Consider the following 54,154-nt stretch of genomic DNA (forward strand, 5'->3'; position numbering starts at 1 on the left):
ATGATCGGCCCCCGCACATCGCTCATGGCCAGATCCTGTCACATAGTGGCCAAACGGCCAACACCATGGCGAGCCGGGGTGCCGGATCGTGGACTGCGTCGCGCCGGGGACGTCCCGGCGACGAGCCGATCGAGACGAAAGAGCGAGGCGGACAGCATGCGTGCGGTGGTCGTGGAGCAGTGGGGCGGACCCGAAAACCTGGTCGAGCGCGAGGTCGAGCGCCCCGCGCCGGGACTGGGTGAGGTCCTGGTGCGGGTGCACGCGGCCGGGGTGAACCCGGTGGACTGGAAGACCCGTGCCAGCGGTGCCCTGATCGAGTGGGGCGCCGCGCCGGTGGTGGGCTGGGACGTGTCCGGCACGGTCGAGGCCGTCGGGCCCGGCGTGGGGGTGTTCCAGGTCGGTGACGAGGTCTTCGGGATGCCACTGTTCCCGCGCCAGGCAGGCGGCTACGCCGAGTACGTGGTGGCACCGGCCCGGCATCTCGCCCCGAAGCCGGCGGGCCTGTCCCACGTGGAGGCGGCGGCGCTGCCGCTCGCCGCGCTGACCGCCTGGCAGGCCCTGGTGGACGCGGCCCACGTGCGTCCCGGCGAGCGGGTGCTCGTGCACGCCGCGGCCGGCGGGGTGGGCCACCTCGCGGTGCAGATCGCCAAGGCCCGCGGTGCCTACGTGATCGGCACGGCCAGCGCCGGCAAGCACGACCTGGTGCGACAGCTGGGCGCGGATGAGGTGGTCGACTACCGGTCGGTCCGGTTCGAGGACGTCGTGGGCGACATCGACGTGGTGCTGGACGGGCTCGGCGGCGAGACGGCCGAGCGCTCCCTGAAGGTGCTCAGGGCCGGCGGCCGGCTGATCACCCTGCCCGGCCCGGACGACGTACCCGCCGCCCAGGCCGGGGTACGGGCGGCGTGGGTCCTGGTCGAGCCGGACCACCTGGGCCTGCGCGAGATCGCTGCTCTGGTGGAGCAGGGTGCGCTGCGGCCGGTGGTCGAGACGGTCCTGCCACTGGAGGAGGCCGCGAAGGCGCACGAGATCGGCGAGCAGGGCCGCACTACCGGCAAGATCGTCCTTACGGTCGCCTGATCGGATCAGATCTGATCCGATGCCCTCCACGCCGCCTCTCGCGGTCATTTGTGACAACCGCTGACTGGGCATCGCATCGGCCGCCCTCTACCCTCTGTGCCCGACCTCGGCCTCTTCCCCCAAGGAGGGCGTACGAAGATGAGACGTGGAACGGACGGCACTGGCTTACGGCGTTCGGCGGCCGGTCTGGTTGCCCTGATCCTTGCTGTCGCGGCCATGGTGACCGGCAGCGGCCCCGCACAGGCGGCCCCGGCCGGTCGGGCCCCGGCCGCGACGGTGGACCTGTCGCGATGGATGGGCGACATGCACGGTTACCTCGACAACCAGCCGCTCAACCGGATCGCGATGCCCGGCAGCCACGACTCCGGCAGCTGGAGCATCCCGGCCGACCCCGCCCTGTGCACCAGCGGCTGGTCCTACAACGTCGCCAAGCTCGACTCGCGGCTGGCCGCCAGCATCTCGCGAGCCCAGAGCGACAGCCTCACCGACCAGCTCAACGAGGGCGCCCGCTACCTCGATCTGCGGCTGTGCTTCGAGGGCGGGCAGTGGAGGACCTTCCACGGTGCCCCGATGGGAGGACTCTTCTTCGACGATGCCTCGGGTGAGGCGGCCTCCCTCAAGCGCTGGATCGACGAGCACCCTTCGGAAGTCGTCATCATCAGCGTGTCGGCGGCCGTTCCGGCGGGCACCGACGCCGCGGAGCCGGTGACCAGGTTGCGGGACCTGTTCGGCTCCCGTGTCGCCCTGCGGACCGAGCTGTCCCCGGCCTCCACCTACGGTGATTTCGTGAAGGCCGGGAAGAACGTCGTGCTCGTCGACTCCTCGGCGGTGGTCGACCAGCCCTGGGCCTGGCACGCGGACAGCGTCTCCGACCGCGGCAGCTACCCGGCAGGAGACCCGTCCTGGTGGGAGATCCTCAAGGCCTTCTTCAACGGCAGCCCGCCCCAGCAGATCTACGACCAGACGCTGTCGCTCAACCAGGCGGCCCTCGCCCGCGACCCCGGGACGGACGCCGGCCGGTTCTTCGTGCTGTCGAGCATCGTCCAGCCGGACCTGCAGATACCCCAGCTCTTCCTGATCAGGTTGCTCTCGCCGTTCTTCCCGGCGTCGGTCCGTGACAACTACCTCATGTACCTCGCCAATGGTCTGAACCCCCAGCTGGTCACCAAGCTGAGGACGGACTGGCGGGCGCCTGAACTGGCTCGCAACATGAACATCGTGTCGATCGACGACCTGGGCCACCGGCCGCAGGGCGACCTCCAACGCGCCGTCATCGACATCAACACGCTTCCTGGCCGGTAACCGGCTCGGGGGTCGTTTTGCCGGCATCACCCGGAAGGCCGAAGGACGGAGCCCGAGTGGCGGTACTGCGGCCGCTTTCGGACAGTAGGAACCATGAACCGTCATCGACGCCGGCGCCGTCGGGCCCCGTGGATCGTGGGCGGTGCCGCCGTACTCATCCTCGGCGGCATCGGCGTCTGGGCGTTGGTGACGCCGGACCACGGCACGCCCCGCCCGCCGCCGTCGGGCATGACACAGCCCACGCCGACACGTACGCCGACGCCGACGCCGACACCCACGCCGACGCCCACGGCGACGGCGAGCCCCCGGCCCCGGGAGTCGACGCCGTCACCCAGCCGGCCCCAGCCGACGCCGGGCACGACGACAGCTGCCCCGTCGCCCCCACCCGAGCCGGAGGCGACACGGAGGCAGCCCTCGGCCCCCAGGCCGTCGGCGACGACAGCACCGAAGACCACACCCGCGTCACCACCGTCATCGCCGCTGTCCCCGTCACCACCGTCCTCACCTCCGGAACGGCCGACACCCTCGTCACCGCCGTCCCCCTCAGCGTCCTCATCGCCTCCGGCACGGCTGACAGCGCCGTCGACACGGTGGTACACGAGTCCGGTCGCAGCGGCCGCTGCTCAGCGCATGGCTGCCGCCAAAGTGGTCGGCGACCCTGCCTGCTCGCTGTCGGCCGTCGGCCAGCCGGATCCGGCATTGCTACCAGGAGGCCTCGCAGCGGTGGGCACCGGGCAGGCCGGCCCTTACTGGTGCCTGATCTGGTAGCGCCTTGCGGCACTGGCGCGGTTGTGAAGCGTCTGGTCGCCGCTGATCGGGGCATGACCGTGTCCGCGAGGCGTCTCGTTCTCTGACAGCCGCTCAGCTCCTTGCGCAGCCGTCCGCTGCCGAATGGGTGACGATAAATCAGATAATCATGATCCGGATTCGTTTCGGCCTAACTCCCCTTCCTTTCATGGAATTTGATGTGCGTTCAACGGGGCGGGTGGGTGCGCCCCGATCCCTCGTTCGGCCCCCTGGGGGCATTTTTCCGGTATGTGCGATAGGGCGGCCATGGAGATAGTGAGTGCGTTGAGTCCCGTGCCGACTGCCCCGGCCGACCCTTCTCAGACGGGAGAAGTTGCATGCGCAAGACCCGGTCCACCGCTGTCACCGCGGCCGCCGTGGCCCTGGCCGCGGGCGGCATCACCTATGCCTCGGCCTACTCCGGGCCGACCACCCATGCACCGGCAGCCCACGCGCCGGCCGCCCACCCTCCGATCGCCCATGCGCCGGCGGCCCAGCAACCGGATACCCCCACCGAGTCTTTCCTCGGCACGGGCACGGGCACGGGCACCGACACTGACGCTGGTGCCAGCGGCGCTCCTGGCGCAGACGCCGGCACCGGCGGCGTTCCCGGACCCGACACCGGCACTGGCGGTGCTCCCGGCGCCATCGCGGGCGGTGGCACCGGCACTGGCAACGTCGGCGGCACCGGCAACGTTGGCGGCACCGGCGTCATTGGCGGCACCGGCGTCATCGGTGGCACCGGCGTCATCGGTGGCACCGGTGTCGTTGGCGGCACCAGTGCCGGAAAGGGCAATGAGGGCGTCGTCGGCGTCGCGGGGATTGCCGGCAATGTGGGTAACGCCGGCCGTAACAACGAGCGCAACAGGGGCCACGAGGAGGAGGAAGGCCGGATCCAGATCAACGAGCGGACGTACAGCAGCCACCCGGGTGACTGCATCACCGTGGTCCTCCTGAACAACGCCAATTCCTTGAACATCCGCAACGACAGCCGTCGTGCCGTCGACGTGTTCGACGGGCCCGTCTGCGACAACGGTGCTCCGCTCGCCACGGTAGGGCCCCATGACGACGCATTCGGTGTGACACCCACCGGCAACTTGGCGAGCTTCTGGGTGATCGACGAGCGTCGTCATGGCCGGGACGACTGGTGAGCGGGACTGCATTGCCTTCACGTCGCTGCTGAGGACTCCGAGCCGTAGAACAGCCGGAGGAACTCCTCCATCGCCGCGTCGACGCCGGCGCGGTCACCGGTGGCGAGCAGGTCGAGCAACAGGCCGCGGACGGTGGCGAGCCCCAGCCTGGCGCGATTGCGGGCTGTGGCAGGATCCGCCCCCGCGGCCATCTCGGCGGCCGCGAGCGGCTCCAGCCAGTCCGTCACGAGCCCTTCGAGGACCGGGACGGCCTCGGGGCGGCCCCGCAGCGCGTGGCCGCAGATCTCGAAGAACAGCCGCTCCTGACCGGCCAGCCCGGGGTCTGTGAGCTGCTGCCACAGTCGCCGCGCGGCATCGGCGGGTGAGAGACCGGGTTCCAGTCGAAGCTGGGACAGCAGGTCGCGCTGGCGCCGCTCCGACGTCCTGACGATCTCCACGAGCAGTTGTTCCTTGGAGCCGAAGTAGTGGATCAGCATGCGGTGACTGACGCCGATCGCGGCGCCCAGGCGGCGCAGGCTCAGGTCCGCGATGCCGTGTGCTGCGACATGGTCGACGGCCGCGTCCACCAGCCGTGCGCGCCGGTCCCCGCCCGTGCCGTGCGCGGCCTGGTCCGCAGGGCGCGAGTCATCCGCATTCACCACGTCATCCACCGCGTCATTCACCACGTCGCGAGTGTACCGATCGGTACATGAGGCATGTACCGTGCGGTACATGCAGTCTGTCACCGTGTCCATCGACGTACCGCAGACGCCCGAGCAGGTCTACGACTTCCTCGATGTCATGGCTCACCACGAGCGATTCACCAGCCACTACCTGACCCACTGGCGCTACAGCGGCCCCAGCCGCGGCGTCGGATCGGGTGCCACGGTCACCGCCGCGCTGGCCGGCGCGAAGACCGAGGTCATCATCGAGGTCGTCGAAGCCGAACCACCGCTGCGGTGCAGCCCGGCATTTCCACCCGACGCGCCGGTGTCGGGCGGGATCGCAGGTGGCTGTCAGTCAGGACTCAGGCGTTGTTGACCAGCATGTGGTGGACCACTTGAGATGCACGGCGGTCTCGTGGAACGTCGTCGGAAACCGCCCGGTCGGGCGCGTAGCTCGTCACGACGCCGCTGAGCAGACGGTAGATGTCGTCGGAGTCCGAGCGCGTGGCGTCGCGGATGGTCATGTCATGCCGGTTCGTTCGTCGGGAGGTCGGCGATCGGTGCCGTCCTGGCTGCCGGAACGGCGGCCAGGAGCTCCGCCGCTTCGATCTCGATACTGCTGTCGGGCCGGCCGCTGCCGCAGTGCACACGCCCCAGGCTGCTGACGGACTCGTCGAACACCACCACCGCAGCCCGGTCCGCGGACACCGGGCACACCCCGCCCGGCTGCATCCCTGCCCGCGCAAGCCGCCAGGCGTCGGCGGGGGACAGGTCGCCCATGCAAGCCGCGGATCCAACGAGCATCTTCGAACTTCCCTGGGAGGAAGGCGACTTCACGCGCAGACGGACAGGCGTGGAACCGTGCCTGTTTCGCATACTGATCGGCATGGCCACCTATGACTCGATCGGCGCAACGTACGCCCGGACACGCCAGCCTGATCCGCGGGTCGCCGCGCAGGTTCACGCCGCACTCGGGAACGTGACCGACGTGATCAACGTCGGTGCGGGTACGGGCTCTTACGAACCGCGGCAGACGGCCCTCGCGGTCGAACCCAGCCAGGTCATGATCGCCCAGCGCCCGTCAGGATCCGCGCCTGCCGTGCAGGCGGTCGCAGAACACCTCCCGCTGCGCGACAATGCCGCCGACGCCGTGATGGCCCTGCTGACCGTCCACCACTGGTCCGACCTCGCAGCCGGAATCGGCGAGCTGCGCAGGGTCGCCCGCCGCCGCATCGTCATCCTGACGTGGGACCAGCACATCTACCGTGAACGGTTCTGGCTCGTGCGGGACTACCTCCCGGAGGCAGCCGCGTTCGACGACACCCGCGCCACCCCGACCGACCAGCTGGTCGACCTGCTCGGCGGGGCGCGCCAAGAGCCGGTCCGGATCCCCCATGACTGCACGGACGGATTCGGCGCCGCCTATTGGCGCCGCCCCAGCGCCTACCTCGACCCGCGGGTGCGCGCGGGAATCTCCATGCTCGCCCAGACCGGCGAAGACACCCTCGCGCCCGGCCTGACCCGCCTCGCGGAGGACCTGGCGACCGGCCGCTGGTACACACAGCACGCCGAGCTGCTCGCGCTCGACACCATCGACGTCGGGTACCGGCTGCTCGTGGCCGACCACTGACTCGGTCGTGTTCCTAACCGGCTTCCGGTGCGTTGTCGGAAAGGTTGTACCCGGTGAAGTAGGTGACCGGGACGTATCCGATGCGCTGGTAGAGGGCGTTGCTGGTGGCGTTGGCCGGGTTCGTGAACAGGACGACGTCCGTCGCGCCTGCGGCCAGCGCGGCCCGGGTCACCTCGACCGTCACGGCGCCCGCGTAGCCGCGACCCCGGAGGTGGGCCGGGGTGTAGACGGGGTCGATCCGGATCATGCCGCCGACCAGCGAAGTCGAGCCTGCCATGGCGACGGGAGTGCCGTCCGGGGTCTGCCAGAACGTGAAGTGCTTGTCGGCGAAGCGTGAATTGGCCCAGGTGTCGGTGTCCAGGGTGGGGGCTTCTCCGACGTCGGCGGCGAACTCGTTGCACCAGTCGATGAGTTGCCCATGGTCCTGCGTGCCCAGGACGCGACCCCGGCCGTCCGGGCGCGGCTCCGGCGGGGTGAGCGTGCCGAGTCGGTAGAGACGTCCCCGCCAGTCACGTACCGGCGTTGTGCCCGTGTGCCGCTGCCATGCCTCGGCGAAGGCGGTGGCGGTGTCGTGGTCCGCGGTGACGCCGGAGAAGGAGTGGCCGAGGTCGGCCAGGTGGGCGGCGAGGGCGTCGGCCTGCTCGGGGGAGAGGGGGGTGAGGGTCAGGCGGCGGGTCGCAAGGCGGTAGAAGATTGCGCGAACCTCGCCCGAGTGCTCAAGGTGGCCGAAGACTGTGGCATCGGCGCCGTATGCGTCCGCCCCACGCGTTCGCAGTCTCTCGATCACCGTCAGGGGCGTGTTGTGGAGGGCGGGTCGCGAACGCAGGAAGTCTCCGGCTCGGGCGAGGAAGTCATCGAGGTCTTCGGTGAGGTGCCAGTCATCCGGGCGCATGCTTCATGATCCCTGATGCACTCGACTCGGGGGAGCGCTTTCCCGTAGGTGAGCCATCGCCCAGGTTCCGTACGGTGGTGCCAGTCAACCGGGAATAATCGGTTGCCTGTCGGCGATGGTGGCGGATGCAATGTCCGGCATGATCACCCAGGTGCGCCTGCCACGGCGAGATGCGACGGACGCGTACCAGCGGGCCTTGCCGCTCTGCGATCCGGGCAAGCTGCAACCGGGTCGTCACGCGGGAGACGCCCACGCATGATTACGCCACAGTCGCCACGTGGGTCGGAACGGCCGGACGGATCATCCGTCCAGATCGGCGCTCTCGTTCCGCTGACTCGGCCTGGCTGGGTCGAGGCGGGTCGACACTTGCTCGCTGGACTCGAGTTGGCCGTACACGAAGTCAATGACGCCGGCGGGATCGTCGGAAGACCACTCGAACTGGTGGTCCGAGACACCGCGGCTGATCCTCAGCGGGCCGCGGCGGCCGTAGACGAATTGGCTCGCCTGGGCGTGGCTGCCTTGGCGGGGGAGTATCACAGCGTCGTCGCTCGCGCCGCTGCCTCCAGGGCCGACGCCCTCGGTCTGCCGTTCCTCTGCTCGTCAGCAGTCCTCGACGCGCTCACCGAACAGCCGACGGAATGGGTCGCGCGCCTCGCCCCGGCGCAATCCCACGGCTGGCAGATCTACGCGGACTTCCTCCTCAGTGCGGGCCACAGCCGAATCGCCGTAGCAGCCGAGCCGAGTGTCTACTGGGCATCTGGGACCCGCATTCTGCGGGACTACCTCGCTCCACGCGGCGGCACCGTCATCGAACTCGACATGCGCGCGCTCGCCCCCGCGGCCGTGTGCGACGAACTCGTCGACCATCGCGCGACAGCCCTGCTTCTTCTGGTCGGCCACCCGGAGCCGGCCGTGCCGATCGTCAAATCCGTCCGTCGCGACCAGCGCCTCGCCGGCACCATGATCGGCGCTCCGGCCGGGCAACCGGAGTTCGCCGAATGGGCGACGTTGCTGGGCGACGACGGCACCGCGATCCCGTTCTTGCGCTACCTGCCCGAGCGCCTCAGCCCACTCGGCGCACGAGTCGAGACGGCCCTTTGCGAGCGGCTGGCCGAAGCGCCCTCCTTCGTCGCCTTCGAGGGGTACGACACGGTCGCCGTCCTCGCCGATGTCCTGCGTTCTCACGGCCCGGACCGGGCGCGCACTGCCGAGGCCTGGCCGCGCGTTGCAGCCGAGGGCACCCGCGGGCAGATCCGGTTCTCCCGCACGCCAGGCATCAGCGTTTGGCAATGGGCTTGGACGCCGGTCCAAGTCGTCGACCGAGATCCGGCGGAACCCGATCGCTTTCGGATCCTCCACGCAGGCTGAGAGAGCACGTAAGACGGGCTCTCAGCTTCGCGGCGGGGACCCCGACCGCATGGTCAGAGCGCGTCCGTGAAGTCGTCAGCCCGGCGTGATCCGTACAGGCTCGGCCGAGGACGCCCCCTGCCGCGATGAGTTCCGGCCGGGTCGCAAGTCTCTTCTGGTGACCGTCGTAGGACGGCGTACGACGCTGCCCGGCACGAGACACCACGGAGGACACCATGACGACCACGCCCAGTGACCCGACCACCGCGCTGCCCGGCCGCCCGCCCGTCGTCGACCTGGCCACCTGGCAGGCCGCCCGTGACGAGCTCCTGGTCCGCGAGAAGGCTTACACCCACGCGGGCGACGCCCTGGCCGCGGCCCGCCGCCGACTGCCGATGGTGGAGTTCGACGGAACGGTCGAGGTCGTCGGACCCGACGGCCCGGTCCCGTTCCTGGACCTGTTCCAGGGCCGCGACGAGCTCGTGGTCTACAAACACATGTGGTACGACGGCGCGCCGCACCAGGGGCAGTGCGAGGGCTGCACCACCACGGCCTGGCACCTGAAGGACGCCGTCTACCTCAACGCCCGCGGCGTCTCGTTCGCCATCCTGACCACAGGCCGGTGGGACGAGGTGGCCTCCTACGTTGAGTTCATGGGCTACACCCAGCCCTGGTACTCGGTGCGCGACGTGGAGGCGCCGGTCGGCGGCGACATGGGTTACATCACCTGCTTCCTGCGCGCGGGCGACCGCGCGTTCCTCACCTACTCCACGACGGGCCGCGGCAACGAGCGGGTCAACGGGTCCCTCGGCCTGCTCGACATGACGCCCTACGGCCGCGGCGAGGCGTGGGAGGACAACCCCGAGGGCTGGCCCGAAGGCGGCAACGCGTGCTGGACCTGGCGCTCGGACGCTGACGGTAACGCCACATGGGGTCCGACCAGCCGACCCGTACCGCAGTGGACCCGCCCCGGCGCGACCCCTGTGCAGACCCTCGGCCGACACGGCCACCACCACTGACGCGCCTGCGTCGGCGGCCTCGGCACGGGCGTGATGGACCTGACACTCTGTCGGGTCGGCAGAACCTCCGGTCGGGCCGCCTACGGCGCGGCGGGCCGCACCTGCTCGGCGGTCTCCTGCGCGTCCACCACGCGCATGACCTCGCCGGGCTCGTGCGAAGTGTGTGCTTCGACAGTGTAGAAACGCACCTCGTGACCCTGCTCTGAGTTGCTCGAAGCGCTGTCCGACAGCGAATACGCGACACCTGAACCTCTGAACTCACCGGTTCCGACGCCGATCACCGTCACCTAGGGGTGTTCGCAGAGTTGGAGGAGGCCGCCGAGTGAGAAGCACAGGGCGCCGATGAGGGTGCCCCAGTTGGCGATGCCGGCGTTGACCAGGCTTCCGGTGGCGGGGCGGGTGAAGGCGGCGATCGCTGAGACCATGAACAGGACGGACCCGAACTGGTTCACGGCGACGATCCACCAGCCGAGGCTGTGCGGGCGGGCACAGAGCCGGCCGTGGCAGATCTCGACGAAGCCCAGGTGCCCGGAGACCAGGAACAGCACACAGCCGACCAGGTCGGGCGCCCAGATCAGCCGGTTGACCTGCTGGACGCTCAGACCCCGCAGGAAGGAGTCCAGCAGCGAGACGCCGAAGACGAGCGTGCCCGCGAAGAGGACGAACGCGCTCAGCCAGTCCACCCGCATCGGCTCGTAGCTCCACCACCGCCAGCGGCGGGTGACCAGCCGGCCTTCGCCGCCGGCGACGTGGCGGGGTGAGTTGATCACCTGGAGCAGCGAGACGTAGCCGCCGGTGTTGAAGAACAAGCCGCCAGCGAAGTAGATGGAGGAGCACTCGGTGGCGTCGCCTGAGCCGAACTGGGCTACGGCCGCGCCGGCGGCGAAGAGGGCCCCGCCGATGACGAAGGCTGTCGCCGCGATGACATTGAGTCTGCGCAGCCGGCCGATGGCAACGGCATCCGCACGGGTGGGCCGACTCTCCGCCGCACCGGGCTGACGGACGGCGAGCATTCCGCGCCGGCGCGCGATCCGTGATTCCCACACCGCGGTGCCGCCACCGGGAGGGTGCCAAGTAAGCCTGGTAGTGAACGGTCCCGCGCCCTCGGCGCGCTGCTCCGGCTGCCCCACGGGCCGAGCCTAGACCTCGGACGGGACCGGACGGCGCGGGAAACGCCGTCCCGCCGAGCCGTCGGAAAGCCTGCGACCACGCGGTCGCCGACGCCGGCGCCCCCGCGACCGTGCGCAAGCTACTGCGCCCCGGCGACGTCCTCGTCACTACGGTCGGCGCCTTCGAACGCTACGGCCATCCCGTGCGTGGGCGGCCGTCGACGCCGGCGCGCACTACATCGACTCCACCGGCGAAGTTGGCTTCGTCCGCGCACTGCGCAACCGCTGCCACGACCGTGCCCGCGAGACGGGGTCGGTGCTGCTGCCGGCCTTCGGCTACGACTACGTCCCCGGCGTCCTCGCCGGAACCTTGGCAGCCAGGCAGGGCGGGGACGCCGTGCGCGCGATCGACATCGGCTGCTTCGCCACCGGACCGCTCCTGCACGGAGTGAGCCAGGGCACGCGCACCACCATGCGCGACGGCCTGACCGTGCTGTCCGCCCGGTGGAACCAGCGTCGGCTGGTCGAAGAACGCACCGCGGCCCATGTCCACCCCTTCACCGTCCGCGGCCGCCGGAAGAACGCCTTCCTGGTCTCCGGCACCGAGGTCCTCTTCCTTCCTGAGTCGTTCCCTCTGCTCGACGCCGTCACCGTCTACAACGGCTGGTTCCCCGGCGCTCAGCCGCCCCACCACCGTCCTGTCCGCCATGGCCGACACGGTGACCCGGCATCCCACCGGCCGCCGGATGATTGACACCTTGACCCGCCCCCTGATCGGGCCGCCCGGCGGCCCGGACGCCACAGAACGCGCGAAGACCCGCACCCACGTAGTCGCCACGGCCTCGGGCCCCGCGGGCGGCACACCGCTCACCGAAGTCCACCTCGAAGGACCCAGCATCTACACCCTCATCGGCGAACTCATGGCTTGGGCCGCCCACCGACTCGCCATCCACGGCGGCCTCACCCCTGGCGTCGTCTCGCCCATCGACGCCTTCGGCCTCGACACCCTGCGCCAATGCTGCGCCGAAATCGGACTCACCACGGTCTGACCCGTCATCCATGCTGGAAAGACGTATGCCGGAAAACGTGTGTGCGAACGAGATCTCGGCCGTGCCAGGATGGCGACGTGAAGCGAGGTCTCGTGGACGAGTTGAGGCGATTCCGCCTGGCGCTGACCGCGTGGGCGGCCGGCGGAGCGGAGGCGGATGCGGCCGCCGAGGTGGCACGGGAACTGGCCGGTGGCGGTGTGCGGACGATCGTACTCGTCGAGGGGACCAGTGATCAGGTCGCGCTCGAAGCACTGGCCACGCGCTACGGCCGCGACCTCGATGCAGAGGGCGTCGTGGTGGTTTCGCTCGGCGGCGCGACGAACATCGGGCGATTCCTGGACGTGTGCGGCCCTCCTGGGCTCGACCTTCCACTGGCCGGTCTTTACGACATCGGCGAGGAGCGGCATTTCCGGCGTCATCTCGAGCGGGTCGGGCTCGGGTCCGATCTGCCGCACGGCGAACTGGAGACACTCGGGTTCCATGTGTGCGTCGCCGACCTGGAGGACGAGCTGATCCGCGCTGTCGGGGCCGACGGCGTGCAGCAGGTGATCGAGGCCCAGGGCGAGATGCGCCCCTTCCGCACTTTCCAAGGCCAGCCGGCACAGCGGGAACGGCCCGTGGAACACCAGCTGCGCCGCTTCATGGGTACGCACAGCGGCCGCAAGGCGCTCTACGCGCAGGCGCTGGTCACGCACCTACACCTTGACAGCGTTCCCCGGCCGCTGGAACGCCTCCTCACACACGTCTGAAAGCCGAAGTGCAGCTGTAGGCTCCTGACGCGTGACCCGTGCTCCTCACCGCATACCTGCGCCGCTCTGCCAAGAGCCCGACCCTGAGCCGAGGGAAGAAGAGGACGACGACTCGTTGATCAAAGCGCTGCAGGCTCGCGCATGGGATCCGGGCCTGCGATTCGACCACGCGGACGTCCCCGTCGCGTGGATCGTCGAGCGTTATGGCAAGCTCCGGTTGGCGCGGGATCGAGACGACATAGTGTCGTACGGCAGTGACGGGACGGTCCAGCTCAAGGCCGGGACCGAGGAAGTGACCGACTACTACGCCGACGCTCCTCGCGGGCCGCTGTTCCCGCCGATCTCCCTGTCAGAGGTCGAGAAGGCAGAGCGCAGAATCGGACGCCGCCTTCCCGAACTGCTTCGGCGTGTCTACACCGAGGTCGGCAACGGAGGATTCGGACCCGATAGCGGCCTTGCCTCCCTGACCGACGGCAACCGGGCTCCAGGGCACGTCCGCGACTGGCCGTGCGCGGCCGGCGTCCACGAGCGCAGCCTGTCAGAAGGCATGCCGCCGTCATGGCTTTTCCTGACCTACGGAGGCTGCACGATGGAGTGGCACGTCTCATTGACCGCGGTCGACAACCCGGTGCTTCTCTACGACACCGACGGCTACGCCTTTGGTGAAAACCCTCACGACGGCCTGCGTCATGCGACCGCCTCACTACGAAAATGGCTGCGGACGTGGGCCGACGGCGGCGACGTATGGGACGAAGTCCTATGAGTGCGTGTTCTTGAGACCTGGCACGACCAGTTGTCGGTGTGACTCAGCGCTTGGGTTGGCGAGTTGAGTGTTGTGGTCGGCGAGCGAGCTGATCTCGCCCCCGACACCATGACCCCGGGTGGGTTGGGCTGCGGCGGCTCACGGGTCGGGGTGCCGGCCAAAGCTCCGCGTCAGGACGGGGCGAGGACACAGAACTCGTGGCCCTCCGGGTCGGCCAGACACGTCCACGGGACATCGCCCTGACCGAGGTCGAGGTCGGTGGCACCGAGGGCCCGCAGCCGGGCCACTTCCGCTGCTTTGTCGTCACCGGGGTACGGCAGCAGGTCAAGATGGACGCGGTCCGGCACGGTCTTCACGTCGGGCGTGCGGAGGAACTCGAGGTACGGGCCGACACCCTTGGCGGAGCGCAACACCGCATGATCGTCAGTCACTTCATGCAGCGTCCAGTCCATCGCCTCACCCCAGAACCGGGCCATGGCCCGCGGATCCGCGCAGTCGACCACCACCGCGGCGATCGGCCCGGTGTCCCGGTAAACCTCCCGAGGCTCCAGCACGCAGAACTCATTGCCCTCGGGGTCGGCGAGGACCGTCCACGGCACTTTGCCCTGGCCCACGTGGGCGGGCGTCGCACCGCGAGCCTTCAGGCGCGCGACCAACTCCGCCTGATGGGCCGCAGAGGTGGTGGCGAGATCGAGGTGCACACGGTTCTTTGTTGTTGTCTTGGGTTCCGGGACGGGAACGACGTCGATGCAGACGGCGACCGGGTCCGGCCAAACGAGGCCGCCGGCGGGTCCGACGTAGGTGGTCACGCCGGGGCTGTACGCACTCCAGCCGAGCGCCTCCGCCCAGAACCGGCCGACCGCCGAGCCATCAAGGGCCTTTATGTTCACCTGAACAGGTCGCAGTGCCATGCGGCGATCCTATGCACCGCTCTGCAACGACATCCGCAGGTACCGCCGCCGAACAGAGCTCAATTACAAGCCTAGTAGCTTGTTCTTCAACCTTCGCCCGGGTCGTACGGCAGTGACGGTTGGTTCCAGACGGCGTCGAACCGGCTGACGACCTGGCGAAGTTCGCGCGCGTTTCGAGGTGACATGGCCTGCATCACGGTATCGAGGAGAGCACGGGCCTCGAGGGGACTGCCGCAGCAGTACCAGTGCACGTTGCCCCACTCGTAGTCATGCCACAGCTGACGCTCAGGGCGGTGGATGTAGTCCTTCCACAGGCGCATGGCCGCGCCGACGTCTCCTGGCTGCAGATAGTTGCGGGTGCGTTCGAGACGGAGGATCTCGGACATTGCACGCGAGGACAAGCCGTCGATGTCCGGCCTTGCTTCTTGCGTCCGGTGGCGGGGAATGCCGGCCCGGATGCGTCCTGGCCGTCTACGCGGCATGGACCTTTCGGTTCGTCGTCATGCCGTACATCGTGCCACGATCTCGGGCGGTGTCGAACGGGTTAGCTCGCAGGGCCGTCGACCGGACCCGCACCTCACATGCGGGGCAGCCGTTTGCTGCGGTCCATCAGGCACTCGCCGAAGCCTTGCAAGACGAGGACGCTCGGAATGTTGTGCCCCAAGTCGTCGAGGAGCTGGCACGACAGATCTCCGAAGCTCCTGCAAGCCGATGAGCAGCGGCGGTAGCGAGTGTCTGACTGCGTGGCAACGCCGACGTACAGCCGTGGACGAGTACGGACGTCTGCGGAGCATCAGCGCAGGCGAAAGGCATACCAGCCCAGGACACAACCCCCACCCAAGTTGCTTCGGGACGAAGAGGTCGTGGGTTCACATCCCGCCACCCCGACAGCCTCACCTGTTTCTGCGTGCGTGTCTATCTGAGTGACTAGCGTGAGGCGGGCCGGGCAGAGCTGGAACGGGTCGTGGGTGAGGCTGCCGACGAGCAGGACGACACCTATTCGTGAAGCCCTGCAGGGGGGCGGGCGGGCAGCCGTGCCCGCGATCCCGCCCCGCCTGAAAAGCCATCCCCAGTAGAACTTGAGAATTAAGGGAAGATAGCGTCCGCAGCGTCCGCCGGGGATCGCTCGCCCCTTCTGACCTGCACTCTTCCTGCGGACGCTGCCCCCTCCGGAACAAAACGAGCCTGTCCGACGGGTCACGGCACCGACCCCGCACCCGACGACACTGTCACCCGAATAGCGCAACATGACGTGCCACCCATATGGGTGAAGATCAAGCTGACTAGTGCCCCAACCGAGGCAATCCGTGAAAGGCGAACCAAATGCGCATTCGACGAATCCTCGCCGCCGTCATCGCCACGGCAGCCCTCGCCGGACTCGGCCTCACAGGCGCCGCGACCGCCGCCGCCACCACCGCACAGGGTGCCCCATCCTACGTCACCCCTTCTCAGTGCAAGCAGGGCGGCGGAACGGCCGATCTGACGGACAACACCTGCAAGGGCGGTATGTACGACGGGGAGAAGATCGACTGAACCCCGCAAGGCGCCCCGCAGCCACGCGCCGCGGGGCGCTCCCGCGAGCGTAGCCGGGAGAGTCGCAGGGACTGTGCCGACCCGTCGGGCACGCCAGGTCCGAGTCGGCCCGAAGCACGTGGCGGGCGGGAGCTCCCGAACGCCGTCGCGCGCGAGCGCAGCGAGCTGCCAAGGTTTGCGCGGCGGTAGGCCGCACCTTCTCCGGCGGAGATCGCGGCGCGGCTCGCAATCGCCGAGGGCGAGCTGTGTGTCCGGACGACGGACGAGTTCCTGGCGGACGGCAGGCCAGTGCAGCCGTCGACGAGTTGGGAGCCGTACGACCTCACCGCCGGCACTCTCGTTGTCCTCCCTGAGGGAGGGCCACGCACATCCGGCGGACGTACTACAGCGACCAGGGGCGGCCCGTGGAGACGGCGGACACCACGCGACCCCAGGGCAACAGGCCTGCCCCGCCGGGCGGGACGCGGCCAAACCTCCCCGCCCAACGTGGTCACGGAGTGGGTCCGAGGCGTGTCTGCAGCCGTCGGTGGTCGGGCCGGCCGACGGCGTCCGCGTCGGTCAGCGGGTGCGGAGACTGCTGGTGTACACGTCCGTACGGTTCTGTGGTGCGCCGGAGTGGGTCTCGGTGAGCACCGCCCGTACTCCCTTGCCGTCTGCCACCAGGCCTTGGTAGTCGCCGAGGAAGTAGCCCCCTGCGAAGGGTGCCTGCAGCCAGTCGAAGACCCGCGAGATCCGTCGTTCGGACCGGAGCTTCGGGTTTCCGTGCTGCAGCGTGGCCAGTTGGTAGGCGGTGGGCAGGGTGGTGGTGTTGCCGGGCTTGAGGAAGCGCAGGTCGTAGTAAGTGAGCGCGACCGTGCCCCGCTCGGCGACCGCGATCGACGGTGAGAAGGCCGGAACGCCCTTGGGGCTGATCAGCTCCGGGGTCCCCCAGGTGCGTCCGCCGTCGGTGGACCGCACAAGCTGGACGGAGTCGAACTTTCCGCCGGAGAAGTCCGAGCCCTCGTAGGCCATGTACAGCGTGCCTGTCCTGGGGTCGACGGCCGGGCTCGGCAGGGTGGTCCCGTCGCGCAGCAGTTTGGTGGGGTCGTTCGGGTCGACCTCCGGTACGGAGGTGTCCCGGGCCACGGTGACCGGGGCGCTCCAGGTCTCTCCGGCGTCGGTCGAGGTGACCACCTCGTAGCGGGCTTCGACGACGGTGCTCAGGTCGTCGGAGTAGGTGATCCGGTCGAAGAAGTCGTACAGGGTGCCGGTGCGCCGGTCGGCGACGATCAGATGGCCGATGGTCTGGGTGTTGGGCACGCTGCTGGTGTCGACGAACGGCCGGGCCTTGCTCCAGGTGCGGCCGCCGTCGCGGGTGAGGGAGATGTAGCCGGGACCGTCGAGGGAGCCGGGGCCGGGTGGGTCGTTGTCGAGGCGGTTCCAGACCTGGTAAGCGGTGCCCTTGCGGATCGGGTCGGCGGTGAGTGTGGGCTTGTCGTTGAAGAACGGCTGCTCGTCGACGTGTGTGGCGGTGAGGTTCTGCCAAGTGCGGCCGCCGTCGCGGGACGTGACGGCCAGGAGGGCGGTCCGCGTGCTCTTCGTGAAGTCGACGCCCTCTCCGCCGGCGTAGACGGTGCCGTCCGGTCCGGTGCTCACCCAGGGGTCGGTGGCCCGTTCGAAGTCCGCGCCGCCGGGGGCGCACAGGCTGAACGGCAGCGTGCTCCGGTGGAAGGTGCGGCCGTCCCTGGTCCAGCCGGCCGCCAGGCCGCGGGCGCCGCCGTCGTTCCAGCGGTCCTGCTGGAACACGGTGACCACGCGCTGCGGGTCGCGCGGATCGACGGAGAGGTACGGCTCGACCTCGGTGCCCGGGTAGACGACGCTGTCGGGGGACCTCGCTCCGATGGTGCACTTCGCGTACGGGTCGCCGTTGGACACCTTGACCAGTGGCGTGCCGTCGAGGTCCCGGTCTGCTGCAGCGGGAGTCGCGCCGGTGACCGTGACGAGCAGGAGCGCGGCGGTGGCGACGGCGGTCAGGGGCAGGCAGACGCGCATGCGGGGGATCTCCTCCGGGCCTGTCGGCGGGGTACGGGACCGCCGTCATCGGGCGGCCTGGGGCGCGGAGGAGTACCGGAACGCGAGGGTGGGGCGACTCCGCTTGGTCCTTTTCGGCGTTGCGGCCGGTGCCCTTGATGGGCCGAACGACGGAGTCATCCTCGGGGTCGTCGAGGAGCACGGCGGAGCCGACCGGCGGGTGCCCCCGCCGGTCGGCTCCTTGGTCGTGCTGTTACGGCGCCGTCTCGTAGGTCCCCGGAGAGGGCCGTGGGCCGCGTGCCGGTTGGCGATGCCGGCGGGGTCGGCCTTGACTCGGACGGGTTGGAGCGGGATGACCTGCTGGACCTCTTCGACGGTCGGGATGAGTCAGGGCATCGGCAAAGGGCCACCTCAATGCGGACAGCGGCGCGATCATCGCCCGCGCCAGAAGGAAGACTCCCTCACCGTCGGCACATCCAGGCTCGAAGGCCGGCGGGACTGCTCGTTCTTCTGCGCCTCTTCAAGACCTGCCGGGTGTCAACAGCGCTCGTGATTAATACAGCTGGGAAATCCGAATCGATACAGGCAGGAAATGCGAACGACCTCGTCGGTCACTGTATGACGACATGGCCGAGGCCGTTCAGGACGGCGGCGAGCGCGGTGTTCAGAACGGCGCGGACCGTCTCGAAGCGGTGACGGCCTTGGCTTCGAGACGGTCGGCGTCCACCATCGCGAGTGCCACGGTGTCGAGACGGGCGCGGGCGATCCGCCCGACGGTGGACCGGGTGCCGTCACTCCATACCCACCGCGCCGGGTGCACCGGCCGGACTGGTTGCCCAGCCGTGCGCCGACCGGTCAAGTGATCGCCTGCGTGGTCCCGTCAGGCAGCGCGCAGACGTAGCCGGCGTAGGGGCGTGCAACGATCTGTCCGCCGGCGGCCGTGCAGTCGTCTCTGGAGATGTTCGGAGACGAGGCGGCCCCGGCGCTGACAGCGCCGACGGTGCTCACGCCGACAAGGGTTGCCGCGGCCAGGGCGAGGCCCAGGATTCTTCGCATGCGCATGACTTCCTCCTCCTCTCAGGCGCCTTCGTTCGGCCTTCGGGAAGGACAAGTCTCAAGACGACGGCGCCCTCTTACTCAGCATGGGCGCTCCGCATGAGGCCCGCGAGGCAAGGCTGGGCGCCGCGCCCGGGCGGTGACTGCCCGGCCCCGGAGAGGCATGACGTCACCGACCTCGACCGGCCGCATCGGTACGCCGCGTGCGCGTCGGTGGGAGCGGGGCGACGTCGATGTCCTTGGCGTCGAGACTGCCCACCGGGACCGCGTTGTGTCCGGGCAGGCCGGGGGTTGAGGAGGAGACGGGCCGTACCTGCCTCCGACCGGTGCCGGCGGGCGGCTGCCCCGCGCGGTCCTCTAACGTGGTTCGAGGGCCGCCGCCCGGCAGGCAGCGGTCGCGGCGCCGCCCGCCACTCCGGCCCCGGTCAGCCCGGTCACACAACTCTGCAGGTCTCCGACCACGCCACGGCTGCAGGCTGCTGTGACGGCGGCGGAATCCGTGGCACCGGCCAGTTCGGCCATCTGTACGCAGGCGGGGATGTCCGCCCGGACCGCGGGAGCGGCGAAGACCGCACCACCGAGGGTGAGGGTCAGGCCGGTGAGGGCACCGGCGATACGGGTCGACGTGCGCATGGGACGCACCTGCCTTCCGGGTTGGTCGCGCGGTCCTGGTCCCGGCGGGCCGGATCCACGCGGTAAGGCCGCATGGCGACGCTCGGTGAGTGGTGCCCCGCCGGCGGGCTCACAGACTGACCGCCCGATGCTGCGGCGCATCCATTGAGCCGCACCGGGACATGGTCGCCAGGCCGAAGGAGAGGGCCCCGGACCGGATGAGACGCACTCGGACCTCCATTCGCGGGCCCCTCACTCCAGCGTCGCATCCTCTCCCCAGCCCGTCCTGGGCACCCGGGGGCGGCCGCGCTGAGTAACTGCGATTGCGCGAAGCGCGGTAGCCGGCCCGTCCGGCCGACCAGGTGGATCGGACGGCCCAGCGTCCCGCCCGGCCTGTCTCCTGCACACCGCCAGGCGCGGCTCGGCCGGGGAGGCGGCCGGCCTTCGCTTCCCCGCGAGGTGCTGGGCCGATACTGTTCCCGGCTTCGACGACTTTCCCTGTAGATGGCAGCCCGCGACTTCCTGAGGAACGCCAGCAATCATGGCGTCCGGGCAGCTGCACGAGCTTGGCGACGTTCGGGGCCAGTGCTTACGTACAGGAGTCCGACAAGATGAGCCATCCGGCGAACGTAACAGTGAGCCCAGATCGGGGGTGGCCGCTTTCGCAAGCTGGGTCGGTCTTCGGAGCGAAGATGCGACTCAGGTGGTCCGTATCAAAGACGCCCGCTGTCGACCGGGGGCAGGCCCTGCAGGAACCAGCGCCGGCCTCAGGTGAGTGTTTAACTGCGTGACAACGCCGACGAACAACGGCGGACGAGCACGGACGCCTGCGGACCATCAGCGCAGGTGAGGGACGCACCCACCGAAGGCGGATGCACCATGCAAGTTTTCGGGACGAAGAGGCCATGCCAGAACGTGCGGGGCACGGGAAACGGCACTGCTAAATCATCTTGGCTTCCCAAGCGCGTGGCCCAATTGAGCGGGGATTCACTGTCTATTGGCTCGCGATTGGCCGCATAGCAGGGCAGGATGCCGTAATGGTCACTCCGTTGGTCAACATCCATGGGAAGGCCGAGGACGGCCCGTACCCCTGTCCCTGCTGCGGCTTCCTGACGCTCGATGAGCCTGGCTGTTTCGAGATCTGCCCTGTGTGTTTCTGGGAGGATGACGGCCAGGGCGACGACGATACTGACCGGGTTCGGGGCGGTCCCAACGGTCGGCTGAGCCTCACGGCAGCCCGAAGGAATTTCCGTGCTCTGGGGGCGAGCGATGAGCGACGCACCAAGTTCGTACGCGCTCCTCTGCCGAACGAATACCCCACGGTCTGACATCATCAGCTGACATCAACACGGGTGGTCACTGATGACCAGGGCGCCTCTTCCTGAGCAGGCGGTCCATATGCGTGGCTCATGGCTTCGCGCTGCGAGGCCGGACGTCGAGCGAGCCCACGGCCGTTGACTGGCTCACGCCCGACGAGGTCAGCGAGCGCATGGCCGACTCTTCGCGATTCGCCTCCTGGACGCATGGGACAGCTTCGGCCTCGCCGGCGAGATGCCCATCGTCGCCGTGTCGGTCACAGGACTCCTTCAGTGGTTGCTGTCCCTGAATGGCAACAACCCGGTGGACCACCTGCCCACTCTGGGCGATGCATACGACGCCTATCCAGGACAGCACGCTGACCAGCACCACACCAACCAGTCGGGGTAGTTGAGTTGAGTCACAAGACACAGGCCTGGACAAGCAGCGGGATAGGGCTTTCCTTATTTCGTCAAGGCCCGCGCACGGCGCGGGCATGATCGGCTCAAGCGCAGAGACCAGCAGATCCGGCAGACTTTCCGCCATCACTCCCAAGCGCACATCATCGAACTTGCCGCGAAGGGGCCCCATCCTGGGCGCCGAGTTCATCGTCGTGGCCGGTGATCCAGGCTCCTACGTCGAGGCAGGCCACCTCGCCTCCGTCGTCGGCCTCGTGCCCGTTGCTCGGGACTCCGGACGCCACCCTGTCAACCTCCGCCGACCCAAGCGCCACTGCCGACGCCTACGCCGAGTCTTCCATCTGTCCGCCCGGACCAGCATCATCCGCGAAGGCCCCAACCGCGACTACCACCTGAAGAAGCGATGTGGTGCCAGGCGCTTTCACGCCCGCCCTGGGTCACGTCATCCGCCCGCGCCGTCCTCGGCCTCCCAGCGCAGCAGGTCGCCCGGCTGGCACCTGAGTACCTCGCAGAGCGCGGCGAGCGTCGCGAAGCGCACCGCCTTGGCGCGGCCGTTCTTGAGTACCGCAAGATTGGCGGGCGTGATCCCCACGCGGTCCGCGAGTTCACCCACGGACATTTTTCGCCTGGCCAGCATCACGTCGATGTCGACGACGATCGGCATCAGATCACCTCGTCCAACTCGGCCTGCATTTGCGCCGCTTCGACATCGCGCGCGACGGCCTGGGCGAGCAGCATCCGCAGCACGAGCACGATGAGCGCGACCCCCAGGATGGCCACGCCGACCCCGCCCATGATGACGGTGACGCCCGGGTCGTCCCGCTGGCCGGGCGCATTGATGGCCGTGACCGCGAACCACAGGAGGGCAGCCGCCGCGAAGGCGCCGATCACGCCGTCCACGTACCGGAAGGCGGCGTGGGAGAACACGGTTCCGCGTTGCACCATCGTCACCAGCCGCCATACGCAAACCAGGGCGACCTGGGCCGACACCATGCCCAAAATCGTGATCACGCGCAGCGGGGACAGCGGGAGCGACCCGTCCTCCGGGTCGGTGGCCAACGCCCACACCATCCCTGCCTGTACGAACACGGTGCCGGCGAGCACCACCACGAGCACGGCGCGCAGCGCACGCACTGTCAGCTTTCCCACGACCCATCCTTCCATCGAGTTGCGATCAGAATCTATCGATATTCGATAGGTTGAACAAGGGCTGGGACGGAGGGTGGGCGGCGGTTTCGCACCGTGGCGGGACGCCGCCGCCTCCCTTGGTATGACGGTTGCGTGAACCGTCTTGATCTTGTCGAAGTCGGCCTCGCTTGAGCATGAATCGGACGTCACCCGACTGCGCCGGAGCCCTGGAGCGAGGGCGCGCATGAGCGGTCCCGTCCGGCCTCGACGGTGCCATGCGACCCCACCAAGAGCTCTCTTGAAAATCCTGATGCGGTGCTCATGGATGAGCGCCCTCCCGGGCCGTGGAAGGGCGCTCAGCAGTGAGTCTGGGTGGCAGCCCAGAACGGGGCCCGGAGTGAACTCCTGAAGCGGGTGTCGATGCCCTGTTGAGCTCAGCCTCCCGACGGGTGCTCTCATCCGATCATCCGTATGAGCGGTCTTCCGAAGTGGTGCGGCGAAGCCGCTACGATCGGACCATGACGTCACATCAGGCGGATGCCACGTAGATCCCCGCGCGAGCTGAGGGCCACCGTGCCCAATAAGCAGAGCGACGGTGCGGTGAGTACGCTGCTCATCAGCGCGTGTCCTGGGCCGTCGATGTGTGGTGCCGTGCACACGTACCTCTTCGTCGATGGCCTCGACTTGGTAGCGCGCAGCGACAGCAGGATGGCGGGCCTCGGCCCGAGGGGGCTGCTCCGCCCGGGCGGACCGCTCTATCCAGCGGACATGCCGCGCATGGTGGATGTGGCGGCCGAGGAGCAGCCCGACCCAGGGCCGGGCAGGCTGACCATCCGGGTCCAGCTCCGGGGCGAGACGGTCATCTGGTCCAACCTGATGTACCCGGGCCTCGACGGCAGGGCCATCGACGAGGTTCGCTTCCGCCTCGAGCAGTACCTGGGCGAGGTCGAGCGAGCATACGCGGCGTTGAAGGACCGCCTTTGATCGTCGACAGGTTGCCAACCCGAGCACCAGCGCCCTCGCTCATCCACAGATCGAACAGGTCCTGCCAGGGGGGCAGGACCTATGCTGTGACCTGCGGCCACTACCTGATCGGGGTCAGGATCTGGGCCCGAGTGCGACCTGTGGAGTTGAATGGGTGTAGTTCCTCTCGAGGGATGGGCTGAGCTGGGAAGACACTGGTTGTCGTGTGGTCGGCGCCGTCGTACTCCTACCGTGGCGGGGTGGAGGAGGGCCGCGATGGTGTCGTTGCCGGAAGAGCTGGAAGCGCGGGAGGTCGCGGCTCGACAGCGTGTGGAAGAACTTCAGGCCGAGGCTGTGGAGTTGGCTGTCCGGCTGGAGAAGGCCCGGGCGGATCTGTCGCGGTTGGAGATCACGCGAGAGACCGTCGCGCAGGTGCTGGCGGCGCCTCGCCTGGAGAGAGGAGACGGGCCGAGCGATCCCGCCGGACGACCGCAAGGCCCTGCTCGCCTCGGTCACCGCGCAGATGACGGAGCTGGCCGCCCTGATCGGCGACCTCCAGGAGCTGTCCCGCCCGGCACCGGACCAGCAGACGGACAAGGTCCGGGTCCTGCCGCTGCACGACATCGCGCAGACGGCACTGGAGCGAGCCCGTGTGCGGGGTCCGGAGCTCACGCTCACCTCCGACCTGGACCCCTGGTACGTCCGTGCGGAACCTGCCGCCCTGTTTGAGTGAGCCATCGTCAACGTCCTCGACAATGCCGTGAAGTTCAGCCCTCCGGGCGGCACGGTCGAGGTGGCTCTCCTCTCGGGCAGCCTCACGGTCCGCGACCACGGCCCCGGCATCCCGCCGGAAGACGTCCCCCACGTCTTCGACCGCTTCTGGCGCTCCCTCTCGGCCCGCGCCCTTCCCGGCTCCGGCCTCCCCATCGTCGCTCGCACCATCACCCCGTGCGGCGGCAAGGTGACCCTCGACCCGGCCGAGGGCGGCGCAACGGTGGCAACAATCGCCCTCCCGGGCGCGCCCACGCCTCCGCCGGCGGCTTCCAGACTCCGTAGTCCGCCCGCATCGCTCCAGGCCGCTTCCTGCACCATCGCGCGCACAGCACGCGGCCGGGGCCCGCGAAGTGCGGGCCCCGGCCGGCGAGCCAGCAGGCGGCTGAGGTGCTGGTCAGTCGGTTCTGCTCGTGCCCGAGGTGACTGCCTCAGGCGCGACGCGACTTCTTGGGGTGGTCATCCTTTGCAGCCACCGCGGTTCTTGTGGTGGCAGGAGTACTTGACGGTGAGCGGGTTGCTGGTGGCGGTCACCGTGCTGCCGTCGGGGAGGGTGCCGGTGACCGTGGCGGTGACGGTGACCTTTCCGGCCTCGACGTCGTCACGGGTGGTGGTGTAAGTGGCCTTGCAGGTGATGCTCTCGCCCGGCTGAAGCGTGGTTTCCGGGCACTTCACCTTCGGCGAGCCCGGTGCGGAAAGCGTGACCGCGATGGAACTCAGGGGCTCCTCACCGGAGTTGGTGATGACGAAGGTGAAGTGTAGCTTCTGCCCGCGGCCGGTGAACCTGGACTCCTTCACGGAACCGTGGATGCCGAGACCGGAGAACGGCACCGTAACGCCGTTGCTGCTGGCAGTGAGCTCCGCGCCGGACGGCGTCGTACCGGACACCGTCGCCTCGTTGACGACCTTGCCCGCAGCCACGTCCGCGTCTGTGGTGGTGTAGCTGGCGGTGCACTCCACCGACTCACCGGGCGCCAGCGTGTCCTTGGGGCAGGTGACGGTCGGCGACCCCGGGCCGGTGTCCACGACGCTGATGCCGGTCAGAGGTTGCTGGCCGCTGTTGGTCACCGTGTAGGTGTACTCGAGTGTCTGCCCCGCTTCGGTGAACTGGTCCTGGGCGGCGGACTTGACCACCGTCAGTGCCGCAAGTGGGGTGGTGACCGTGTTGCTGGTCGCCGTCACGGTCTCCCCGCCCGAGGTGGTGGCGGTCACCTTGCCCTGGTCGTTGATCTGCTTGGCTTCGACGTCGGCCGCCGTCGTGGTGTAGGTGGCCTGACAGGTGGTGGACTCGCCGGGCGCCAGCTGGTTGGTCCCGCAGCCGGACACCTTGACGCCGGCCGTCAGATCGGTCACGGTCACATCGACGAGCGGCGCCTGACCGTTGTTGGTGACGGTGTACGTGTAGTGCACCGTCTCCCCGGGGGCCTGGAAGTCCGCGTCGATCGCCGACTTCGTGATGGACAGCGCTCTGAGCGGGATGGTCAGCTCTTCGCTGGTACCGGTCACGCTCTCGCCGCCAGGGAGGGTGCCGGTAACCGTCCCGGTGTCCGTGATCTCTCCCGCTTCCACGTCCGCGGCAGTCGCGGTGTAGGTGGCGGTGCACTCCACCGACTCACCGGGCGCCAGCGTGTCCGTGGGGCAGGTGACGGTCGGCGAACCCGGGCCGTTGTCCGTCACCGCGATGTCGGTCAGGGGCTCGGTGCCGTTGTTGGTCACCTCGAACTTGTAGTGGAGCGTCTGCCCCTCGACGAACGAGTCCTCCTCCGCCGCCTTCGTGATCGTCGGAGCAGGTGCCGCGCCTCCGCACTCGACGTGGCCCACGATGACGTTGGCCCCGCCAAAGGCCGGCAGCAGCTTCAGGTGCACGGCGTTGACGGTGATGACCCCGTTCACGTCCGTCGACTGCTCGTTGAGCGTGACCTGGCCCAGGCCGGGGACGTTCACGACGGTGTTGGGTGCAGCGTTCGCCTGGAGGGCGATCCCGGGTAGGCCGTCGAAGGCTACGGACCCGGAGGCGATCACCCCGGACCCGGTCGCACCGGTGGGAGTCGCCTTGCAGCTGGACCTGACACCGGTGAGACCCAGAGAGCCGACGGCCGCACCGAAGTCGGCATTGATGGTCTGCACCGTGGCGGAGGCGCTGGAAGTCCCTGCGACGGGGTCCCCGGCGGTGATGGCGGTCAGGGTCGAGCTGTTGACGAACGGCCCCGCGGTGAGGCTCACCTGGGTCGTCGTACCCCCGGGTGGATAGGTCGAGACCGGTACGGGCGCCACGGCGACGATTGATCCGATGGCATCGGCCGAGGCGACGTACGCCTTCGCGATCGGTGAGGGAAGTGCTGCGTGGGCCGGTGCCACGGAGCACATTGCGCTGGCGAGAGCGGTGAGCGCGGCGATGGCGAAGCCGCGTCTGAAACGTGAGCTCATATGGAAGTTCCTTGTCTCGCACCACAGGGTGAGCCGGTTGTGTCATGGCTCTCGGCGACGGCAGGAGAGATGACCTGTCATTGCGGGGGTCGGGGGCCGACCGTAAGAACGATGCGGTTCATTTCTGTCATGCGGACCGATCAATCCTGACCATCTACTTCAGGGAACCTGCCGCGTCAGCTGGGAAAAGCACCCGCGCGGTCCAAAAGTCACAACGGCACGTCGCCCATCACCCCGTACCATCCGGCCGGGTGTGCTGCCAAAATGACCGTCGTCAGGTTTGCCACGTCACCTGAACCGCCCCGGCACACAACCGGACCCAACCCACCATGATCACCGGCACGCGCTACGAGGGGAAGGTCAATCCCAACTTCCTCTGCAATCACGGACTTCACGCTACGAGGGGGTGCGCGCCACGAAGCACCGTGTGATCGAGCGGGGGTGAAAGGACTCGGGTGCGGCTCTTCTGAAGTGAGGTCGCCGGTCAGGCCAGGAGTTCGTAGTTGTGCTGGTCGGGCTGGGGGTAGAGGCGGCACGGTCGCCGGCAGCAGCATCGAGCCCTCTCCCTTTGTCGACACGCGCTCTCACCCTGGAGGTCGGGCGAGCCCGGCAGCTCCTAGGCGCAGGGGAATGGCACCTGTCCTCGGCCGATGCCCGAGGCGGCGGTGGCGTTGCAGCCGCGGCCCCGAGGTACGTGACCGTGCCGGGGACAACGGAAGGCGCGGCGCCGAGCCAGAGCGCTCAGCCGCAGACGGGTGGTGAAGCGGACGATGGTGTGGTGCCGGCCCGACCGATCGCCGTCCTGGCAAGATGGCGGCATGGAACGTGTGCTTGGAATCGGTGGTTACTTCATGCGGGCCGCCGACCCGACGGCCCTGAGCGCGTGGTACCGCGACTGCCTGGGCCTGGACTCCGATGAGAACGGCCTGTGGCATCAGGGAGTCGGGCCGACGGTGTTTGCGACGTTCGAGTCCGAGACCGACTACTTCGGGTCCCGCGCCCAGCAAACCATGCTCAACTTCCGGGTCCGCGACCTGGATGCGATGCTCGCGCAACTGCGTGCCAAGGGAGCGGACGTGGCCGAAGAATCGCAGGACATGGACGGTGTCGGTCGATTCGGCTGGGTCACCGATCCTGAAGGCAATCGGGTCGAGCTGTGGCAGCCCGCCTGACCGCGTCTTCACGCAGGCGGTGACGTGCTGGTGGACCACTGGGTTGGCGAGGTGTGAACGTTGGTCAGGCGCGCGGATGTGGACCGACATCGCCCGCATGCGTCTGCAACGGCACGGACTGACCCGTCTGCATCACAGCGCGTTGCCCGGACGGCTGACCTGGTGTCCTGGCTGCGCCGTGTTGTCAGTGCCCGCTGCGATTGTGGGGGACATGACGCCCCCTACCGTCGAAGCCGTCCCCGACGTGCTGGTCGCGACGCTGCGCGTGCCCGTGTGGAACACCCTTGCCGCGCGGGCCGACGCGATCCGCCGCTGCCTGCCCCCGCGCCCTGAGACAGCTGTGGAACGCCTTGCCTGGCTGCGGTCGCTGAGCCCTGAGCAGGCGCGCATGGCCGTCCTCCTCGACCGCCTGGACGCCCTGTGCGGGCACCTCGCCGGTCGCCCGGCTCTCGGCTGTGCCGCCGACGATCCGCTGCCGGACGCAGCCCTCCAAGAGGCCGAGGGGTTCAACCGTCAGCTCACGGCCCTCATCGCCGCCTACCGGGTCGCTCGTCGGCTTCCGGATGCCCCAGCCGGATAGGGTGACCCGAGGTCTGGCGAACCATATCGACGCCGATGCCGTTCGACATCATCGCATCCGCCGACCGGGCTATGGCGGACACACACTCGTCGCGCTCGCTGCCCGGGCCCTCAAGGACGGCCGCCCCACCTCTCACCCGCGAGGGGTGGGGCTCTTTGCCTCTTGGGGCGAGTCGCAGGCCATCATCGCTGCGGTTGATGTGCTTGCGGATCGCCGACGGCTTCCCGCCACTCCCGGATCAGCCCGCGTCGGCACGGCTGGGGTCGGGTGGGCTCGCGGCCCAGGCGACGGCGTCGTCGAGCTCGGCGTATCCGAACTGCCTTACTTCGGCTTGGACGAAGTGCTTCGCGAAGTGCGGTGCCAGCTCGGCCAACCTGCTGTCGGCCGCCAACGCGACCCTCCTGACCTTCCGATGATGGTCACGGACGAAACGTACATGCCGGAGCAGGCTTCCGAAGTTCTCCCAGCCCGGGAATTCGCGGGCGTGCACCACGACACCGGCCAGCGTGTCGTGGCTTTCGAGCCAACTGTCGGCTGTCTGCGCCAGTGCCTCGAAGTCCGCGGTGCGCAGGGGTTGTTCGACCTCGATCACGAGCACATTGGAGTCGGACAGGAGCTGGTGGGACACCCCGGGTCCTTCGGGCAGTGAGACGAGCCAGCTCAGGGCCTCCTCGCGCTCCTGTACGTCGAAGACGCGTACAGGGCAGGGCATCAGGAAACTCGCGAACCGCGTCGACTCCCGGATCCAGCCGATGTCGGTGACGACGGCGCACCCCTCGAACAGCCGCAGGGCGCCGATGCCGACCTTGAAATCCTCCCACCCGGCTGCGGGGGTGAACGACCGGAATTCCGGGCCGAACTCGTACAGGAGCCGGATACGGCGGCCTTCCCTGCGTGCGGCATCGACGATCGGCTCGATCACGGTTTCGTAGTCGTGCTTCGACACGGTGCCGATCGCCTTGACGGCGTCGACCCCTGGTGGCGCGTCCTGGGCCCAGTCAAGCATTCCGTTCCTCCGTACAGCCAAGCCCCCCTGTGAATACCGTCGCATCGACCGAGAACCGCCGCGACCTACCCGTACGGCCCCGGATCGGGCGGCGTTCGGCCGGATTGCGGCATGCTGGGGCGCGGTGATGCTGGAGGCATGCGGCCGAGCAGTTCCTCTGGTGCGCCCCTGAAGGACCATGCCATGCCTGATGCTCCGCACATCGTGAGCGATGTGATGACCCGTTCCGTGGTGGCCGTCGGGCGCGCTGCGCGGTTCAAGGAGATCGTGCGGGTCATGGAGCAGTGGCAGGTCAGTGCCGTGCCGGTCGTGGCAGGGCAAGGGCGTGTGGTCGGTGTCGTCTCGGAGGCCGACCTGCTGCCCAAGGAGGAGTTCCGGGACGACGGACTCACCCGGCGTGACCGGATCCGTCACCGGTCAGTCCTGGCCAAGGCTGAGGCGCTGACCGCTGAGGAGCTCATGAGTACGCCCGCTGTCACGGTCCGCCCCGACGTCACGCTGGCCCAGGCGGCCCGGATCATGGCGAAGGAACACGTCAAGCGGCTCCCCGTGGTCGATGACGAGGACAGGCTTTCGGGCATCGTCAGCCGAGGCGACCTGTTGAGGGTCTTCCTGCGCTCGGACGAGGACATCGAGGAGGAAGTCCGCCGCACCGTGGTGTCGTACCTGTTCCCCGCGGTCGCTCACGCCATCCACGTGTCCGTGCGGGACGGGGTCGTCACGCTCCGCGGGCGCGTCCCCGACACCTCGCTCAGCTGGGTCGCCGAGCGCCTCGTCCGTGCTCTGGAGGGTGTGGTGGGCGTCGAGACACGGCTCGTACCCGAGGGAGCCGCAGAGGACGGATCAGAGACCACGCGGTAAGTGGCTTGGCAGCTGCGCCCCTCAACAGCGCTCCGTGTCTACTGGTCGGCCGGAGTGATGCGACGGCCCGTGAGGCTCGTGGGGCGGATCGACACCCAGATCGCGCGTTCGCCGCCGGCCCATGGCGTGGTGTGGGCGCGTTGGACCAGCCTGCGCACGGTCTCCGGCTCCGTCACGACGGTCGCACGGCCGACGGCCAGCACGCTCCAGCCCTGGCTCAGAGCCTCGTCCACGTGGTCGACCTCGAAGGCGACCTCCGTTTCCGCGGCTGCTGCGGCCATGGAGTCGGGCGCGGTCCGGAAGACGATGGCGTCATCGACGACGTCGTAGTTGACCGGGACGACCGCCGGGCGGCCGTCGGGCGCCGACACCGCGACGCGCCCGATGCCGTGCGTGGAGAGCAGAGCGCGGCATTCGTCGGGGCTGAGGTCTCGCAGTTGAGGGTGCAGGAGTGCGTAGCCCTGGCCTGGCGGGAGATCCATGCCGCCGCCGAGCAGTGCCGTGGCCGAAGTACCCAGCGCGTCGGCCAGCCTGAGGAGAGCCGGCATCGTGGGGTCGGCGGGCTGTTCCTCCAGGTATGACAGGTAGCGGGGCGACATGCGCGCGCGGCGGGCCGCTTCCTTCAGGCTGAGTCCCCGTCTGCGGCGTTCGGTGCCCACGCGCCGGCCGATGTCGCCCGGGTTGCGCGTCCCGGTCGGAGCGCCGGCCGCGGACACAGGCTCCGCCCCGGCCGTGCCCGGCCGTGTCTCATGGGCGGTCCCGAACTGTTCGTGCTCGAGATGGCGAATGTGCGCGTCGGGCCCGGGAAAGACAAGCGTCACCTCTTCCGTGTCCGACCAGCGCACGTCGTACGGAGGGGTTCCGTCCGCGTGGTGGAGGCCGACGATCTCGCCGTCGCGCTTGGCCCCGCCGGTCGTCGGACTTTCGATGACGAGTTGGTCGCCGAGGTGAGCTCGCATGATCGCCGCCCTCTGCTCAGAATGGTGCTGTATTCCAACCTGCCACGCGGGACGCACCGCCGCACGGGACGAGACCCCGCATCCGCGAGGCGGGCTGCCCGTCTCAGGAAGGCGACATGCACCACCGAACGGTCGAGGAGCTTCATGACCCGGGACATCGTCCGGGCACGGCGTGACACGCCGTTCAAGGAGCTGGTCAGGCTGCTGACGGACAACGACGTCACGGCAGTGCCCGTGGTGGACGACCTGGAACGCCCCCATCGGTGTGCTGTCCGAGGCCGACCTGCTCCGCAAGAGCGCAGACCAGGCCGATCCGTCGGGCAGGGTCCCCGTCCCGAACCTGGGGGCCTGGGAACGGGCCAAGGGCCGAAGGGGTCCGCGCCGAGGAACTGATGTCGTCGCCTGCCACATCGCGTACCGGACGGACGATGCCGGCGTTTCCCCACCACTTCCTGAGCCGCAGGGTCCCGGACGGGCCGTCCAGCGGGGTCACGGGTGCCCGTCGGACAGCGGCGGAAGCGCCCGGACCACAGCGGTTCCACCAGGTCCCACTCGGCCTCCCACTGCGCGTACCTTCTCCGGTTCAGAGCCAGGCGCGTGGCTGCCCGTGCCGCATGCGCCCCGAGGGCCACACCGAGCGCCGCCATGCCGGCCACGAACCAGCCGCTTGCCTGCGCGCCGGCCGTGTTCATCGGCGGAGCGGTGACGTACGCCTGAGCGGGTTGGCCTCGTGTGGCACGTCCCCCTTGTGCGGCCGGGGCGGACCGGATGCGGACCGCGAACCGTGTGTGCTCATGATGCGGCCTCCAGCACGTCGCTGGTCCGATTCCCCTGCCTCGATTCCCCCGCCTTGTCCACCATCGGACAACTGCCGCCTCGGTCACAGGGTCGAAAGTCCCTGCCGACCGGCGTCCGGTCCCAAAGGGGGTGGTCGGCACGGGCCCTCTCAGCCGCTGGCCGTCATCCGGCCGTCATCTGTGGGGTACGACCGCGGTGGGACACGGCGCGTGATGCAGGAGCGCATGATTGATCAGGCCCAGTTGCAGGCCCTGACGCACACGTCGCGGGCGGGCACCGATGACCAGAAGATCCGCCTCCGACGCCGCTTCCAGCAGTGCCTGTCGTGCCGGTGCCTCGATCAGCCGCCGCTCGACCAGGGTGTCGGGGTACCGCGCCGTCGGCCCACGCAGGGCGTCGTCGAGCACCTGTGCCGGTGGCCGGAGGTGCGCCTCCAGAGGCCACGACGGGGCCTGAGGTGTACTGAAAGTGCCCGATGGCGCGACCCAGGCGTGCACCGCCACCAGCCGGCAGCGCCGCGCCTGGACCTCGCGGAACGCGAACTCCAGGGCCGTGCCGCTGTTCTGCACGTCCTCGATGCCGACGACGATGTTCCCGAACCGGGCCTCCCGGTGAGCCGCGTCGCCGCGGACCACGACGACCGGGCAGTCGGCACGCGCGGCCACGGCGAGGCTGACCGAGCCCAGAAGCATGTCGGCGAGATCTCCGAGCCCTCTGGACCCGAGCACCAGAGCGAAGGCGTTGCGCCCCCTGCCGATCAGGGCGGAGGGCGCGTCTTCACGCGACACCTCGCTCGACAGCCGCACCGTGGGGACGCCCCGCCTCGCCCGTTCCGAGGCTGCCGTGAGAAGGTCCGACGCCTCGTGGCTCCCGGGGGCCGCGTGCAGGATGAGGAGCGGCACCCCGTGCCGGACCGCCTCGTCGGCCGCCCAGTCGACCGCCTCCAGGCTCGCCTCGGATCCGTCGACGCCGACCACCACGGGAATCGTCACCGTGTCTCCTCTCGCGGGGATTCCACGCCTCCACAGGTCCACATGCGTCTCGGAGGGGATCGGGGTGATCCTCGAAGGAGAGAAGCACCGCGATCGGCATCCAGGTGGTGTCCGGGCCGACCACCGGATCGGACGTCCACCGGTCATGTCCAGCTTCTTACGAGACGGAGGCCGCCGCCATGCAACCAGCCGTCACCGTGGGCCTCGACGGTTCACCCGAGAGCCTCGCCGCTGCCCGCTGGGCCGCCGACGAGGCCGAGAGGCGCAGGCTGACCCTGCGCTTGCTGCACGCGTGGCCGCTGCTGGCCCCTGAACCGGCCCGCGCCCCCGCGGAAGTCGATCAGAACTACTGGGCGAAGCGCCTCGTCCACACCGCGCGAGCGGAGCTCCAGGCGCGCCACCCGAGCCTGTCCATCGTCGGGAACCTGGTCGCCGACGACGCCCAGAGCGCCCTTCTCCAAGCCTCGTCGGAGTCGGAGATGACGGTGCTGGGCTCGCGTGGTCTGGAGCCCGTCGAGAGCTACTTCCTGGGTGACATCAGCATGCCCGTCGTGGCACGGGCGGAGCGGCCGGTGGTGCTGGTCCGTGCCGATCCCGCGGAGCAAGGAATGCCGTCGGCACCCGCGAGCCGGGTGGTCGTGGCCCTGAAACTGCACGGATCCTCCGACACCCTGCTTGACTTCGCCTTCCACACCGCTGCGGCCAGGGGCCTTCCTCTCCTGGCGGTCCACGGCAGCAGCGTGCCGCTCCATGCACGGGTGCCCTGGGGCGTGGACCACGAGGTCACCGATGAGATCACTCGGGACGCGTACAGGCAGCTGAGCGAGGCGCTCCACCTGTGGCGGGGGAAGTACCCGCGGGTGGATGTGACCGAGAGCGTCCGTCTGGCAAGCCCCGCCAAGGCCGTCGTACAGGCCGCCGAGGGCGCCGCGCTGCTGGTCGTGGGCCGTCGTCGGCATCGCCATGGTCTGGTGCCGCACCTGGGGCCCGTGGCGCAGGCCGCCGTTCATCACGGGCGCTGCCCCGTCGCCGTCGTCCCTCATGACTGAGCCCGGCCCCGGCGGGACATCGGCGCGGCCGGTGCCTGGGGCCACCGATGCGTCCGTCCTCCGGTCCGGTGCGGGGCACGGTGGTGAGCCGCTGCCGCGCGCTGAGGTGTACGAGACCCACACCGCGATCGTGTTCTTCGCCTGCGACCGCGCCTACAAGGTCAAGAAACCGGTCGATCTGGAGTTCTTGGACTACACCACGGTGGCGGCTCGCCGGGCCGCCTGCGAGCGCGAAGTCGCTCTCAACCGCCGCTTCGCGCCCGACGTCTACCTGGGTCTGGGCGAGTTCATCAGCCCGGACGCGGAGGCCCCCGAACCCCTCGTGGTGATGCGCCGCATGCCGGCGGACCGGCGTCTCTCCCGCCTGGTACGTGAAGGAGCCGCCGTCGACGACGTCCTGCGGGCCGTCGCCCGACACCTTGCCGCCTGGCACGCGGACGCGCCCCGTGGCGGCGAAGTGAACGAACAGGGCACGCGGGATGCGCTCTCGGCCCGCTGGGAGGCCGGCTTCGCGCAGGTCCGCGCCCTGGCCGCCGAGGGTTTCGTCCCGGACCAGGTGCCCGAGGTCGAGCGGCTGGTCCGCCGCTACCTCGCCGGCCGCAAGCGGCTCTTCGACTCCCGTATCGAGCAGGGGCGGGTGGTCGACGGCCACGGCGACCTCCTCGCCGAGGACATCTTCTGCCTCGACGACGGCCCCCGCGTCCTCGACTGCCTGGAGTTCGACGACCGGCTCCGCTACGTCGACGGCCTGGACGACGCCGCCTTCCTCGCCATGGACCTGGAACAGCTCGGCGCCCCGGAGGAAGCCGCGTACTTCCTCGCCCAGTACGGCGAGTACTCCGGCGATCCCGCGCCCTCTTCCCTCAGGCACCACTACGTCGCCTACCGGGCGTTCGTCCGCGCCAAGGTCTCCCTGATCCAGGCCCGGCAGGGCGCGCCCGGCGCGGAGGCGGCGTCGCTGCGGCTGGCCTCGACGGCACTGCGCCACCTGCGCACCTCTGCCGTCTCGCTCACCCTCGTCGGCGGACTGCCCGGCAGCGGGAAGTCGACCCTCTCCGGAGCGCTGGCCGACCGGCTGGGGGTCACCCTGCTCAGCAGCGACCACCTCCGCAAGGAACTGGCCGGCATCCCCGCGGAACAGTCCGCCGCGGCCGCCTACGGCGAGGGCCTCTACACGCCGGAGTGGACGGCCAAGACCTACGCCGCCCTCCTCGACCGCGCAGCCGCACTGATGTCCTGCGGCGAGTCCGTCGTCCTGGACGCCACCTGGTCCGATGCGGGACAGCGCGAGGCGGCCCTGCGCGTGGCCGAACGCACCAGTGCCGACCTGGTGGCCCTGCACTGCCACGCGCCGGACGACGTGTCGACCGCCCGCCTGACCACGCGCGCCGTCGGCCCGTCCGACGCCGGCCCCGACATCGCCGCCGCCATGGCGGCCAGGGAACCACCATGGCCCGAGGCCGTCGCGGTCGACACCAGCGGCTCCTTGGAGTCCGCGGTCGCCCGGGCACTCGCAGCCGTACGCCCATGGGGCGCCGGCGAGGCCCCGGTGTTCCGTCGCCCCTACACGGAGCCGGACTGAGCTCCTGGAAGGGCCCACGATGATGTTGTTGCTCTGCTCGTCGGTGGGGCGGTGGTCGCAATGACGCAGCAATACCTCGTCGGAGAGGCGTCCGTGCTCCTCGCGCAGCTCCAGGCATCCGGCGCCTATCCACCGGCCGTACGCGAACTCGCGCAGCTGCGCCGCGAAGCGGAGACCGGGCCGGTCAGCAGTCTGGGGTCGGTGGCACTACGGGCTTTGGAACTGACCGACGATCTGTGCCAGGACTCGCTGCAGCGGGGCGATGTTCCCGGTTTCCTGCGCCAGTGCGCCAGCGGTGCCGAGCTGCGCGAGTTCTGCCTCTGCGCGCAACTTCTCGTCGATGCGTGACCCCTCCGGCTTCAACGGCCAGGTCCCGTAAGGTCTGTCGCGGCCCTCGTGCGCCCTACAACGCGTTGACCGGCGGCGGGTTCCGGGTGCCGTGGCGGCGTGGCAGGCAGCCGGCCGCAGCGATCGAGCATGTGCCTCCCGTGGTGCAACGGCACATCGTCTCGTTCAGATTGGGGCCCGAGGCGGTGCGGCGAGCCCGGGAAGCGGTGACTGAGTACCTCCCCGCGGCCGGCGTCTCACCTGGGTCCGCGTTCGCGGATGCAGCGCTGTTGGTGACCAGCGAGCTGGTCACCAACGTGCTGCGGCACGCTCCTCGGCCGCCGGTGATGGACGTGGGGATCACGGTCGCTGCCGGGCAGTTGGTCGTCAGCGTCGCGGACGCCGAGCCGAGGCTGCCGGATCTCAGCGACGAGGCCATGGGAGCGGGGTTGCGGATGGTGGCCGAACTGGCCGCCGACTACGACGGCGACGGCAGCGCGGAGCCCGCCGTCGACCATGACGGCAAGGTCGTCCTCGTGCGGTTCGGCATGCCGTCGTAGCTGCGAAAAGGGCCGACCGGCCCTGAAGTCGGCCCGGCCGGACCAGGACCCGGCTCCGTCCGGCCGGGGAAGATCAGCTGTCCCGGCGGGCGGCTGCGCCGTGTCTCCGTCCCTCTCGAACGACCGTTTCGCGGAGCGGCCCACTACCTGTGGGTGGGCGCGGAGAAAGGACTGCCTGAAGTGATCGCTGTTGTGGGACACCCTGACCTCACCGCGCCCACTCTGGCGATGCTGGAGGAGGAGCTGCGCCGACGTCTGGCCGAGTTCGCGCTGGCGGGCAAGGCAGGGTTGGTCCGTGTCGGGCAGGGGCTGCCGGTCGCCTTCGGAAGGGCTGCCCGCGCCGCGGGACTGGCGCTGGTGACCGTCCTGCCCTCCAGGAACGGCGTGCCCGACGTACTGGAGTCGTGCGATCGCAGGGCAGCTGGAGAACTGTTGTTGCTCTCGGAGCAGGTGCGGCTGCTGGAGTACGACCCGACCGACCGCGGTGCCTGTGTGGTCGCGGACGAGAGCCTGCTGCGCTCGTGCGCCCGGCTGCTGGCGGTGTGGGACGGCTCCCCGACCGACGGCCGGGACGCGACAGCACATCTCGTGGCCTTCGCCCGCAGCAGCGGCATGGACGTCGAGGTCCTGTGGCCCGAAGGAGCCGGCCGCATGACACGGGACGAGAACGTCCTGACGCGTCAGAGGTCGTTGCCCGCGTAGGAGAGGTTGAAGCTCTTGTTGGTCAGCGGGAAGTCCGGGACGATCGTGTCCGCCAACGCGACCGGCAGGGCCGGCCAGTTGAAGAACGACGGGTCGACCGGCTTGACCCGGGCAAGGGTGGCGTCGGGGGCGAGTTCGACACGGGTGGCGATGGTGCCGCGCCAGCCCTCCACCAGGCCCACGCCCGTGCCGGGGCCCGCGCCGGGTGGCGGCTGGGCCGCGACCATCGCCCTGGGAGCAGTCAGCCCGTCGGCGAACTCCTCGATCAGGGCGAAAGAGGTCTCGATTTCCTCGGCACGGACGAGGAAGCGGGCCAGGACGTCGCCGCTGTCCTGGACGGGCACGTCGAACTGCGCACCGTATCCGGTGAACGGATGCGCCACGCGGGCGTCGTCGGCGATGTCGCTGGCACGGGCGACGTAGCCGAGGCAGCCGATCTCCCTGGCCGCGGCGGTGTGCAGAATGGCCGTTCCGGTGAAGCGGTCGCGGACGGTGGAGTGGCCGAGGGCGAGGTCGGCGATCTCCCCGACGTCCTCGCGGATCGCCTTCAGCCGGGCCGAATCGGGCAGCGCGCGCAGGGCCGCGCCGCCGGGGACGACGCCTCCACGCAGCAGCCGGTGCCCGGTGACTTCCTTGTTGAGGCGCAGGAGTTGCTCGCGTACCCGCTGGGCATGGGCGTTGAGGATGCCGTGTCCGACATCGTTGCAGAGCATGCCGAGGTCGGCGACGTGATTGTGGATCCGCTCCAGCTCCAGGAGGAGAGCGCGGGCGCGCTGCGCCTGAGCCGGGACCCCGGTGCCGGTGGCCTCCTCCACGGCCAGGCAGTAAGCCAGGGCATGGCCAACGGCCGTGTCGCCGCTGATGCGTTCGGCGAGCGGGAGGCCCGCGGCCACCGAGCGTCCCTGGAACAGCTTTTCCACGCCTCGGTGGACGAACCAGAGGCGGGCCTTGAGTTTGAGGATGGTCTCGCCGACGACGGAGAAGCGGAAGTGGCCGGGTTCGATCAGGCCGGCGTGCACGGGCCCGACGGGGATCTCGTACACACCCTCGCCCTCGACCTCCAGGAAGGGGTACGGGCCTTCCTGTTCACCGAACTGCGGCGGTGGTCCGGCGTCGGGGTGCATGGGGTACCAGCCGCGCGGCCAGTGAAAGTGACGGACGAGACGGCGGGGCTGGGGGTGACCGAGGGGGACGATGCCGAACAGGTCGCGCATCTCGCGCTCGAACCGGCCGGCGGGGAAGGACAGATGGGCGAGTGTGGGCACTTCCGGCCGGTCGGTGTCGAGGCGGACGTGCAGTTCGGTGCGGGTGTCGGGCGGGCCGGCCACGAACAGGTACACCACGCGCGGCCCGGCCTCGTCGAGGTGGGCGGCCACCAGCGCGAGACGGTGCCCGTCGGCCAGCAGCCGCTCGGCCCGCTGCGGCAGTTCGGTGACGTCGACTTCGTGGGTGGTGCGCATCGCTTCAGCCTCCGATCGCCTGGGCGGCGGCGTGCAGCAGGTCGGTGAGTGGGCCGAGGGTCACGCCGAGGACGGCGCAGGCGATCAGGCCCAGAGCGAGCGGCCAGACGGCCGTACCCTCCGGGCCTGCGGGCGGGGCCGACGCCGGGCCGAGCAGCATCCGGGCCGTGCGCAGGGCGAGCGCGGCGAAGGCCACGAGGACGAGCAGCAGGGCCGCCGCCGTGACCCAGGAGAGCCCGCTGCCGGCGAGGAAACCGGCGCGGACGATGCCGAGTTCGGAGGCGAAGAGGCTGAACGGCGGGAACGCCATCAGCGCTACCACCGCGAACCCGAACATGCCCGCCAGAGAGGGTGCGCGGGCGAGCAGCCCCCGCACACGGCCGATCTTCGCGGTGCCGGTCAGCTGGAGGATCCGGCCGGAGGCACAGAAGGCGACCGACTTGGCGAGCCCGTGGCCTGCGATGTGCAGCAGGGCAGCAGACAGAGCCAGCGGGCTGCCGATCGCCGCGGCCAGGGCGATCAGGCTCATGTGCTCCATGCTGGAGTAGGCCAGCATCCGCTTGTAGTCGCGCTGGGCGAGCAGCAGTCCGGCGGCGAGGGCAAGGGTGAGCAGGGCGATCCCGGCGAGCAGGACGCGGGTGAAGTCAGGGCCGAGGGCGGCGTCGGCGATGACCCGGTAGCGCAGGATCGCGGCGAAGGCGACGGAGAGCAGTACCCCGGACATCAGCGCGGAGACCGGCGCGGGCGCCTGGCTGTGGGCGTCCGGCAGCCAGGCGTGGAGCGGGATCAGGCCGGCCTTGGCGCCGAAGCCGAGGACGATGAGGGTGATGCCGAGCCGGGTGACCGCCGGGTCCAGGAGGTCGGCGTGCGCGACGAGGGTGGGCCAGTCGAGCGCCCATGCCTCGGCGATGCCGGCCTGCCGGGCGGCGTAGTAGATCAGGACGGTGCCGAGGAAGGCGAGCGCGATCCCGGCCGAGCAGATCACCACGTACTTCCAGGCCGCCTCCACCGACGTTCGAGTACGGCGGTGGCCTACGAGGAAGGCCGTGACGATGGTGGTGGCCTCGACAGCGACCCACAGCACGCCGAGGTTCGCGGTGACGACGGCCAGGCCCATCGCGCCCAGGAACGCCTGGACCAGGACGTGGTAGCGCCACACCGTCTGATCCGTCGCACGCCCGGCGACGCGCTCGCCTCTCAGATACGCGGGGGCGGAGCCGCAGGCGATCAGCGCGACGGCGCCGACCACCAGCAGCATCCACACGGTCAGCGCGTCCGCGCGCAGCAGGCCCGAGTACGCCTGCCAAGCCCCGCCGTCGACCACGTCTTTCGCCAGCAGGCTCCCGCACGTGAGGATCACTGCGGGGGAGACGAGCCCGACCCAGTCCGGCCCATGCCACTTGGGTACCTCGCCCGGCTCGGGGGCCTGCGCCGTCAGGACGGAGCCCCGTGCGGACACTCGCTGCCGGGCCTCGGACGGCACTGCGGCGCGGGCTGCTGCGGTCGAGCGGGTGCGCAGTGCGGCAAGTGCATACGCACCGGCCACCGCCAACGGCACGGCGACGGGCGCGGTGAGCAGCAGGGCGGAAGCAGTAGGGCTCATCAGTCGTGCAGCTCCCGCAGGTCGTCGATGTCGGTGGTGCCGAACGCCTCCCGCACCCTGGTGGTGAGGATCTGCAGCACCAGCACCGCCAGCAGTACGTCGAAGGAGACGCCGAGTTCGACGATCAGCGGCACCCCGGAGGTGGCGAGGAAGGCGGTGGCGGTGATGCCGTTGTCCAGCAGCAGGAAGCCGACCACCTGAGCCAGCGCGCGCCTGCGCGTGACGAGGACGAAGAAACCGATCAGGACGACGGCGAGGCCGACCGGCAGGGCGCGGGTGGCGGGGGTCGGGTTCAACTCGGTCAGGGGGCGGGCCACCGCATAGGCCAGCAGCGTCAGCAGCGCGGCGGTCAACAGGGATGCGGCCACGTTGACGAGGGGCTGTGTCTCGCGTGTCTCCGCTCCCTCGTCACCGTAGCGCTGCCTGTCCCCGCTGAGCGCGGCCAGGGCTCGCCGCATCAGATACGGCAGGACGCCCGCCCTGAGAGCCCCGATGCCGAGGCCAACGGCGATCAGGTCCCAGCGTTCCTCGTGCGCGCCGAGCAGGACGGCGATCGCGGCCAGCGCGAAGCCCTGCAGCGCGAAGACGCGAACGATCGAGGCCAGCTCGCGCCGCCACAGCACGATCACGGCCGCGAGCAGGAAGGCACCGCAGGCAAAGTCGAGGAGCTGGGTGTACAGGTCGCTGCTCATGACGCTCCGCTCAGGAAGTAGGAGGCGGTCACCGCGAGCAGCGCCAGCAGGAAGGACCCGGCGAGCAGTTCGGGCACCCTGAACAGCCGGACCTTGGCCCAGAACACCTCGGCCGCCGCGAGCACCGCGCCCAGCAGACAGACCTTCGCCGCGAACAGCACCAGCGCGACGGCGAGGGCCGCCCACGAGGCGCCGGTGGCGATGCCCCAGGGCACGACCAGGGAGGACAGCAGGCCGAGCAGCAGGGTCAGCCGCATCTGGGCGCCGAGTTCGACCAGAGCCAGGTCGGGTCCCGCGTACTCCAGCACCATCGCCTCATGAATCATGGTCAGTTCAAGATGGGTGGAGGGGTTGTCCACCGGGATCCGCCCGGTCTCCGCGAGCACCGCCACCGCGAGCGCGGCCGTGGCCAGCAGCCCGGCCGGGGAGGCAAGGCGGGCCGGTTCGTGGGCCGCGCCGGAGACGATCGCCGGGATGTTGGTCGTTCCGGCCGGTATCGACAGGGCGAACACCGACAGCAGGATGGTCGGCTCCACCAGCGCGGCCACCGTCATCTCCCGGGAGGCGCCCATCCCGCCGAACGCGGTGCCGGTGTCCAGGCCGGCCAGCGCGAGCGCCAGGGTGCCCAGGGCGATCAGCGCCACCACCAGGATGAGGTCCGCGTGGGAGCTGACCGGGGTGTCGGTGGACAGAAGCGGCACAAGGGCGGCGGCCACGACGGTGGTGGCGACCAGCAGTGCAGGGGCCGTACGGAAGGCGGGCCCGGTCCCCACCGGAGTGATGGGCTCCTTGCGCAGCAGCTTGCGGGCGTCCCGCCAGGGCTGGAGCACCCCGGCCCCGGCCCGGCCCTCCAGGCGGGCCCGTACCTGCCGCATCCACCCCGTCACCAGGGGCGCCCCGGCTCCGACCACGACGATCTGGCCGGCCACGGCCGCGTATTCCACAGCGGTACTCATCTGTTCGCTCTCACCAGCCCACCGTCAGCGCCAGGAGCAGGACGACCAGGCCGACGAAGCCGTAGCCGAGATAGAGATGGACGCTGCCGCCCGCCAGCCGCCGGGCCGCCCGCCCGGCTCTGTCCAGCGCCCGCAACACCGGTTCGTACAGCCGGTGTTCGATCCGGTCGGGCACCCGGTGCTGGAAGCGCACCCGCTCCACCAGATACGTCGACTCCCGCACCGGCGTGACGTCCACGTCCTGCTCGGGTGCGAGGACGTCGTCGAAGACCCGCTGCAGCGGTTCCGCGAACGAGGTCGCCGTATAAGCCATGCGCGGGGTCGGCGCCCCGCCGCCGCAGTCCCACAACCGGGCGTTCGCCCGGCGCCTTCGGCGTGCGTACAGCCGGGGCAGCCCGACGGCCAGGGTGAGTGCCGCAGTGAGAGCGGCGACGACCCACACCGGGGACAGCGACGCGGAGATGTCGGCGAGCCGCACCCGCACCCCGCCGCCCGACACCGCGCCGGCGCCCGGAAGCCCGACCGTGCTCACCGCCCGGTCCAGGCCGTCGCCCAGCAGCCCCGGCACCAGCGCGAGCGCCCCGCACGCGGCGGCGAGCAACCCCATCCCGGCGATCATCAGCGGCGGCGCCTCCCGCGCGGCGGTCGCCTGTGAGCTGCGCGGCCGGGCGAAGAAGCCGACCCCGAGCGCCTTCACGAAGACGGCCGCGGCGATACCGGCCGACAGCGCGATCAGCGCCACCGACAGCGGCAGGACGACCGCCACCGCGACGCCCGGTACCTGGAGTCCGTGGATCAGGGACTGCAGCAGCAGCCACTCACTGATGAACCCGTTGCCCGGTGGCAGTGCCACCGCGCCGAGAGCGGCCACGGTGAACAGTGCGGCGGTGACGGGCATCCGGGGGCGCAGACCGCCAAGGCGGTCGAGGTCTCTGAGGCCGGTGGCCCGCAGCACCGACCCGGCCGCGCAGAACAACAGGGCCTTGAACGCAGCGTGGTTGACCACGTGCAGCAGCGCCGCCGCCAGAGCCAGCGCGGCCAGCGGCCGGTTGCCGTGGGCGGCGAACAGCCCGGACGCCCCGACGCCGATCAGGACCAGGCCCATGTTCTCGCTCGTCGAGTACGCCAGCAGCCGCTTCAGGTCGGAGGCCATCGCCGCCTGGAGGATCCCGTACACGGCACTGGCCCCGCCGACCGTCATCACGCCCAGCCACCACCACGCCGGACCGCCGCCGAGCAGGTCGAGGCCGGTGCGGACGAGGCCGTAGACGCCGAGGTTGACCATGGCGGCGCTCATCAGCGCCGAGACCGGGCTGGGTGCTTCGGGATGGGCCCTGGGCAGCCAGGCGTACAGCGGCACCGCACCCGCCTTGGACGTGAACGCCGCCGCAACCAGCACGAACACGAGCCCGCGCACCGTTGGCGACACGGTGTGCGCACCCGCCCGCAGTGCAGCGAAGGTCTCGCCGCCGGCCTGCGCGGCGAACAGCGCGAGCCCGGCGAGCAGCAGCACCAGGCCGAGATGCGTCATCACCGCGTACCAGACGCCCGCCTGCCGTACCGGGGCCCGCTCGCGGTGTTCAGCGAGGACCAGCAACAGCGAGCCGAGCGCCATCAACTCCCAGAGCACCAGGAATGTGGACACCGACGCGGCCACCGGCACCAGCACCAGGGTGAGTGTGAACAGCGGCAGCACCGCCTGCGCCGTACGCGAGCCGAGCCCGAGTGCACCGTGCCCGGCCGCGTAGCCGATGCCGTACACCGCGACCGCGGCCACGACGGCCCCCGCCACCGCCATGAAGAGGCCCGCCAGCGCATCCACCGCCACATGCGTCCCGGCCAGCGGAAGCAACCGGGGGAAGGTGCCTGCCCAGCGGCTGCCTCCCAGTGCAGCCACGCCCGCCGTACCACCACTGACCCCCACGCCTGCCGTCAGCACTCCCACGACCGGCACGCGCAGCCGGTACGACAGCCCGAACCCGGACAGCGCCCCCGCGCCGCCCAGCCCGGTGGCCGTCGCGAGGGCGGCCGGAATCACGCTCACCGCCCGGTCACCCTCCTGAGTGCCGCCACGATCGCCTCCGGCTCGGGTGGGCACCCCGGTACGGCCAGATCCACCGGTACGACGTCGGCGACCGCGCCTTCGACGCCGTACCCGCCGGCGAACTCCCCGCAGTCGATGGCGCAGTCTCCCACCGCCACCACCAGCCGCGGCTCGCCCATCGCCGCCACGGTGCGGCGCAGCGGCTCGGCCATGTTCCGGGTCACCGGCCCGGTCACCAGCGCCACGTCCGCGTGCCGGGGCGATGCCACCAACCGTGCCCCGTACCGCTCGGCGTCGTACATCGGGTTGAACGACGCGGTGATCTCGATCTCGCAGCCGTTGCAGGAGCCCGCGTCCACGCAGCGCACCTGCACCGAGCCGCCGAACTCCCGTGCCTTCTCCGGCACGTCGCCCTGGGGGAGTGGCGGCGCGGGCTCAGCCACCCGCCCGGTCTCGCGGATCTTGCGCAACAGGCCCATGAACCCTCTCCCCGAAACGGTGAGGACGTGTCTGCAGGTGGCCAACGGACCGCCCGCGAGTGGAGTTACTGCGCTTCCTGTACTGCCTGGGCTTGCGGAATATCACCGCAGGTGAAGGCGATCGCCTCCAGGTGCGCAGAGCGCGCTGTCCAATTCCCGGGAGGCGATCGCCGTCCGATGGCCGTCGCTACGACGGCGGCTTCCCCTCCGACTGGGCCGCCTGCAGGTCCGCGAGCAGCTCCGCCTGACCCGCCAGCACGCCCGACAGGATCGTGCGCGCCACCCGCAGCAGTTCCGCCACTTCCGGAGTGGCCAGCGAGTAGTACACGTTCGACCCCTCCTTGCGGGTCCGCACCAGGTTCGCTCGCCGCAGCACGGCCAGCTGCTGCGAGAGATGCGCGGGCTCGATGCCCACCTCGGGGAGCATTTCGGCGACCGCGTGCTCGCGCTCGCTCAGCAGCTCCAGGACGCGGATGCGGGCCGGGTGGCCGAGGGTTTTGAAGAACTCGGCCTTCAGTTGGTACAGCGGCGTACTCACCGTGCCGTCCCCACCCCGGTACAGCAGCACGGCCCCACCGGCCGGGCCTCGGCGCATCGCATCCACCCACTCATCACGGACATGCGGCTCATCCTCGCGTGCGGCAACTGCCGGGCCGAATCCAGCGGTGACGACTTCAGGAATTGCCAAGATTAGCAATTCGTGAGGTCGCGAGGGGGCTTTACGCGAGGATCACTCCGCCTGATCTCCGGTCGGCCATCCTGTGGTGCGCCACTCTTGGCGCCCCTCCGCCTCTTCCCCGTCCTTTGTGCCGTGTGCGGCCAGCGCGGCGGCCAGATCGGCGTGAACCGGGATGGGCGGGCAGTCCCCGCTGGGGACGAGGGACCCGTCGGCGGGTATGGCGGCCAGCTCCAGGCTGCGGCCGGCATCGGCGAGGCGGCGGGCGGCCTCGGTGATGGCCAGCTGGCCCTCGGCGGACCAGCTGCGCAGCTCGGTCAGGTCGACGACGACCGGTCCGGTGCCGCGGGCGACGACCCAGCCGACGGCGCCGCCGAAACGACGTACCGCCTCCGGGCCCAGGTATCCGGCGACGGACAGGATGCCGAGGTTGTCCTCGACGGTGTAGCGCCAGTCGATTGTCATGCTGGTGAACTTCCTTGCGCGGGTTGCCGATCGGGTCTGCCGTCTGGTTCAGAGAGGGAGGGTGATCCAGATGCTCTTGCCACCGCCGTCGGCGTCGCCGCGGACCACCGCTGTTCCGCCCAGGGCGAGCGTGAGTTCCATGACGGTGGCCAGGCCGCCTGTCCTGGTGCCGGTGTCGGTGACCGTTCCGTAGAGCGGTGGCTGGTAGGGGTGGCGGTCATGGACGGCGAGGGCCAGGCAGTCCGGGCCCGCCGCGTAGATCACGGTCACGGTCGGGGAGAGGACCGCGGCGTGCCGGACGCTGTTGGTGACCAGCTCGGCGAGTATCAGCAGGGCTGGGTCCACCGTGGGGTGACGCAGCCCGATGCCCCACTCGAGCAGGGCCTGCTCGGCCGTCTCGCGGGCTGTGCGTACGGCGGACGGTTCGGTGGGCAGTGTGATCACATGCCGGTGGGGCAGGGTTTGGAGCTCCGTGGACATCACGCCTCCGCGCGGGCGAGGCGGAAACCGGTGACGGTCTTGGGGTGCAGGCGCAGCAGGGTGTCGTGCGGGCCGTGGGTCCAGCCCGCGAGGGTGCGCCGGTAGTGGGCGGCCTCGTCGGGGTCGGTGATCACTTCGGCCGGTCCGGAGACGGTGACCGTCCAGCCGGTGCCGGTCACGGCGCGGATGTCGTCGACGTGGTACGTCGCCGTCGCCGGAACCGCCGCGGCCGGGGCAGGCGTACGGACGACCAGGCGGCCGTACTCCCACACGTGCCGGGCGGGCCGCATCACCGTCAGGTCCCGTTGCACGTACACCAGCCGACCCAGCGTGCTGCCCTCCAGCAGCCACAGGGCCTCCGCGCCGGAGACCTCGACCATACGGAGGGAGGCGGGGAAAGTGCTCATCGCAGGGCTTCCTCGGTGGAGGTTCGGTGCATCTGGGCGGGAAGGACGGGCAGCACTCCGGCCGTCTCCAGATGGTCGCGGGCGGCGCGGATCGCCTCGGGGGTGGTGGCGTACTCCCGGCCCTCGTGGCGCAGCGGTTCAAGGGCGCCGACGGATTCGAGGACCTGGCGCTGGCCTTCGCGTATGCCGGAGGCGAGGACGACGATGCCGCGCCGCTGCAGCTTCTCCACCGCGTCCTTCAGGACGAGGGCGCCGGTGGCGTCCATCGTCGACACCCGTGACATGCGCAGGATCACGACGCGTACGTCGGCGACCTCGGTCAGTTCCAGCAGGAAGCGGTGGGCGGCGGCGAAGAACAGGGGGCCGTCGATGCGGTACGCCACGATGTGTTCGGCGAGCAGCGCGTGTTCCTCGGCGCTGTGGTCGCCCCGGTCGAGGGGCATCTGGTCCAGGCGGGCCTGCTTGGCCACGGCGCGCAGGGCGAGGGCGCCGGCGACGACCAGGCCGATGATGACGGCGTAGACGAGGTCGAGGGCGAGGGTCGCGACCGCGGTCAGCACGAGTATCACGGCGTCGGAGCGCGTGGCCTTGGCCATCGCCTTCAGCGAGCCGACCTCGACCATGCGGATGGCGGTGGCCAGCAGGACGCCGGCGAGGGCGGCCAGCGGGATCTTCGAGACGAGGGGTGCCGCGGCGAAGACGACCATGGCGAGGATGGCGGCGTGGGTGAGGGCGGCGAGCCGGGAGCCGAGCGAGCCGAGGTCGAGGAAGGACAGCGACGGTGCGGGCAGTCCCGACGGCAGGTCGCCGATCGGCTTGGCCGCGCCCAGGTGGGGCAGCTGGGCCACGATCGTCGCCGCGATCACGGCGACGATCGAGAACGGCACGGTCGGCCGCCACCGGGCGCCGAGCAACACGATCGCGGCCACGGCGACCGCGAAGCCGGCCGCCGTCCAGTTCGGATTCTTCGCGAACTCCGCGACGGCCCGCCAGGTGACGACGAGCACGCGGTCGCCCTCGGGCTTGGGTACGCCGAGCGCGTTCGGGATCTGCTGCAGCCCGATCACGCAGGCGATGCCGAGGGTGAAGCCCTCGACCACGGGCGCGGGCACGTACTGCATGTACTTTCCGGCCCTGAGCACGGCCAGGCCGACGAGCATGAGGCCCGCCATCAGCCCGACGGTGAGCACACCGGTGGGCCCGTACTGGCCCACGATCGGCACCAGGACGACCGTCATGGCGCCGGTCGGGCCGGACACCTGCAGATTGGACCCGCCGAACACTGCGGCGAGTGCTCCCGCGACCACCGCGGTGGCCAGGCCCGCCTCGGCGCCGAGCCCGGAGGAGACACCGAAGCCGAGTGCGAGGGGCAGCGCGACGATCGCCACGGTGAGGCCGGCGAGCAGGTCCCGGCGCGGGTCGCGCCGGATCTCCGCGAGGTCGGCGCGACCGGGCAGCAGCGCCACGATCCAGGCCCACACCTGGCTGACTGCCCTGGTCATCGCGCGACACCCTCGGCTTCCCGCAGCTCGGCCAGCAGCTCGTTCCGCCCCGCGAGCATCTCGGTCAGGATCCGCCGAGCAGCCTTCATCAGGTCGGCGACGTGGCCGCCCGCGAGTTCGTAGACGACGGTCGAGCCCTCGCGGGTGGAGCTGACGATCCCCGAGCGGCGCAGCACCGCCAGCTGCTGGGACAGGCTGGAAGGCTCCACCTCTATGGCGGCCAGCAGGTCCCGCACCGGCATCGGCCCGTCCTGCAACAGCTCCAGCACCCGGATCCGTACGGGATGCCCCAGCATCCGGAAGAACTCGGCCTTCGCCTGATACAGCGGAACCGACACGACCCCTCGACTTCCCATACGAGGCCCACCCGGGGCAGACGCGAAAGGCTGTGCCTGCGGCTACCTGCAGGCACAGCCAACACACCATCTAACCAATTGCGAAATTTTGCAATTCAGCATCCGGCTGCACCCCGGACAACCCGTCCACGGAGGGGGGTGCCTGCGGGGTCAGGCCTTCTTGACCACGCTCGACTTGAGCTGCATCGCTCCAAAACCGTCGACCTTGCAGTCGATGTCATGACCGTCGACTCCGTCGACCAGCCGGATGTTGCGCACCTTGGTCCCGGCCTTGATCCCCGAGGGGCTGCCCTTGACCTTGAGCGCCTTCACGACCACCACGGAGTCGCCGTCCTGCAGCACATTGCCGACGGCGTCCTTGACGACACGCTCTCCGGCGGCCTCTCCGCCCTCGGTGGCGGCCTCGGCGGGAACCCATTCGTGGCCACACTCGGGGCACACCACCAGGGCGTTCATCTCGTACGTGTACTCACAGGAGCACTTCGGGCAGGGGGGAAGATTCTCGTTCACCCCACCAGCGTATCCGGGCCTGCACCTCGAACGTTTCCCTCGGCCGGGCTGCCCCAGCCCCTCAGCTGGGCTCCGGGAGATGGCCGAGGTGCTTGATGACGCGCTCACGCAGCAGGAGGTACTCCTCCCAGCGGCGGGGCAGAGGGCCCGGCGGGCGCTCGACGACACGGGCAGCGGTGATGCTCTGGCCCTCCTCGAACTGCTCGCGCGTCAGGTCGAGTTCAACACCGTTGGGCAGCCGGTTCCACCAGTGGAAGCCGTACTGGGTCCCGTCGAGATGCACCTCGCCGACCATGAGGTCGCCGCCGAAGACGTCGTTGACGATCAAGGCTGTGATGTCGCAGTGCCCCCAGGCCGGGTTGCCTGGCTGCCAGTCCGCCTGGTTGTCGGGCGAGGAGGTGTCGGCGGCCCAGCTGGTTCGCAGGGCCTTGTCAAGATCAAGCAGGTTCCAAGGGATCATTCCGGCAGCATCGCAGCCACCACTGACATGTCCGCAACGAGGTGGTTCGAGCAGCTCAGCCCAGGGATGAACGGCCCTGCCATCGGATCCGGCGGGCGGAGCAGGCTGGACGTGCAGCGGCCGTCACGGGGCCCGCGCTGCAGGCCCCGGCCCAGCCGCCCGCCTCCACCCAGCAGAAGCCCGCACACCACCACGGGGGCGTCATGACCACGCACATCCCGAAGCCTGCGCATCAACCGCATCACCTGCACCGGCCAGGGCCTGTGCGCCGAACTCCTCCCCGAACTGATCGACCTCGACGAATGGGGCTCCCCCATCCTGAAAGACCGAGCGGTACCCGACCAGCTGCGCACCCACGCCCGCCGCGCCGTCGCCGTCTGCCCCGCCTGGCCCTGCACAGCGGCCGGGGCCGACCGTGACCAGCAATCCGGTCCAGGGCCGGCCGGCTGAAGTCGACCGCCTCATGCCGACGCCTCCGATGTGTCCTGGGCGGAGCCGACCCGTTCCAGGGTGGAGATGTCGCCCTCGGGCAGGCCGAGTTCACGCGCTCGCAGCAGGCGGCGCATGACCCTTCCACTGCGGGTGTGGGGCAGGTGCTGGTCGAAGGCGATCTCACGTGGTGCCACGGCCGGACCGAGTCGGCGCCTGGCGAAGGCCAGCAGCTCCTGCCGGGTCTGCGTGGTCGCCTCGAAGCCCGGCCGCAGCGTGACGAACGCCTTCACGATGCTCCCGGCGACGGGGTCGGGCCGGCCGATCACCCCGGCCTCGGCGACCGCCGGGTGCTCCATCAGGGCGCTCTCGACCTCGAACGGCCCGACCAGTTGTCCCGCCGACTTGAACACGTCGTCGGCGCGCCCGACGAACCAGTACCAGCCGTCCGTGTCGCGTCGTACCAGGTCGCCGGTGAGGTACCAGTCGTACGCGAAAGCCGCGGCGGTGCGAGGTTCGTCGTGCAGATAGCCGCGGAACATGGACGGCCAGCCGATCCGGAGCGCCAGTTCGCCCTCCACGACGGGCTCCTCCACGACGGTGACGCGCCCCTCGGCCCGCTTCGCCCGGCCGTCCTCCCCGCATCGCAACACCGCAGCCTCCACGCCGGGGAGCGGACGCCCCATCGACCCGGGGCGGATTTCACCGGCGGCGAAGTTCGCGATCATGATGGCGCCGGTCTCGGTCTGCCACCAGTTGTCGTGCACCGGCAGCCCGAGGACGTCCCTGCCCCAGAGCACGGCCTCCGGATCGAGCGGCTCACCGACGGATGCGATGAACCGCAGTGCGCTCAGGTCGAACGAGCGGGGCAGATCGTACGGCCCTGAGCGCGGCGTCGTCCGCATCAGCATCCGCAGCGCCGTCGGCGCCGTGTACCAGACACTGACCCGCTGGTCGGCGAGGATCCCGTACCACCGGCGGGCGTCGAAGTCGCCCTCGTCGACCACGACCGTGACCCCGTGCATGAGCGGCGCGACGATCCCGTAGGACATGCCGATGTCCCAGCCCGGATCCGCGGTGCACCAGAACACGTCGTCCGCGTGGAGATCGAGCGCGTACAGCGCGGTCGTGTAATGGGCGACGGCAGCCTCGTGCACGTGCACGGCGCCTTTGGGGGTGCCCGTCGTGCCGCTGGTGAAGTGCAGCAGGGCCATGTCGTGGGGTGAGGTCGGCGGAATGGTGAAGGTGTCGGCCGCCTCGTCCATCAGCGCGCCGAGGGAGACGGTGCCGGGCAGCTCGTCCGCGCCCTCGCCGACGATCAGCACGTGCCGCAGGGCGGCGAGTCTCTCGCGTTGCCCGGCGACCTTCGTGCGGTACAGCTCCGCCGTGGTGACCAGTACCTGCGTGTCGCTCAGCGTCAGGCGCATGGCGACCGGTTCCGGTCCGAACGCGGAGAACAGTGGGCACAGCACGCTGGTGTTCTTGAGCGTGCCGAGAACCACGGTGTACAGCTCGGGGCAGCGGCCGAGCAGTGTCGCCACCCGGTCGCCGTGGCCGATGCCGAGGGCCTGGAGCACGTTGGCGAACCTTGCGGTGGACCGGGCCAACTCCCCGTACGTCACACAGGTCACGGAGTCGTCCCGCCCGACGCAGCGCAGCGCGACGGCCGCGGCGTGGTCCGAAGCCGCGTGCCGGTCCACGGCCTCGTGCGCGATGTTCAGTCCCCGCCCGTCGGGCAGCCCCTGCAGGTGGGCGCGTGCCTGAGACCAGGCGAAGCCGGCACAGACCTTCTCGTAGTCGCCCAGATTCGGCTCGACGCGAGGCGGAACGTCCTTCCGGACCGTTTCCGATCGCATGGCGGCCACCTTCCTCCCGGCTTTCTTTGACGATCTATCGGGACTGCTTCGCATGCACTGGGCCGAACGGCCCCCGTGTGTGGCCGTCGAGGCCTATGAGGCCCCGGACAGCCGGGGGCGTCGACCCGAGTGGGCCGAGTGGGCCGAGTGGGCCGAGTGGGCCGAGACGAAAGAACCCGAGGCTGTGGCCCGCATGGCCCTACTGGTGTGGTGCCGGACCGGAAATCCTGCGTTCGTGGACTTCATGAGGCACCGGGGACGTCCCACCTGTCCGAGGCGGTGCTGAAGGAGAACGGCCATGACTGCGGACCCTGACGTGAACGCCGCGTCGTCTCCCGCGTCCAGCGGGCTGGTGATGGGCAAGGACGGCATGCTCGCGCTGGTGGAAGTGTTGTCCCGGCGCGGTTTCACCGTGGTCGGCCCCACCGTGCGGGACGGCGCGATCGTGCTGGCGGAGCTGGAGTCGGCCGACGAGCTGCCGTACGGGTGGGGCGTGGAACTCGAAGCCGGGACGTATCGGCTGCGGGAACGGGCCGACGGCGCCGCCTTCGCGAACGCGGCGGGCCCCCAGTCGTGGAAACAGTTCCTGCACCCGGCGAAGGTGCGGCAGTGGCGTGCCGACCGGGTGGGCGAGGACATGGTGTTCACGGCCGAGGAGACCTCGCCGCCGCGGTACGCCTTCCTCGGGGTGCGTCCCTGTGATGCACGAGCCATCGCCGTCCAGGACCGGGTGCTCACCGCAGGTGCCCACCGCGACCCCGAATACCAGGGGCGGCGTGCGGGAGCGCTGCTCATCGCGGTCGAGTGCACGGAGCCCGGCGGCACCTGTTTCTGTGTCTCGATGGGCACGGGACCCGCTGCCCCTCCCGGCTGCGACCTGGTGATCACCGAGGTGGTCGATGACGACGGCCACCGCTTCTGGATCCGCGGCGGCAGCCAGGAGGGCGACGAGATCCTGGCCGAACTGCCCGTCCGCCCGGCCGACCCCGCCACCTGTGCGGCGGCTCGCGCAGGCGTCGCCGCCGCTGCGGACCGGATGGGACGGACCATGCCCGAGGCGGACCTGCGGGAGCTGATGGCCGGCACGCTCGACGCCCCCCGTTGGGACGACGTCGCCGGGCGCTGCCTGACGTGCGGCAACTGCACCATGGTGTGTCCCACCTGTTTCTGCACCACGACCGAGGACGTCACCGATCTCACCGGTGACCACGCGGAGCGGTGGCGGCTGTGGGACTCCTGCTTCGACCTCGACTTCTCCCACCTGCACGGCGGCCCCGTCCGTACCTCCCCGCGCAGTCGCTACCGGCAGTGGATGACCCACAAGCTGGGCACCTGGTACGACCAGTTCGGCTCCTCGGGCTGTGTGGGCTGCGGCCGCTGCATCGTGTGGTGCCCGGTCGGCATCGACATCACCGAGGAGGCCGCCGCCCTGCACGACTGGACGCGGTCCCGACCATCGGGAGAGGCACCATGACCGGGGTGCCACCACCTCTGGACCTCCTCTCGCCCGCTCAGCGCGAGCGGTTGCTGGCCGTCGGGTTCGACGTGACGTTCCCGGCCGGCACCCGCCTGTTCGACGAAGGAGAGCATGCCGACCGCTTCTGGCTGCTGCGCAGTGGCGAGGTCGCCCTCGACATCTGCGTTCCCGGCAGACAGCCGGAGGCCCTCGTGGAGACGCTCGGGCCGGGCCAGCTGCTGGGCTGGTCGTGGACCTGCCCGCCGTACCGCTGGCACCTCGGTGCACGGACGGTGACCGCCGTGGAGGCCATGGAGTTCCCCGCCGCCGACGTTCTCGCCCTCTGTGCTGCCGACCCGGAACTCGGATACGCCCTGATGCGCCGCTTCACCGAGGTGGTCGCCGAGCGGCTGCAAGCCACCCGGATCAGGTTGCTGGACCTCTACGCACCCCACGGGAGTGGTCCGCCGTGAGCACCGTGACGCCGCCGCTGCCCTACCGGGTGGCCGGGATCCTGGCGGAAACCCCCGACGTCCGTTCGCTGGAACTGGTTCCCGTCCGCAGGGAACTCCCGCCCTTCTCACCCGGCCAGTTCGCGATGATCTACGCGTTCGGGATCGGTGAGGTGCCGATCTCGGTCAGTGCCCTGCGCGGCCCCCGCGGGGGAGTCGTGCACACCGTCCGTGCGGTGGGCGCGGTCTCCGCCGCCCTGTACGAGCTGCGCCCGGGAGACACCGTCGGGCTGCGCGGGCCGTTCGGCACCGGCTGGGATCTGCACGCGGCAGCCGGCCAGGATGTGCTGGTGGTCGCGGGGGGTATCGGGCTCGCGCCGCTGCGACCGGCGGTCCACGCGGTCCTGAACCAGCCGGCCGCCTACGGCCGGCTCGGGGTCCTGGTGGGCACCCGTACCCCTGGCGACCTGATCTACCGAGAGGACATCGAGCGTTGGCGGGGCGGAGCCGAGGTGGGGGTGACCGTCGACCGCCCCGGCCCCGGCTGGCACGGTTCGGTCGGGGTCGTCACCGCCCTCCTCGACGCGTTCGCCCTCAGGCCGGACCGGACCCACGCGCTGGTGTGCGGGCCCGAAG

At 70.1% G+C, this 54,154-nt stretch carries 59 protein-coding genes and 5 pseudogenes (2 of these 64 running past the window's edge); 31 read left to right on the forward strand and 33 right to left on the reverse strand.

Annotation, left to right across the window (positions count from 1 at the left end):
- A protein-coding gene (locus ACFYZZ_RS09375) for a GlxA family transcriptional regulator (RefSeq protein WP_389173698.1) crosses the window boundary here: on the reverse strand, positions 1-2 show a 2-nt sliver of it. Its footprint begins 1,048 nt before the window's first position; just 2 of its 1,050 coding nucleotides fall inside the window; the start codon is cut by the window's left edge — 2 of its three bases fall inside, at positions 1-2; the stop codon falls past the left edge of the window.
- A 154-nt stretch (positions 3-156) separates the two neighbouring features.
- On the opposite strand from ACFYZZ_RS09375, the gene ACFYZZ_RS09380 reads away from it, so the two are divergent.
- A complete protein-coding gene (locus ACFYZZ_RS09380; RefSeq protein ID WP_389173202.1) occupies positions 157-1,080 on the forward strand; it encodes an NADP-dependent oxidoreductase in 924 nt (307 codons plus the stop codon).
- 138 nt (positions 1,081-1,218) lie between these two features.
- On the forward strand, positions 1,219-2,382 hold the full coding sequence (locus ACFYZZ_RS09385; protein ID WP_389173204.1) for a hypothetical protein: 1,164 nt from the start codon (positions 1,219-1,221) through the stop codon (positions 2,380-2,382).
- A 101-nt stretch (positions 2,383-2,483) separates the two neighbouring features.
- Here ACFYZZ_RS09385 and ACFYZZ_RS09390 read toward each other — a convergent pair whose 3' ends face one another.
- Positions 2,484-2,981, reverse strand: coding sequence for a hypothetical protein (locus tag ACFYZZ_RS09390; protein ID WP_389173206.1), 498 nt, complete (start codon positions 2,979-2,981; stop codon positions 2,484-2,486).
- Between the two features lie 525 nt (positions 2,982-3,506).
- Between ACFYZZ_RS09390 and ACFYZZ_RS09395 the strand changes: the two genes are divergently transcribed.
- Entirely contained in the window at positions 3,507-4,319 is an 813-nt protein-coding gene (locus tag ACFYZZ_RS09395) for a hypothetical protein (RefSeq protein WP_389173207.1), read from the forward strand.
- Positions 4,320-4,336: 17 nt separating this feature from the next.
- Here ACFYZZ_RS09395 and ACFYZZ_RS09400 read toward each other — a convergent pair whose 3' ends face one another.
- Positions 4,337-4,984: a TetR/AcrR family transcriptional regulator gene (locus tag ACFYZZ_RS09400; RefSeq protein ID WP_389173209.1), complete on the reverse strand. Its 648-nt coding sequence runs from the start codon at positions 4,982-4,984 to the stop codon at positions 4,337-4,339.
- 46 nt (positions 4,985-5,030) lie between these two features.
- Between ACFYZZ_RS09400 and ACFYZZ_RS09405 the strand changes: the two genes are divergently transcribed.
- Entirely contained in the window at positions 5,031-5,339 is a 309-nt protein-coding gene (locus tag ACFYZZ_RS09405; RefSeq protein ID WP_389173210.1) for an SRPBCC family protein, read from the forward strand.
- Here ACFYZZ_RS09405 and ACFYZZ_RS09410 read toward each other — a convergent pair.
- A complete protein-coding gene (locus ACFYZZ_RS09410; RefSeq protein ID WP_389173212.1) occupies positions 5,326-5,487 on the reverse strand; it encodes a hypothetical protein in 162 nt (53 codons plus the stop codon). The two genes, ACFYZZ_RS09405 and ACFYZZ_RS09410, sit on opposite strands and share 14 nt — an antisense overlap.
- Before the next feature lies 1 nt (position 5,488).
- Positions 5,489-5,767 (reverse strand): YbaK/EbsC family protein, encoded by a 279-nt coding sequence (locus ACFYZZ_RS09415; protein ID WP_389173214.1) that lies wholly within the window; start codon positions 5,765-5,767, stop codon positions 5,489-5,491.
- Between the two features lie 82 nt (positions 5,768-5,849).
- Between ACFYZZ_RS09415 and ACFYZZ_RS09420 the strand changes: the two genes are divergently transcribed.
- Complete coding sequence (locus ACFYZZ_RS09420) at positions 5,850-6,593, forward strand: class I SAM-dependent methyltransferase (protein WP_389173216.1); 744 nt, start codon at positions 5,850-5,852, stop codon at positions 6,591-6,593.
- Between the two features lie 13 nt (positions 6,594-6,606).
- Here the strand turns inward: ACFYZZ_RS09420 and ACFYZZ_RS09425 are convergent, their stop codons facing one another.
- Complete coding sequence (locus ACFYZZ_RS09425) at positions 6,607-7,485, reverse strand: GNAT family N-acetyltransferase (protein WP_389173218.1); 879 nt, start codon at positions 7,483-7,485, stop codon at positions 6,607-6,609.
- Between the two features lie 255 nt (positions 7,486-7,740).
- Between ACFYZZ_RS09425 and ACFYZZ_RS09430 the strand changes: the two genes are divergently transcribed.
- On the forward strand, positions 7,741-8,853 hold the full coding sequence (locus ACFYZZ_RS09430; RefSeq protein ID WP_389173220.1) for an ABC transporter substrate-binding protein: 1,113 nt from the start codon (positions 7,741-7,743) through the stop codon (positions 8,851-8,853).
- 215 nt (positions 8,854-9,068) lie between these two features.
- Positions 9,069-9,851: a DUF899 family protein gene (locus tag ACFYZZ_RS09435; protein ID WP_389173222.1), complete on the forward strand. Its 783-nt coding sequence runs from the start codon at positions 9,069-9,071 to the stop codon at positions 9,849-9,851.
- Between the two features lie 287 nt (positions 9,852-10,138).
- On the opposite strand, the gene ACFYZZ_RS09440 is transcribed toward ACFYZZ_RS09435, so the two are convergent.
- A complete protein-coding gene (locus tag ACFYZZ_RS09440; protein ID WP_389173224.1) occupies positions 10,139-10,981 on the reverse strand; it encodes a hypothetical protein in 843 nt (280 codons plus the stop codon).
- Between the two features lie 295 nt (positions 10,982-11,276).
- On the opposite strand from ACFYZZ_RS09440, the gene ACFYZZ_RS09445 reads away from it, so the two are divergent.
- From ACFYZZ_RS09445 to ACFYZZ_RS09460, 4 genes are all read left to right on the forward strand, one after another.
- On the forward strand, positions 11,277-11,714 hold the full coding sequence (locus tag ACFYZZ_RS09445; protein ID WP_389173226.1) for a hypothetical protein: 438 nt from the start codon (positions 11,277-11,279) through the stop codon (positions 11,712-11,714).
- A gap of 4 nt (positions 11,715-11,718) precedes the next feature.
- The gene (locus ACFYZZ_RS09450; RefSeq protein ID WP_389173228.1) at positions 11,719-12,009 is read left to right on the forward strand and encodes a hypothetical protein; all 291 of its coding nucleotides are present in this window, start codon (positions 11,719-11,721) and stop codon (positions 12,007-12,009) included.
- A 92-nt stretch (positions 12,010-12,101) separates the two neighbouring features.
- Positions 12,102-12,758 (forward strand): TOPRIM nucleotidyl transferase/hydrolase domain-containing protein, encoded by a 657-nt coding sequence (locus tag ACFYZZ_RS09455; protein WP_389173230.1) that lies wholly within the window; start codon positions 12,102-12,104, stop codon positions 12,756-12,758.
- 115 nt (positions 12,759-12,873) lie between these two features.
- A complete protein-coding gene (locus ACFYZZ_RS09460) occupies positions 12,874-13,521 on the forward strand; it encodes an SMI1/KNR4 family protein (RefSeq protein ID WP_389173231.1) in 648 nt (215 codons plus the stop codon).
- 170 nt (positions 13,522-13,691) lie between these two features.
- Here ACFYZZ_RS09460 and ACFYZZ_RS09465 read toward each other — a convergent pair whose 3' ends face one another.
- Both ACFYZZ_RS09465 and ACFYZZ_RS09470 read right to left on the reverse strand, forming a co-directional pair.
- Positions 13,692-14,432, reverse strand: a complete 741-nt coding sequence (locus ACFYZZ_RS09465) for a VOC family protein (RefSeq protein WP_389173233.1) — start codon at positions 14,430-14,432, stop codon at positions 13,692-13,694.
- 86 nt (positions 14,433-14,518) lie between these two features.
- A complete protein-coding gene (locus ACFYZZ_RS09470) occupies positions 14,519-14,818 on the reverse strand; it encodes a hypothetical protein (protein ID WP_389173234.1) in 300 nt (99 codons plus the stop codon).
- Positions 14,819-15,755: 937 nt separating this feature from the next.
- Between ACFYZZ_RS09470 and ACFYZZ_RS09475 the strand changes: the two genes are divergently transcribed.
- Together ACFYZZ_RS09475 and ACFYZZ_RS09480 are read left to right on the forward strand one after the other, a co-directional pair.
- Complete coding sequence (locus ACFYZZ_RS09475) at positions 15,756-15,965, forward strand: hypothetical protein (protein ID WP_389173236.1); 210 nt, start codon at positions 15,756-15,758, stop codon at positions 15,963-15,965.
- Positions 15,966-16,160: 195 nt separating this feature from the next.
- Positions 16,161-16,396, forward strand: a pseudogene (locus ACFYZZ_RS09480) (GntR family transcriptional regulator); the annotation flags it as partial.
- Positions 16,397-16,523: 127 nt separating this feature from the next.
- On the opposite strand, the gene ACFYZZ_RS09485 reads toward ACFYZZ_RS09480, so the two are convergent.
- The 3 genes from ACFYZZ_RS09485 to ACFYZZ_RS09495 form a co-directional block, all read right to left on the reverse strand.
- A complete protein-coding gene (locus ACFYZZ_RS09485) occupies positions 16,524-17,996 on the reverse strand; it encodes a neuraminidase (sialidase) (RefSeq protein WP_389173238.1) in 1,473 nt (490 codons plus the stop codon).
- A gap of 834 nt (positions 17,997-18,830) precedes the next feature.
- Positions 18,831-19,037: a hypothetical protein gene (locus ACFYZZ_RS09490; RefSeq protein WP_389173240.1), complete on the reverse strand. Its 207-nt coding sequence runs from the start codon at positions 19,035-19,037 to the stop codon at positions 18,831-18,833.
- 351 nt (positions 19,038-19,388) lie between these two features.
- Positions 19,389-19,664 (reverse strand): hypothetical protein, encoded by a 276-nt coding sequence (locus ACFYZZ_RS09495; protein WP_389173242.1) that lies wholly within the window; start codon positions 19,662-19,664, stop codon positions 19,389-19,391.
- A 1,016-nt stretch (positions 19,665-20,680) separates the two neighbouring features.
- Between ACFYZZ_RS09495 and ACFYZZ_RS09500 the strand changes: the two genes are divergently transcribed.
- The 3 genes and pseudogenes from ACFYZZ_RS09500 to ACFYZZ_RS09510 all read left to right on the forward strand — a co-directional run.
- Positions 20,681-20,971 (forward strand): CPCC family cysteine-rich protein, encoded by a 291-nt coding sequence (locus tag ACFYZZ_RS09500; protein WP_389173243.1) that lies wholly within the window; start codon positions 20,681-20,683, stop codon positions 20,969-20,971.
- A gap of 101 nt (positions 20,972-21,072) precedes the next feature.
- Positions 21,073-21,182, forward strand: a pseudogene (locus ACFYZZ_RS09505) (NUDIX hydrolase); the annotation flags it as partial.
- Positions 21,183-21,435: 253 nt separating this feature from the next.
- A pseudogene (locus tag ACFYZZ_RS09510) lies at positions 21,436-21,675 on the forward strand (transposase); the annotation flags it as partial.
- 125 nt (positions 21,676-21,800) lie between these two features.
- Here ACFYZZ_RS09510 and ACFYZZ_RS09515 read toward each other — a convergent pair.
- Positions 21,801-22,022 (reverse strand): helix-turn-helix domain-containing protein, encoded by a 222-nt coding sequence (locus tag ACFYZZ_RS09515; protein WP_389173245.1) that lies wholly within the window; start codon positions 22,020-22,022, stop codon positions 21,801-21,803.
- Positions 22,022-22,507, reverse strand: coding sequence for a DUF2975 domain-containing protein (locus tag ACFYZZ_RS09520; RefSeq protein ID WP_389173247.1), 486 nt, complete (start codon positions 22,505-22,507; stop codon positions 22,022-22,024). The genes ACFYZZ_RS09515 and ACFYZZ_RS09520 overlap by 1 nt, the downstream gene beginning before the upstream one ends.
- A 747-nt stretch (positions 22,508-23,254) precedes the next feature.
- Here ACFYZZ_RS09520 and ACFYZZ_RS09525 point away from each other — a divergent pair.
- Both ACFYZZ_RS09525 and ACFYZZ_RS09530 read left to right on the forward strand, forming a co-directional pair.
- Positions 23,255-23,470 carry a hypothetical protein gene (locus ACFYZZ_RS09525; protein WP_389173248.1) on the forward strand — a complete coding sequence of 72 codons (216 nt, stop codon included), beginning with the start codon at positions 23,255-23,257 and terminating at the stop codon, positions 23,468-23,470.
- A gap of 436 nt (positions 23,471-23,906) precedes the next feature.
- Positions 23,907-24,485 (forward strand): annotated as a pseudogene (locus ACFYZZ_RS09530) (sensor histidine kinase); the annotation flags it as partial.
- A gap of 194 nt (positions 24,486-24,679) precedes the next feature.
- On the opposite strand, the gene ACFYZZ_RS09535 reads toward ACFYZZ_RS09530, so the two are convergent.
- Complete coding sequence (locus ACFYZZ_RS09535; RefSeq protein WP_389173249.1) at positions 24,680-26,647, reverse strand: choice-of-anchor P family protein; 1,968 nt, start codon at positions 26,645-26,647, stop codon at positions 24,680-24,682.
- Between the two features lie 818 nt (positions 26,648-27,465).
- Here ACFYZZ_RS09535 and ACFYZZ_RS09540 point away from each other — a divergent pair.
- Positions 27,466-27,819, forward strand: coding sequence for a VOC family protein (locus ACFYZZ_RS09540; protein ID WP_389173250.1), 354 nt, complete (start codon positions 27,466-27,468; stop codon positions 27,817-27,819).
- 211 nt (positions 27,820-28,030) lie between these two features.
- Positions 28,031-28,399 carry a hypothetical protein gene (locus ACFYZZ_RS09545; RefSeq protein WP_389173252.1) on the forward strand — a complete coding sequence of 123 codons (369 nt, stop codon included), beginning with the start codon at positions 28,031-28,033 and terminating at the stop codon, positions 28,397-28,399.
- Between the two features lie 238 nt (positions 28,400-28,637).
- On the opposite strand, the gene ACFYZZ_RS09550 is transcribed toward ACFYZZ_RS09545, so the two are convergent.
- On the reverse strand, positions 28,638-29,405 hold the full coding sequence (locus ACFYZZ_RS09550; RefSeq protein ID WP_389173254.1) for an STAS/SEC14 domain-containing protein: 768 nt from the start codon (positions 29,403-29,405) through the stop codon (positions 28,638-28,640).
- A gap of 183 nt (positions 29,406-29,588) precedes the next feature.
- Between ACFYZZ_RS09550 and ACFYZZ_RS09555 the strand changes: the two genes are divergently transcribed.
- Entirely contained in the window at positions 29,589-30,266 is a 678-nt protein-coding gene (locus ACFYZZ_RS09555) for a CBS domain-containing protein (protein ID WP_389173256.1), read from the forward strand.
- 38 nt (positions 30,267-30,304) lie between these two features.
- Here ACFYZZ_RS09555 and ACFYZZ_RS09560 read toward each other — a convergent pair whose 3' ends face one another.
- Complete coding sequence (locus ACFYZZ_RS09560) at positions 30,305-31,225, reverse strand: pyridoxamine 5'-phosphate oxidase family protein (RefSeq protein ID WP_389173258.1); 921 nt, start codon at positions 31,223-31,225, stop codon at positions 30,305-30,307.
- A gap of 116 nt (positions 31,226-31,341) precedes the next feature.
- Between ACFYZZ_RS09560 and ACFYZZ_RS09565 the strand changes: the two are divergent.
- Positions 31,342-31,632: pseudogene (locus ACFYZZ_RS09565) on the forward strand (CBS domain-containing protein); the annotation flags it as partial.
- 564 nt (positions 31,633-32,196) lie between these two features.
- On the opposite strand, the gene ACFYZZ_RS09570 reads toward ACFYZZ_RS09565, so the two are convergent.
- Positions 32,197-33,015 (reverse strand): universal stress protein, encoded by an 819-nt coding sequence (locus tag ACFYZZ_RS09570; RefSeq protein ID WP_389173259.1) that lies wholly within the window; start codon positions 33,013-33,015, stop codon positions 32,197-32,199.
- A 179-nt stretch (positions 33,016-33,194) separates the two neighbouring features.
- Between ACFYZZ_RS09570 and ACFYZZ_RS09575 the strand changes: the two genes are divergently transcribed.
- The 5 genes from ACFYZZ_RS09575 (at position 33,195) to ACFYZZ_RS09595 (ending at position 37,235) form a co-directional block, all read left to right on the forward strand.
- The gene (locus ACFYZZ_RS09575; protein WP_389173261.1) at positions 33,195-34,064 is read left to right on the forward strand and encodes a universal stress protein; all 870 of its coding nucleotides are present in this window, start codon (positions 33,195-33,197) and stop codon (positions 34,062-34,064) included.
- A gap of 106 nt (positions 34,065-34,170) precedes the next feature.
- Positions 34,171-35,646, forward strand: coding sequence for an AAA family ATPase (locus ACFYZZ_RS09580; protein ID WP_389173700.1), 1,476 nt, complete (start codon positions 34,171-34,173; stop codon positions 35,644-35,646).
- A 60-nt stretch (positions 35,647-35,706) separates the two neighbouring features.
- Entirely contained in the window at positions 35,707-35,994 is a 288-nt protein-coding gene (locus tag ACFYZZ_RS09585) for a hypothetical protein (RefSeq protein WP_389173263.1), read from the forward strand.
- Positions 35,995-36,179: 185 nt separating this feature from the next.
- Positions 36,180-36,533 (forward strand): ATP-binding protein, encoded by a 354-nt coding sequence (locus ACFYZZ_RS09590; RefSeq protein WP_389173702.1) that lies wholly within the window; start codon positions 36,180-36,182, stop codon positions 36,531-36,533.
- A 180-nt stretch (positions 36,534-36,713) separates the two neighbouring features.
- A complete protein-coding gene (locus tag ACFYZZ_RS09595; protein WP_389173265.1) occupies positions 36,714-37,235 on the forward strand; it encodes a hypothetical protein in 522 nt (173 codons plus the stop codon).
- On the opposite strand, the gene ACFYZZ_RS09600 is transcribed toward ACFYZZ_RS09595, so the two are convergent.
- The 14 genes from ACFYZZ_RS09600 to ACFYZZ_RS09665 all read right to left on the reverse strand — a co-directional run bounded on the left by ACFYZZ_RS09600 (position 37,214) and on the right by ACFYZZ_RS09665 (position 49,325).
- Entirely contained in the window at positions 37,214-38,695 is a 1,482-nt protein-coding gene (locus tag ACFYZZ_RS09600) for an NADH-quinone oxidoreductase subunit C (protein WP_389173267.1), read from the reverse strand. The two genes, ACFYZZ_RS09595 and ACFYZZ_RS09600, sit on opposite strands and share 22 nt — an antisense overlap.
- A 4-nt stretch (positions 38,696-38,699) precedes the next feature.
- Positions 38,700-40,298, reverse strand: a complete 1,599-nt coding sequence (locus tag ACFYZZ_RS09605; RefSeq protein WP_389173269.1) for a proton-conducting transporter membrane subunit — start codon at positions 40,296-40,298, stop codon at positions 38,700-38,702.
- Positions 40,298-40,990, reverse strand: a complete 693-nt coding sequence (locus ACFYZZ_RS09610; RefSeq protein ID WP_389173270.1) for a hypothetical protein — start codon at positions 40,988-40,990, stop codon at positions 40,298-40,300. Before ACFYZZ_RS09610 ends, ACFYZZ_RS09605 begins: the two co-directional genes overlap by 1 nt.
- On the reverse strand, positions 40,987-41,946 hold the full coding sequence (locus tag ACFYZZ_RS09615; protein WP_389173272.1) for a respiratory chain complex I subunit 1 family protein: 960 nt from the start codon (positions 41,944-41,946) through the stop codon (positions 40,987-40,989). Before ACFYZZ_RS09615 ends, ACFYZZ_RS09610 begins: the two co-directional genes overlap by 4 nt.
- A 10-nt stretch (positions 41,947-41,956) precedes the next feature.
- Positions 41,957-43,990, reverse strand: a complete 2,034-nt coding sequence (locus ACFYZZ_RS09620) for a proton-conducting transporter membrane subunit (protein ID WP_389173274.1) — start codon at positions 43,988-43,990, stop codon at positions 41,957-41,959.
- Complete coding sequence (locus ACFYZZ_RS09625; RefSeq protein ID WP_389173276.1) at positions 43,987-44,469, reverse strand: NADH-quinone oxidoreductase subunit B family protein; 483 nt, start codon at positions 44,467-44,469, stop codon at positions 43,987-43,989. The genes ACFYZZ_RS09620 and ACFYZZ_RS09625 overlap by 4 nt, the downstream gene beginning before the upstream one ends.
- Positions 44,470-44,656: 187 nt before the next feature.
- Complete coding sequence (locus tag ACFYZZ_RS09630) at positions 44,657-45,007, reverse strand: ArsR/SmtB family transcription factor (protein ID WP_389173704.1); 351 nt, start codon at positions 45,005-45,007, stop codon at positions 44,657-44,659.
- Between the two features lie 192 nt (positions 45,008-45,199).
- Complete coding sequence (locus ACFYZZ_RS09635) at positions 45,200-45,610, reverse strand: STAS domain-containing protein (protein WP_389173277.1); 411 nt, start codon at positions 45,608-45,610, stop codon at positions 45,200-45,202.
- Between the two features lie 48 nt (positions 45,611-45,658).
- On the reverse strand, positions 45,659-46,090 hold the full coding sequence (locus ACFYZZ_RS09640; RefSeq protein ID WP_389173279.1) for an ATP-binding protein: 432 nt from the start codon (positions 46,088-46,090) through the stop codon (positions 45,659-45,661).
- Positions 46,090-46,497, reverse strand: coding sequence for a pyridoxamine 5'-phosphate oxidase family protein (locus ACFYZZ_RS09645; protein ID WP_389173281.1), 408 nt, complete (start codon positions 46,495-46,497; stop codon positions 46,090-46,092). Before ACFYZZ_RS09645 ends, ACFYZZ_RS09640 begins: the two co-directional genes overlap by 1 nt.
- Positions 46,494-47,999: a SulP family inorganic anion transporter gene (locus ACFYZZ_RS09650; RefSeq protein WP_389173282.1), complete on the reverse strand. Its 1,506-nt coding sequence runs from the start codon at positions 47,997-47,999 to the stop codon at positions 46,494-46,496. The genes ACFYZZ_RS09645 and ACFYZZ_RS09650 overlap by 4 nt, the downstream gene beginning before the upstream one ends.
- Complete coding sequence (locus ACFYZZ_RS09655; RefSeq protein WP_389173283.1) at positions 47,996-48,337, reverse strand: ArsR/SmtB family transcription factor; 342 nt, start codon at positions 48,335-48,337, stop codon at positions 47,996-47,998. Before ACFYZZ_RS09655 ends, ACFYZZ_RS09650 begins: the two co-directional genes overlap by 4 nt.
- A 168-nt stretch (positions 48,338-48,505) precedes the next feature.
- Entirely contained in the window at positions 48,506-48,865 is a 360-nt protein-coding gene (locus ACFYZZ_RS09660) for a zinc ribbon domain-containing protein YjdM (RefSeq protein ID WP_386577317.1), read from the reverse strand.
- Between the two features lie 61 nt (positions 48,866-48,926).
- A complete protein-coding gene (locus ACFYZZ_RS09665; protein WP_389173287.1) occupies positions 48,927-49,325 on the reverse strand; it encodes a hypothetical protein in 399 nt (132 codons plus the stop codon).
- A 240-nt stretch (positions 49,326-49,565) separates the two neighbouring features.
- Here ACFYZZ_RS09665 and ACFYZZ_RS09670 point away from each other — a divergent pair, with 240 nt between their 5' ends.
- Positions 49,566-49,775 (forward strand): ferredoxin, encoded by a 210-nt coding sequence (locus ACFYZZ_RS09670; protein ID WP_389173706.1) that lies wholly within the window; start codon positions 49,566-49,568, stop codon positions 49,773-49,775.
- An 11-nt stretch (positions 49,776-49,786) separates the two neighbouring features.
- Here the strand turns inward: ACFYZZ_RS09670 and acsA are convergent, their stop codons facing one another.
- The gene (acsA, locus tag ACFYZZ_RS09675; RefSeq protein WP_389173289.1) at positions 49,787-51,610 is read right to left on the reverse strand and encodes an acetate--CoA ligase; all 1,824 of its coding nucleotides are present in this window, start codon (positions 51,608-51,610) and stop codon (positions 49,787-49,789) included.
- A gap of 298 nt (positions 51,611-51,908) precedes the next feature.
- On the opposite strand from acsA, the gene ACFYZZ_RS09680 reads away from it, so the two are divergent.
- The 3 genes in view from ACFYZZ_RS09680 to ACFYZZ_RS09690 are tightly spaced (each overlapping or abutting the next) and all read left to right on the forward strand, a layout consistent with a single transcriptional unit that may run on beyond the window.
- Complete coding sequence (locus tag ACFYZZ_RS09680; protein WP_389173291.1) at positions 51,909-53,084, forward strand: 4Fe-4S dicluster domain-containing protein; 1,176 nt, start codon at positions 51,909-51,911, stop codon at positions 53,082-53,084.
- Positions 53,081-53,539, forward strand: a complete 459-nt coding sequence (locus ACFYZZ_RS09685; RefSeq protein ID WP_389173293.1) for a Crp/Fnr family transcriptional regulator — start codon at positions 53,081-53,083, stop codon at positions 53,537-53,539. The genes ACFYZZ_RS09680 and ACFYZZ_RS09685 overlap by 4 nt, the downstream gene beginning before the upstream one ends.
- Positions 53,536-54,154 carry the 5' portion of an FAD/NAD(P)-binding protein gene (locus ACFYZZ_RS09690; protein ID WP_389173295.1) on the forward strand. It continues 200 nt past the right edge of the window, so the window shows 619 of its 819 coding nt (coding positions 1-619); its start codon is at positions 53,536-53,538; its stop codon lies beyond the right edge, outside the window. The genes ACFYZZ_RS09685 and ACFYZZ_RS09690 overlap by 4 nt, the downstream gene beginning before the upstream one ends.

This window comes from Streptomyces sp. NPDC001816, from assembly GCF_042892235.1.
Classification (GTDB): Bacteria; Actinomycetota; Actinomycetes; order Streptomycetales; family Streptomycetaceae; genus Streptomyces.

Coding starts and splice junctions, on each gene's coding strand:
- ACFYZZ_RS09380 (WP_389173202.1), top strand. CDS start 157: ATGCGTGCGGTGGTCGTGGAGCAGTGGGGCGGACCCGAAAACCTGGTC.
- ACFYZZ_RS09385 (WP_389173204.1), top strand. CDS start 1,219: ATGAGACGTGGAACGGACGGCACTGGCTTACGGCGTTCGGCGGCCGGT.
- ACFYZZ_RS09395 (WP_389173207.1), top strand. CDS start 3,507: ATGCGCAAGACCCGGTCCACCGCTGTCACCGCGGCCGCCGTGGCCCTG.
- ACFYZZ_RS09405 (WP_389173210.1), top strand. CDS start 5,031: ATGCAGTCTGTCACCGTGTCCATCGACGTACCGCAGACGCCCGAGCAG.
- ACFYZZ_RS09410 (WP_389173212.1), bottom strand. CDS start 5,487: ATGACCATCCGCGACGCCACGCGCTCGGACTCCGACGACATCTACCGT.
- ACFYZZ_RS09415 (WP_389173214.1), bottom strand. CDS start 5,767: ATGCTCGTTGGATCCGCGGCTTGCATGGGCGACCTGTCCCCCGCCGAC.
- ACFYZZ_RS09420 (WP_389173216.1), top strand. CDS start 5,850: ATGGCCACCTATGACTCGATCGGCGCAACGTACGCCCGGACACGCCAG.
- ACFYZZ_RS09425 (WP_389173218.1), bottom strand. CDS start 7,485: ATGCGCCCGGATGACTGGCACCTCACCGAAGACCTCGATGACTTCCTC.
- ACFYZZ_RS09430 (WP_389173220.1), top strand. CDS start 7,741: ATGATTACGCCACAGTCGCCACGTGGGTCGGAACGGCCGGACGGATCA.
- ACFYZZ_RS09435 (WP_389173222.1), top strand. CDS start 9,069: ATGACGACCACGCCCAGTGACCCGACCACCGCGCTGCCCGGCCGCCCG.
- ACFYZZ_RS09465 (WP_389173233.1), bottom strand. CDS start 14,432: ATGGCACTGCGACCTGTTCAGGTGAACATAAAGGCCCTTGATGGCTCG.
- ACFYZZ_RS09470 (WP_389173234.1), bottom strand. CDS start 14,818: ATGTCCGAGATCCTCCGTCTCGAACGCACCCGCAACTATCTGCAGCCA.
- ACFYZZ_RS09475 (WP_389173236.1), top strand. CDS start 15,756: ATGCGCATTCGACGAATCCTCGCCGCCGTCATCGCCACGGCAGCCCTC.
- ACFYZZ_RS09485 (WP_389173238.1), bottom strand. CDS start 17,996: ATGCGCGTCTGCCTGCCCCTGACCGCCGTCGCCACCGCCGCGCTCCTG.
- ACFYZZ_RS09490 (WP_389173240.1), bottom strand. CDS start 19,037: ATGCGCATGCGAAGAATCCTGGGCCTCGCCCTGGCCGCGGCAACCCTT.
- ACFYZZ_RS09495 (WP_389173242.1), bottom strand. CDS start 19,664: ATGCGCACGTCGACCCGTATCGCCGGTGCCCTCACCGGCCTGACCCTC.
- ACFYZZ_RS09500 (WP_389173243.1), top strand. CDS start 20,681: ATGGTCACTCCGTTGGTCAACATCCATGGGAAGGCCGAGGACGGCCCG.
- ACFYZZ_RS09515 (WP_389173245.1), bottom strand. CDS start 22,022: ATGCCGATCGTCGTCGACATCGACGTGATGCTGGCCAGGCGAAAAATG.
- ACFYZZ_RS09525 (WP_389173248.1), top strand. CDS start 23,255: ATGCCGCGCATGGTGGATGTGGCGGCCGAGGAGCAGCCCGACCCAGGG.
- ACFYZZ_RS09535 (WP_389173249.1), bottom strand. CDS start 26,647: ATGAGCTCACGTTTCAGACGCGGCTTCGCCATCGCCGCGCTCACCGCT.
- ACFYZZ_RS09540 (WP_389173250.1), top strand. CDS start 27,466: ATGGAACGTGTGCTTGGAATCGGTGGTTACTTCATGCGGGCCGCCGAC.
- ACFYZZ_RS09545 (WP_389173252.1), top strand. CDS start 28,031: ATGACGCCCCCTACCGTCGAAGCCGTCCCCGACGTGCTGGTCGCGACG.
- ACFYZZ_RS09550 (WP_389173254.1), bottom strand. CDS start 29,405: ATGCTTGACTGGGCCCAGGACGCGCCACCAGGGGTCGACGCCGTCAAG.
- ACFYZZ_RS09555 (WP_389173256.1), top strand. CDS start 29,589: ATGCCTGATGCTCCGCACATCGTGAGCGATGTGATGACCCGTTCCGTG.
- ACFYZZ_RS09560 (WP_389173258.1), bottom strand. CDS start 31,225: ATGCGAGCTCACCTCGGCGACCAACTCGTCATCGAAAGTCCGACGACC.
- ACFYZZ_RS09575 (WP_389173261.1), top strand. CDS start 33,195: ATGCAACCAGCCGTCACCGTGGGCCTCGACGGTTCACCCGAGAGCCTC.
- ACFYZZ_RS09585 (WP_389173263.1), top strand. CDS start 35,707: ATGACGCAGCAATACCTCGTCGGAGAGGCGTCCGTGCTCCTCGCGCAG.
- ACFYZZ_RS09600 (WP_389173267.1), bottom strand. CDS start 38,695: ATGCGCACCACCCACGAAGTCGACGTCACCGAACTGCCGCAGCGGGCC.
- ACFYZZ_RS09605 (WP_389173269.1), bottom strand. CDS start 40,298: ATGAGCCCTACTGCTTCCGCCCTGCTGCTCACCGCGCCCGTCGCCGTG.
- ACFYZZ_RS09610 (WP_389173270.1), bottom strand. CDS start 40,990: ATGAGCAGCGACCTGTACACCCAGCTCCTCGACTTTGCCTGCGGTGCC.
- ACFYZZ_RS09615 (WP_389173272.1), bottom strand. CDS start 41,946: ATGAGTACCGCTGTGGAATACGCGGCCGTGGCCGGCCAGATCGTCGTG.
- ACFYZZ_RS09625 (WP_389173276.1), bottom strand. CDS start 44,469: ATGGGCCTGTTGCGCAAGATCCGCGAGACCGGGCGGGTGGCTGAGCCC.
- ACFYZZ_RS09635 (WP_389173277.1), bottom strand. CDS start 45,610: ATGACAATCGACTGGCGCTACACCGTCGAGGACAACCTCGGCATCCTG.
- ACFYZZ_RS09640 (WP_389173279.1), bottom strand. CDS start 46,090: ATGTCCACGGAGCTCCAAACCCTGCCCCACCGGCATGTGATCACACTG.
- ACFYZZ_RS09645 (WP_389173281.1), bottom strand. CDS start 46,497: ATGAGCACTTTCCCCGCCTCCCTCCGTATGGTCGAGGTCTCCGGCGCG.
- ACFYZZ_RS09650 (WP_389173282.1), bottom strand. CDS start 47,999: ATGACCAGGGCAGTCAGCCAGGTGTGGGCCTGGATCGTGGCGCTGCTG.
- ACFYZZ_RS09665 (WP_389173287.1), bottom strand. CDS start 49,325: ATGATCCCTTGGAACCTGCTTGATCTTGACAAGGCCCTGCGAACCAGC.
- acsA (WP_389173289.1), bottom strand. CDS start 51,610: ATGCGATCGGAAACGGTCCGGAAGGACGTTCCGCCTCGCGTCGAGCCG.
- ACFYZZ_RS09680 (WP_389173291.1), top strand. CDS start 51,909: ATGACTGCGGACCCTGACGTGAACGCCGCGTCGTCTCCCGCGTCCAGC.
- ACFYZZ_RS09685 (WP_389173293.1), top strand. CDS start 53,081: ATGACCGGGGTGCCACCACCTCTGGACCTCCTCTCGCCCGCTCAGCGC.